At 60.2% G+C, this 57,671-nt stretch carries 46 protein-coding genes (1 of these 46 only partly in view); 25 read left to right on the top strand and 21 right to left on the bottom strand.

Going from position 1 to position 57,671, the window contains the following annotated elements:
• Together MSL71_RS18505 and MSL71_RS18500 are read right to left on the bottom strand one after the other, a co-directional pair.
• Nucleotides 1–171, bottom strand: partial view of a DOMON domain-containing protein gene (locus tag MSL71_RS18505; protein WP_180143247.1) — the 5' portion only. Its footprint begins 375 nt before the window's first position; the window shows 171 of its 546 coding nt (coding positions 1–171); its start codon is at nt 169–171; its stop codon lies beyond the left edge, outside the window.
• Between the two features lie 11 nt (nt 172–182).
• Nucleotides 183–608 carry a DUF2231 domain-containing protein gene (locus MSL71_RS18500; protein ID WP_180143245.1) on the bottom strand — a complete coding sequence of 142 codons (426 nt, stop codon included), beginning with the start codon at nt 606–608 and terminating at the stop codon, nt 183–185.
• Nucleotides 609–773: 165 nt separating this feature from the next.
• Between MSL71_RS18500 and MSL71_RS18495 the strand changes: the two genes are divergently transcribed.
• Entirely contained in the window at nt 774–1,004 is a 231-nt protein-coding gene (locus tag MSL71_RS18495) for a hypothetical protein (protein ID WP_180143243.1), read from the top strand.
• Nucleotides 1,005–1,133: 129 nt separating this feature from the next.
• Here MSL71_RS18495 and MSL71_RS18490 read toward each other — a convergent pair whose 3' ends face one another.
• The 8 genes from MSL71_RS18490 to tmk all read right to left on the bottom strand — a co-directional run bounded on the left by MSL71_RS18490 (nt 1,134) and on the right by tmk (nt 10,983).
• Nucleotides 1,134–1,790, bottom strand: a complete 657-nt coding sequence (locus tag MSL71_RS18490) for a class I SAM-dependent methyltransferase (RefSeq protein WP_180143241.1) — start codon at nt 1,788–1,790, stop codon at nt 1,134–1,136.
• 98 nt (nt 1,791–1,888) lie between these two features.
• Nucleotides 1,889–4,132, bottom strand: coding sequence for a DNA translocase FtsK 4TM domain-containing protein (locus tag MSL71_RS18485; protein ID WP_180143239.1), 2,244 nt, complete (start codon nt 4,130–4,132; stop codon nt 1,889–1,891).
• A gap of 6 nt (nt 4,133–4,138) precedes the next feature.
• On the bottom strand, nt 4,139–5,821 hold the full coding sequence (locus tag MSL71_RS18480; protein WP_180143232.1) for a ribonuclease J: 1,683 nt from the start codon (nt 5,819–5,821) through the stop codon (nt 4,139–4,141).
• Between the two features lie 140 nt (nt 5,822–5,961).
• Entirely contained in the window at nt 5,962–6,294 is a 333-nt protein-coding gene (locus tag MSL71_RS18475; protein WP_180143230.1) for a hypothetical protein, read from the bottom strand.
• A 217-nt stretch (nt 6,295–6,511) separates the two neighbouring features.
• Nucleotides 6,512–6,700, bottom strand: coding sequence for an ATP-binding protein (locus MSL71_RS18470; protein ID WP_180143228.1), 189 nt, complete (start codon nt 6,698–6,700; stop codon nt 6,512–6,514).
• Between the two features lie 176 nt (nt 6,701–6,876).
• Entirely contained in the window at nt 6,877–7,809 is a 933-nt protein-coding gene (locus tag MSL71_RS18465) for a hypothetical protein (protein WP_180143226.1), read from the bottom strand.
• 91 nt (nt 7,810–7,900) lie between these two features.
• Nucleotides 7,901–10,198, bottom strand: a complete 2,298-nt coding sequence (locus tag MSL71_RS18460) for a cysteine synthase (RefSeq protein ID WP_180143224.1) — start codon at nt 10,196–10,198, stop codon at nt 7,901–7,903.
• 146 nt (nt 10,199–10,344) lie between these two features.
• Entirely contained in the window at nt 10,345–10,983 is a 639-nt protein-coding gene (gene tmk, locus MSL71_RS18455; RefSeq protein ID WP_180143221.1) for a dTMP kinase, read from the bottom strand.
• 464 nt (nt 10,984–11,447) lie between these two features.
• Here tmk and MSL71_RS18450 point away from each other — a divergent pair, with 464 nt between their 5' ends.
• The 13 genes from MSL71_RS18450 (at nt 11,448) to MSL71_RS18390 (ending at nt 33,364) form a co-directional block, all read left to right on the top strand.
• Nucleotides 11,448–13,715, top strand: a complete 2,268-nt coding sequence (locus tag MSL71_RS18450; protein ID WP_180143219.1) for an LPS-assembly protein LptD — start codon at nt 11,448–11,450, stop codon at nt 13,713–13,715.
• A gap of 82 nt (nt 13,716–13,797) precedes the next feature.
• A complete protein-coding gene (nusG, locus tag MSL71_RS18445) occupies nt 13,798–14,316 on the top strand; it encodes a transcription termination/antitermination protein NusG (protein WP_246317822.1) in 519 nt (172 codons plus the stop codon).
• A gap of 205 nt (nt 14,317–14,521) precedes the next feature.
• Nucleotides 14,522–14,797: an HU family DNA-binding protein gene (locus tag MSL71_RS18440; RefSeq protein ID WP_092211940.1), complete on the top strand. Its 276-nt coding sequence runs from the start codon at nt 14,522–14,524 to the stop codon at nt 14,795–14,797.
• A gap of 206 nt (nt 14,798–15,003) precedes the next feature.
• Complete coding sequence (gene holB, locus MSL71_RS18435) at nt 15,004–16,020, top strand: DNA polymerase III subunit delta' (protein ID WP_180143217.1); 1,017 nt, start codon at nt 15,004–15,006, stop codon at nt 16,018–16,020.
• Nucleotides 16,021–16,172: 152 nt separating this feature from the next.
• Nucleotides 16,173–16,982 (top strand): PSP1 domain-containing protein, encoded by an 810-nt coding sequence (locus MSL71_RS18430; RefSeq protein WP_180143215.1) that lies wholly within the window; start codon nt 16,173–16,175, stop codon nt 16,980–16,982.
• A 134-nt stretch (nt 16,983–17,116) separates the two neighbouring features.
• Nucleotides 17,117–19,051 carry a methionine--tRNA ligase gene (gene metG, locus MSL71_RS18425; RefSeq protein WP_180143213.1) on the top strand — a complete coding sequence of 645 codons (1,935 nt, stop codon included), beginning with the start codon at nt 17,117–17,119 and terminating at the stop codon, nt 19,049–19,051.
• Nucleotides 19,052–19,219: 168 nt separating this feature from the next.
• The gene (locus tag MSL71_RS18420) at nt 19,220–20,611 is read left to right on the top strand and encodes a penicillin-binding transpeptidase domain-containing protein (RefSeq protein ID WP_180143212.1); all 1,392 of its coding nucleotides are present in this window, start codon (nt 19,220–19,222) and stop codon (nt 20,609–20,611) included.
• 386 nt (nt 20,612–20,997) lie between these two features.
• On the top strand, nt 20,998–24,711 hold the full coding sequence (locus MSL71_RS18415; RefSeq protein WP_180143210.1) for an SIS domain-containing protein: 3,714 nt from the start codon (nt 20,998–21,000) through the stop codon (nt 24,709–24,711).
• A 350-nt stretch (nt 24,712–25,061) separates the two neighbouring features.
• The gene (locus tag MSL71_RS18410; protein WP_180143208.1) at nt 25,062–26,057 is read left to right on the top strand and encodes an ABC transporter substrate-binding protein; all 996 of its coding nucleotides are present in this window, start codon (nt 25,062–25,064) and stop codon (nt 26,055–26,057) included.
• 54 nt (nt 26,058–26,111) lie between these two features.
• Nucleotides 26,112–29,675: a response regulator gene (locus MSL71_RS18405; RefSeq protein ID WP_180143206.1), complete on the top strand. Its 3,564-nt coding sequence runs from the start codon at nt 26,112–26,114 to the stop codon at nt 29,673–29,675.
• A 10-nt stretch (nt 29,676–29,685) separates the two neighbouring features.
• On the top strand, nt 29,686–30,600 hold the full coding sequence (locus MSL71_RS18400) for a CheR family methyltransferase (RefSeq protein ID WP_180143204.1): 915 nt from the start codon (nt 29,686–29,688) through the stop codon (nt 30,598–30,600).
• Nucleotides 30,597–32,216: a response regulator gene (locus MSL71_RS18395; RefSeq protein WP_180143202.1), complete on the top strand. Its 1,620-nt coding sequence runs from the start codon at nt 30,597–30,599 to the stop codon at nt 32,214–32,216. The genes MSL71_RS18400 and MSL71_RS18395 overlap by 4 nt, the downstream gene beginning before the upstream one ends.
• Nucleotides 32,217–32,398: 182 nt before the next feature.
• On the top strand, nt 32,399–33,364 hold the full coding sequence (locus tag MSL71_RS18390; protein WP_180143200.1) for an HD domain-containing phosphohydrolase: 966 nt from the start codon (nt 32,399–32,401) through the stop codon (nt 33,362–33,364).
• Nucleotides 33,365–33,462: 98 nt separating this feature from the next.
• On the opposite strand, the gene MSL71_RS18385 is transcribed toward MSL71_RS18390, so the two are convergent.
• From MSL71_RS18385 to MSL71_RS18370, 4 genes are all read right to left on the bottom strand, one after another.
• A complete protein-coding gene (locus MSL71_RS18385; protein ID WP_180143198.1) occupies nt 33,463–34,503 on the bottom strand; it encodes a tetratricopeptide repeat protein in 1,041 nt (346 codons plus the stop codon).
• 91 nt (nt 34,504–34,594) lie between these two features.
• A complete protein-coding gene (locus tag MSL71_RS18380) occupies nt 34,595–35,146 on the bottom strand; it encodes a hypothetical protein (protein WP_180143196.1) in 552 nt (183 codons plus the stop codon).
• Nucleotides 35,147–35,283: 137 nt separating this feature from the next.
• Entirely contained in the window at nt 35,284–36,498 is a 1,215-nt protein-coding gene (locus MSL71_RS18375) for an MFS transporter (RefSeq protein WP_180143194.1), read from the bottom strand.
• Between the two features lie 250 nt (nt 36,499–36,748).
• On the bottom strand, nt 36,749–37,090 hold the full coding sequence (locus tag MSL71_RS18370; RefSeq protein ID WP_180143192.1) for a hypothetical protein: 342 nt from the start codon (nt 37,088–37,090) through the stop codon (nt 36,749–36,751).
• A 396-nt stretch (nt 37,091–37,486) separates the two neighbouring features.
• Here MSL71_RS18370 and MSL71_RS18365 point away from each other — a divergent pair, with 396 nt between their 5' ends.
• Together MSL71_RS18365 and MSL71_RS18360 are read left to right on the top strand one after the other, a co-directional pair.
• Nucleotides 37,487–38,158, top strand: a complete 672-nt coding sequence (locus MSL71_RS18365) for a hypothetical protein (protein ID WP_180143190.1) — start codon at nt 37,487–37,489, stop codon at nt 38,156–38,158.
• Nucleotides 38,155–40,308: a TolB-like translocation protein gene (locus MSL71_RS18360; RefSeq protein WP_180143188.1), complete on the top strand. Its 2,154-nt coding sequence runs from the start codon at nt 38,155–38,157 to the stop codon at nt 40,306–40,308. Before MSL71_RS18365 ends, MSL71_RS18360 begins: the two co-directional genes overlap by 4 nt.
• Here the strand turns inward: MSL71_RS18360 and MSL71_RS18355 are convergent.
• The gene (locus MSL71_RS18355; RefSeq protein ID WP_180143186.1) at nt 40,305–41,210 is read right to left on the bottom strand and encodes an SDR family oxidoreductase; all 906 of its coding nucleotides are present in this window, start codon (nt 41,208–41,210) and stop codon (nt 40,305–40,307) included. The genes MSL71_RS18360 and MSL71_RS18355 overlap by 4 nt on opposite strands.
• A gap of 507 nt (nt 41,211–41,717) precedes the next feature.
• On the opposite strand from MSL71_RS18355, the gene MSL71_RS18350 reads away from it, so the two are divergent.
• Together MSL71_RS18350 and MSL71_RS18345 are read left to right on the top strand one after the other, a co-directional pair.
• A complete protein-coding gene (locus tag MSL71_RS18350; RefSeq protein ID WP_180143184.1) occupies nt 41,718–42,386 on the top strand; it encodes a spermidine synthase in 669 nt (222 codons plus the stop codon).
• A gap of 12 nt (nt 42,387–42,398) precedes the next feature.
• Nucleotides 42,399–42,605 carry a SlyX family protein gene (locus MSL71_RS18345; RefSeq protein ID WP_180143182.1) on the top strand — a complete coding sequence of 69 codons (207 nt, stop codon included), beginning with the start codon at nt 42,399–42,401 and terminating at the stop codon, nt 42,603–42,605.
• Between the two features lie 133 nt (nt 42,606–42,738).
• On the opposite strand, the gene MSL71_RS18340 is transcribed toward MSL71_RS18345, so the two are convergent.
• Nucleotides 42,739–43,176 carry a hypothetical protein gene (locus tag MSL71_RS18340; RefSeq protein WP_180143180.1) on the bottom strand — a complete coding sequence of 146 codons (438 nt, stop codon included), beginning with the start codon at nt 43,174–43,176 and terminating at the stop codon, nt 42,739–42,741.
• A complete protein-coding gene (locus MSL71_RS18335; protein WP_180143178.1) occupies nt 43,177–43,671 on the bottom strand; it encodes a GatB/YqeY domain-containing protein in 495 nt (164 codons plus the stop codon). It abuts the gene before it with no gap.
• A gap of 496 nt (nt 43,672–44,167) precedes the next feature.
• Here MSL71_RS18335 and MSL71_RS18330 point away from each other — a divergent pair, with 496 nt between their 5' ends.
• From MSL71_RS18330 to MSL71_RS18315, 4 genes are all read left to right on the top strand, one after another.
• Nucleotides 44,168–45,187, top strand: coding sequence for an amino acid ABC transporter substrate-binding protein (locus tag MSL71_RS18330; RefSeq protein WP_180143165.1), 1,020 nt, complete (start codon nt 44,168–44,170; stop codon nt 45,185–45,187).
• A 242-nt stretch (nt 45,188–45,429) separates the two neighbouring features.
• Nucleotides 45,430–46,590 (top strand): amino acid ABC transporter permease, encoded by a 1,161-nt coding sequence (locus MSL71_RS18325; protein ID WP_180143163.1) that lies wholly within the window; start codon nt 45,430–45,432, stop codon nt 46,588–46,590.
• Nucleotides 46,591–46,784: 194 nt separating this feature from the next.
• Complete coding sequence (locus tag MSL71_RS18320; RefSeq protein WP_180143161.1) at nt 46,785–47,885, top strand: amino acid ABC transporter permease; 1,101 nt, start codon at nt 46,785–46,787, stop codon at nt 47,883–47,885.
• Nucleotides 47,886–47,901: 16 nt separating this feature from the next.
• The gene (locus MSL71_RS18315) at nt 47,902–48,645 is read left to right on the top strand and encodes an amino acid ABC transporter ATP-binding protein (protein ID WP_180143159.1); all 744 of its coding nucleotides are present in this window, start codon (nt 47,902–47,904) and stop codon (nt 48,643–48,645) included.
• 118 nt (nt 48,646–48,763) lie between these two features.
• On the opposite strand, the gene MSL71_RS18310 is transcribed toward MSL71_RS18315, so the two are convergent.
• On the bottom strand, nt 48,764–49,027 hold the full coding sequence (locus MSL71_RS18310; RefSeq protein WP_180143157.1) for a hypothetical protein: 264 nt from the start codon (nt 49,025–49,027) through the stop codon (nt 48,764–48,766).
• A gap of 313 nt (nt 49,028–49,340) precedes the next feature.
• Nucleotides 49,341–50,573: a dicarboxylate/amino acid:cation symporter gene (locus MSL71_RS18305; RefSeq protein WP_218951075.1), complete on the bottom strand. Its 1,233-nt coding sequence runs from the start codon at nt 50,571–50,573 to the stop codon at nt 49,341–49,343.
• A 585-nt stretch (nt 50,574–51,158) separates the two neighbouring features.
• On the opposite strand from MSL71_RS18305, the gene dctP reads away from it, so the two are divergent.
• Nucleotides 51,159–52,274: a TRAP transporter substrate-binding protein DctP gene (gene dctP / locus MSL71_RS18300; RefSeq protein ID WP_180143155.1), complete on the top strand. Its 1,116-nt coding sequence runs from the start codon at nt 51,159–51,161 to the stop codon at nt 52,272–52,274.
• Between the two features lie 305 nt (nt 52,275–52,579).
• Nucleotides 52,580–53,746, top strand: a complete 1,167-nt coding sequence (locus tag MSL71_RS18295) for an iron-containing alcohol dehydrogenase (RefSeq protein WP_180143153.1) — start codon at nt 52,580–52,582, stop codon at nt 53,744–53,746.
• Between the two features lie 99 nt (nt 53,747–53,845).
• On the opposite strand, the gene MSL71_RS18290 is transcribed toward MSL71_RS18295, so the two are convergent.
• A complete protein-coding gene (locus tag MSL71_RS18290) occupies nt 53,846–54,511 on the bottom strand; it encodes a response regulator (RefSeq protein WP_180143151.1) in 666 nt (221 codons plus the stop codon).
• A 39-nt stretch (nt 54,512–54,550) separates the two neighbouring features.
• Entirely contained in the window at nt 54,551–56,878 is a 2,328-nt protein-coding gene (locus MSL71_RS18285; protein WP_180143149.1) for an ATP-binding protein, read from the bottom strand.
• 354 nt (nt 56,879–57,232) lie between these two features.
• On the opposite strand from MSL71_RS18285, the gene MSL71_RS18280 reads away from it, so the two are divergent.
• Nucleotides 57,233–57,454, top strand: coding sequence for a DUF3820 family protein (locus tag MSL71_RS18280; RefSeq protein WP_180143147.1), 222 nt, complete (start codon nt 57,233–57,235; stop codon nt 57,452–57,454).
• Nucleotides 57,455–57,671: the final 217 nt, after the last annotated feature.

Genomic DNA, 57,671 nt, shown 5'->3' with positions numbered 1-57,671 from the left:
GCCCGTGGTTTTGCCCGTAAGTTTCACGTGGAGGCTCTCCCCGCTCACCGTCCAGCTGAACGTCATGGGGCCGTCTTTCAGGGTGTGGGTAAACTCATGGGTAGCCCCGAAGGCTGAACTGCCCCACAAAAAACAGGCCGGAAGCATGATCCAGAAAACAAAGCGTTTCATAGCGTCCTCCGTCAACCGTAAATGAGTTCGCCACCGGAAAAACCCAAGCCGATGACATTGGCAATGCCCAGGACATACAAAAAGCTCCGCAAGTCCACCCGGGGTGTCTCGGGATCGTCCAGAACGGTGATGAGAATCAGGAGTACCGTAAGGGTCACGGCCAGCACCATTTTAAGGCCGATAAGGTACTCCCACTCCCCCCCGTACCGATGCTGCCAGTCCATCCACCCCACAATCGCCGTGGGTGGGGTGCCCAGCAATCCCAGCACCGCACAGTGATACCCGGTGCGGGCCAGCTCCTTCATGGGGGAAAGGATGGCTGTCACGCGAAAAATCAGGGCTCCCATCACAAGCCCCATGGGAATATGGGTTGCCGCCGGGTGCAGGGGATGGTGAAACCCGACGCTCTCCAGTAAACCGTAGATGAACTCGACCATCGTAACCACCTCGCAGATTGGGTTGTGTGACAGCCTGAACCGTGTGAAACAGCACCGCCCGAAGGTGAGGGCCGTCCGCTCACCGCGGCCGGGTAGCCGAATCGGTACGTTCTAATCAGGAGTACCGGTCAAGGCATCCCGCGCAGGAAAAAAGAAAAAAAGGAAATGACACACGAAGGACTCGGCGAGTCTGGAATGACGCAGCGCAGAGGCTCGGAAAGGAAGGAAAAAACAGGGGCCGTCATGGTGAGGCCCACACAGATGGACATAGTTTATCAGAGTGAGCACAGGTGGGCAACACCCTTCATGCCCATGGGCAGGGCCAACGTATTTAAAAATCCAGTTGCCTCCGGCGGGTCGCTTTTTGAAAAAAGCTCCGCAAAAACGTTCCGGTAACCAAAAAAGAAGAGGGGCTATGCCCTTTAGGGGCGAATCCTCAAAAAACAAAAGCTGTTTGTCAAACTTTTCAAAAACTTGGCCCCCGGCAGGGCCGCCGGAGGCAACGCTGTCCGGACTCGCTAAAGGCTAATAATCTTTTTCCGGGAGATCCGCCGGAAGCGCCCCACAGGGGTAACGCCTCAGAACGCCGAGGGAACCCGTGCGTTCCAGCACCTCGAACTGCCCGGAGGCAACGGCCATTTTATAGATGTGGTGGGGAGCCTGGCCCCCCTCTTCGATGGAGTCGTAGATGTCGTGAACCAGGAGGTAACCGCCGGGCACCACGTGCCTTGCCCAGCAGGCATAGTCGTTGTAAGCGGCCTCGTAGGTGTGCCCGCCGTCGATGAACACAAGACCCAGGGGAGTGGCCCAGAACCGCGCAGCCACCGTGGACTTCGACACCATGGGGACCACGGTGTCATTGAGGCCGGCCCGGTCCATGGCGTTCCGAAATACGGCAAAGGTGTCCACCTTCTCCTCTTCGGCGTTCCAGAGGTCGGCATCAAAAAACATTTCGCCTTTCTGCTGCTCCTCCGAACCCCGGTGGTGGTCCACGGCAAACAGCACGCTGCCTGCCTGACGACAGGCTTCGCCGATCCAGAGGGTGGATTTGCCGCAGTAGCTGCCGATCTCAAGGCAGGGCCCCATCTTTGCCGCCTCGGCGGCAAGGGTGTAAAGGCGCGTGCCCTCTTCAATACTCAAAAAGCCTTTTACGCTGTCGATCAATGATCTGTCCAAAGCCATACAACACCAACTTTCCTCAAATGTCAGATAAAAAAAGGGGCACCCGCCACGGGATGCCCCGATCACATCAATGAAATAATCTCACCCTGCAGGAAGCCCTACTCGTCATAGGATGCCACCAGAATCTCCCGGGATTTGGAACCGTCGGCAGGGCCGATGACCCCGTCGCGCTCCATGGCCTCAATGATGCGGGCGGCCCGGTTGTATCCGATGCGCAGGTGACGCTGAACGCTGGAGATGGAAGCCTGCCGGGTTCGGGTCACCAGGGCCACGGCTTCGTCGTATTTTTCATCGTACTCCTCATCGCCTCCTTCGGCGGCAGCCGCCTCCGGGGGTGTATCGAGGATGGAGGAGTCGTAGCCCGGCCCCTGCTGCGCCTTCCAGAAGCTGATAAGCTCATTGAGCTCGTCATCGGAAATGAAGGCCCCGTGGATTCGCATGAGCTTGGCCGTGCCCGGCGGCAGGTAGAGCATGTCCCCCATACCAAGGAGGTTCTCCGCCCCGTTGGCGTCGATGATGGTCCGCGAATCGGTCTTGGAGGAGACCTGAAAGGAGATACGCGTGGGAAAGTTCGCCTTGATGATACCGGTGAGGACATCCACGCTGGGCCGCTGGGTGGCCAGGATAATGTGAATACCCGATGCACGGGCCATCTGGGCCAGGCGGGTCAGGGCCACTTCCACATCCCGGGAGGCCACCATCATGAGGTCGGCAAGCTCGTCAATGATGATGACGATAAAGGGGAGCTTCTCCGGAGGTTCTGTGGGCTCCGGCGGGACCTGGGCGCCTTCGGCGTCCTGGGGGGTAGGTTTTGCGGGCCCTTTTTTCTTGGCTTCCTGGGCGAGTTTTTCGGCCTTTTTGTTGAACTGGTCGATGTTCCGGACCTTGTACTGGGCCAGGAGTTCGTAGCGCCGCTCCATCTCCCGAACGGCCCAGAACAGGGCGTTGGTGGCCTTTTTCATGTCCGTGACCACCGGGGTGATGAGATGAGGGATGCCGTCGTAGACGGAGAGCTCGATGCGCTTGGGGTCCACCATGATCATGCGCACGTCGTCCGGGGTGGATTTGAACAGCAGGCTGGAGATCATGACGTTTAAGCCCACGCTCTTGCCCGCTCCCGTGGCACCAGCAATGAGCAGGTGGGGCATTTTGTTGAGCTCGGCGGAAACGGGATTGCCCACGATGTCATGGCCAAGGCACATGCACAGCGGGGATTTTGACTTGATAAAGCTGCTGGAGGTGACGATCTCCTTGAACCACACCTTGCTGCGGACATCGTTGGGCACCTCGATGCCGATGGCGTCCTTGCCGGGAATGGGAGCCACGATGCGGATGCTGATGGCCCGCAGGGCCAGGGCCAGGTCGTCGGCGAGGTTGACGATCTTGTTGATCTTCACCCCGGGGGCGGGCTTGTATTCAAAGGTGGTGATCACAGGACCGGGAGACACTTCGGACACCTTGCCCATGACCCCGAAGTCTTCCAGCTTCTTCTCCAGCTGCACCGACAGCATGCGCAGGCTCTCGTTGTCGATGACCGCCCCCTCTTCTTCGACGGGATCATTGAGAAACGAGATGGTGGGAAGCCGGTACCCCTTGGTCTCCCCGGGGCTCATGAAGCTGAACTCAGCCTGCTGGGCCACGGTGGCGGTGTGGGCTTTTTTGGGCTTGACGCTCTTGATCTTCACCTCGCAGGTGTCGGCCGGAGTGCTCTTGGCCACCTTTCGGTTGGCCTTTTTCTCCTTGACCTTGGCGGTCTTCACACTCTTTTCCAGGTCTTTTTTCACCTTCCGGCGCGCCCTATTCTCCTGCGCTTTTTTCCAGCGGCCCTTCAGGAAATGGTAGAGGGCAATAAAGGAGAACCCGGTGGAGAGGATCAGGCCGATGAAAATGGCCACGCTGATGATGATGAGACCGCCGGTGAGGTTGGTGTATTTCAGGAGCGCCCCTTTGAGCATACTCCCCACCAGGCCCCCTGCGGGAAACCGGTTGTCGAAGAGGATATAGTAGTCAAGCCCCGAGACCATGGCCAAAAGGGTGCCGGTGGCAAAGACAAGGATCAGGCCGCCGCCGGAGATGAAGTAGAGGCTCTTTCCCTCGCGGTTGCTCAGGAAATGGACACTGGCGATGAGCAGCAGCACGGGAATCCAGAAGGCCCCCATACCGGCGAGCCCGATGAGAAACCCGGCGATGTGGGCCCCCAGGAGCCCGAAGAGATTCTTGACATGGGCGGACGACGCCCCGGCATGGTTGATGGACGGGTCGGTCCAGTTGTAGGAAACCAGGCTGATCAGGGTCAACACCACAAGAAAAAACAGGAGGGTACCGGTGATCTCTTTTCGCATCCGAATCTACAGCTCCATGATGACGGGAACGATGATGGGTCGGCGCTTGATGGTGAAGTTAAAGTACTGACGCAGCGCCTTTTGAATCTTGGACCGGATGAGATCCGTGCGGTTGGGGGCGTCCATGCCCACCTCCTCCACCACCTCCAGGATCACGCACTGGGCGTCGTCCAGAAGGTGCCCCGTGGCCGTCCAGAAGACAAACCCCCGGGAGACGATCTCAGGGCCGTATACAATGACCCCGGTCTCTTCGTCAAACACGATGGTCACCACCACCAGCCCGTCTTCGGCCAGCATCTGCCGCTCTTTCAGGACGCTGCGCCCCACGTCCCCCACCCCTTTGCCGTCCACCAGCACGCGGCCCGTGGCCACCTTGCCGTCCAGGCGGGCGCCGTCCTCGTCAAAGGTGATGATGTCCCCGTTCTCGGCCAGGACCACGTTCTCCTCGGGAATGCCCGCGGACTCGGCCAGGCGGGCGTGGTGGACCAGATGGCGGTATTCGCCGTGGATGGGGATGAAGTACCGGGGCCGGGTCAGGTGCATCATGGTCTTGAGCTCTTCCTGATGGGCATGGCCCGACACGTGCACCGGCGCGGTTTTTTCGTACACCACGTTGGCGCCCAGGCGATAGATGGTGTTGATGATCCCTGCGATGGCCTTTTCGTTGCCCGGAATAATCTTGGACGAGAAGACGATGGTGTCGTCTTTCCGGATCTTGATGTGCTTGTGGTTTCCGGCGGCCATACGGGCCAGGGCGCTCATGGGCTCTCCCTGGCTCCCGGTGGTGATGAGGATCAGGCGGTTGGCCGGGAAATCGTTGCTGCGACGGATGTCCAGTTCCATGCCCTGGGGGATATGAAGGTACCCCAGCTCCCGGGCAATTTTCACGGTGAGCTCCACGGAGCGTCCGCAGAAGACCACCTTGCAGCCCTTTTTCTCGGCAATGTCCACAATCTGCTGGATGCGCGCCACGTTGGAGGCGAACAGAGCCACCACGATGCGCCCCTCGGCGTCAAAGGCGATGCGCCTCAGCGAATCGGCCACCTCACCGTCGGAGATGGTGTAGCCGTGTTTCTCCACGTTGGTGGAGTCGGACAAAAGGGCCAGGACCCCTTTCTCCCCGTAACGGGCAAAGCTGTTGACGTCGGTCATGGTGGACTCGTTGCCCGACAGGTTGATCTTGAAGTCGCCGGTGTGGACAATCACGCCCCGGGGGGTCCGTACGGCCAGGCCCACCCCGTCCACCGTGGAGTGGCTCACCCGGATGGGGTCCACCTCAAAGGGACCGATGCGGAGCAGCTCCCCTGCGTGGAAAACATTGAGGGAGGAGGAGCCCAGGCCCGCCTGCTCTTCCAGCTTCCTGCGCACCACGCCCAGGGTAAAGGAGGTGCCGTAGACCGGTATGTCCACCTCTTTTAAAAGGTAGGGCAGAGCCCCGATATGATCTTCGTGGGCATGGGTCAGGATCACGGCCAGAATGCTCGAGGCGTTCTGCTTGATGTAATCCATGGACGGAATCACGATGTCGATACCGAGCATGTAATCTTCCGGAAACATCAGCCCGGCGTCGATGATGATCGCGTCATCACCGTACTCAATCACCATCATGTTGAGCCCGATCTCGCCCAGTCCTCCCAGGGGAATGATTCTCAAGGCCTTGTCGCCTTCCGGTGATACATTCTGTTCCATCTATTCACCCAGTCTCGTGATGTTGATTGATGATCTCGTCAAACGTCTATGATAATGGCCATCCATATCCAAAGATGGCAAAGATGCGTGTTGCGAAGCCCCTCCCTGCCGCGCCACGGGGCCAGAGGGCCCACAGGGGGTCAGCAGAGGACCCCGGCTGACTGGAAGACGTCGTCCAGGCGTCTCACAAGCCAGAGAAACTGTTGATCTGTTGCGTAGCCGATGCAGGGGCATGTGACCTTTTTCCGAGTCCGGACGAGCAGTTCGCAGGAAAGGCTGGTGGGCCCCAACTCCAGGGCAAAAACGTGGGGAGCGCAGTCCGTGTGTTCCCGTTGCACGTCATTGAGCAGTCCGCCGTCCAGGGGAAGCCAGTACAGATCCCCCAGGGCCGACCTCTCCAGGTTGTCGTCCATCCAGGCTTTGATCTTGTCGTAATCCTCAGGTCTCAGTTCATCAATGACATACTGTTTCATAAACCAAACAATTCCGCTTTTAGAGAGATATGTATAAAAAACCGACGTATCACAAAATGCTTTCCCGGGCAAGGTGGATGTTCACCCTCTGCAGGTGCCGGAAGCACAAAACCACGTGTTTTCAAAAGAGGATCTGAAAGGCGTGTACGAAAGGGGGCGGGAAAAAAAATCCCCGACAGCGCCGGAGCGCGTCGGGGATTCATGAAAAAAACGTCAACTAGTTTTCTTCAACAGTAATCGCGTCGGATTCGCAAACTTCAATGCAGCTTTCGCAGCCAAGGCACTCTTCTGCGTTTGCAGGGCTGGACTTGCCGTCCTTCATCTCAAATACCTCGGTGGGGCATACGTCTACACACTCTTCGCAACCGGTGCACTTCTCAGCATCTACTTTAGGTTCGAAACCCATCTTAAAGCCTCCTTAAAAAATATTCAGTTATATTCTCACCCAAACTAAAATCAGGCTGAAAACGCCTGAAAATAATCTGTCCTGACGAAGTCAGATCTATTCATTATATATTTTTCAGGGGCTGTCAATATGGTTTTTAAAAAAGTAGCCTCCATAAAAAGCCCCCTGCACAATCACTAGTCCGGGGCAATCTCTTCCGCCAAAACAAAGACCATATCCTCTTTTATTTCAGAACCTTGAACATCTTGACCTTTTAGAGAAACATTTGTTCCGCGAGCAAACCGGTTAAATAGATTATACGGGTGTTCACCACGAGCGATGCATATCGTGAACGTGACGGGCACCCCACCGTCATCGGACCCCGTCTCCGGGGAGCCCACGGAAGGCCCCCCTGCAAGCAGGGATTCAAGGTTTCCGCGGCCCAGGTCCCCGCCCCGGAGTACCCCGAGCTCCTCCAGGACCAAGCCCCCGTGCTCCGCCACCAGGGCCAGGGCCTCCCGGCTGGTGGTGACAAAAAACCGGTCCGGACAGGCCTCACCCTCGGCCGTAAAGAGGGTCGCCCAGGCAGAGAGGCGCCGCATCATCTTCACCTCACCGGCAGCCTCTCCGTGGGGCGCCGCTTCGGGCAGCTCCGCCACCTCCCCTTTCAAGGTATCCAGGAGCGCCTGCTGCCTGGCCTCAATGCGGGACAAGTCGTCATCCAGGTCCCGACGCCTCAGGTCGTACTCTGCGGCCAGGCTGAGGAGGGCCCGGGCCGTGGTCACGGCATCGGCCCCCTCGTTGCGGGCTGCGTCGCCCTTGATCTGACGCTGGAGTTCGCATTTAATCTGCGAGGCGAGCAACTCGTCCAGAGGGTCCACCCGCTGCCCCATGCCGCGAGCATAGGTGGCCACCCCTTCCCCATGGAGCCCGCTGAACCGCCGCCAGTCGGCAAGAAGGGCACCGAGACGCGCCTCCTCTTCAGGGGAGGGGCCAAGGGCTGTCACCCCCTCGGGAGCAGGGTCTGCGGTCGATGCCTTGGTGATGACCACCTCGTCAAACAGTTTCATCAGCGCCTGGGCCACGGCATCGCTCATATGGGTATGGGGAAAGTATCGTACGCGCATCATTCTGGTTGGTCCCTCCGATGTTAAATCTTTTTTTAAGGTATGCGCCGCTTGCTGCGGAATCAAGGCCCATGTTGCCCGTGTACGGCCGGAGTCAGGCCTCTTCGTGGACCCGGGCGTCCCGGACGGTGACCCCCATGGCCTCCAGACGGTCACGCAGGGCATCGGCCCGGTCCCACGCCCCCATCTCCCGGGCCCGGTCCCGCTCAGCCACCAGGGACGCCACCTCATCGCGGCAGGTGCCCTTTTCGTCCGAAAAGTCAAAAACCCCGAGGACCTGATCCACGTCCCGGAAGATCTTGAGGAGTTCCCGGGCGCCGTCCGCATCGATCCAGCCATCGCCCAACAGGGCGTTGATCCGCCGGATGGCCCGGAAAATAACCGCCAGGCAGCGCGACACGTTGAGGTCGTCGTCCATGGCATCGATGAGGCCCCGCCGGATATCGTAGACAACCTGGTCCAGGTCGGTGAAGGGGCGCCCGGACTCCCGCGCCATGAGCGCATGAATGCAGGCATCGATCTTGGCCAGGGCCTTGGCCGCCTCCTCCAGGCGCTCCCGGGAAAAGTTCAGGGGCTTGCGGTAGTGACCGGAAAGGAGCCAGTACCGCAGAACCCTGCCGTCAAAGCCCATGTCCCGGATATCCTCCAGGGTCATGCGTGCGCCGTTACCCGCCATCTTGCGACCGCGGACCAGAACCCGGTCGCAGTGGAGCCAGAACCGGGCCAGGGGCCCGCCGGTGAGGGCCCGGGCAATGGCCTCTTCGTTTTCATGGTGGGGAAACAAGAGCTCCCGGCTGCTGGTGTGAATATCAAAGCCGCCCCCCAGAAACGCCATGGAAATGGCGGCGCACTGCACGTGGAGGGAAGGGCGAACCCGCCCCCACCGGGTGGCGATGCTCACGCCCATCTCACGTTCCCGGCCCCGGGTGCGCTTAAAGAGGGTAAAATCCCGGGGGTTCTCCTTTTCATATTCATCCAGGTCCACGGTGGCCCCCAGGCGAATCTTCTCCAGGTCCACCCCGGACATGCGTCCGTAGGTCTCCACCTGGGAGATGTCAAAATAGACGGACCGCAGCTTCTCGTAGGCCACCCCTTTTTTGAGGAGTTCCTCGGTGACGGCCACCATCTTGTCCACATGTTCGCTCACCTTGGGGCAGGCCTCGGGCGCCTTGATGGTCAGGGCGGCAAGGTCCTTGTGGAACATGTCGATCCAGTGGCGGGTAAATTCAGCCAGGGGCACCCCCTGCTCCGCTGCACCGGCAATGGTCTTATCGTCCAGGTCGGTGATGTTGACCACGTGGCGCACGGCAAACCCCCGGTAACCCAGGTAGCGACTGAGAAGGTCCGAGAAAAGAAAGCGGCGCATGAGGGAAAGATCCATGCGCTGATGGACCGTGGGACCGCAGGAATAAAGGGTCACCACCCCGGGGTCTTTGGGGGCGAACATCTCCCGCCGACCGGTGCGGGTGTTGTACAGCATGGGCCCGGGCTTGTCCTTGACGGAAAAGAGATGCGTGGACAGGTACCGTTCCCCGCCGTCCGGCAGGACCACCACCACGGTACCCGACTCCATGGCCTCGGCCTCCTTGACGGCGGCAACCATGGCTGCCCCGCTGCTCATGCCCACGAACAGCCCCTCTTCTGCGGCAAGGCGCCGGGTCATCTCAAAGGCCTCGTCGTCTTCGACGTTGACTTTCTCGTCCAGGCGACTGCGCTCGTAAATGGGAGGCTCATTGGCCTCCTTCATGTTCTTGAGACCCTGGATGCCGTGGCCGAGGTAGGGTTCGACCCCCACAATACGAATCTCCGGCCTGTACTCTTTCATGCGCCGGGAGAGCCCCATGAGGGTTCCGGTGGTACCCATGGAGGCCACCACGCAGTCCACCCGGCCATCACACTGGGCCCAGATCTCCGGGCCGGTGCCGTGATAATGGGCCATCCAGTTGGCAGGGGAGCTGTACTGATTGCTGCGGTAATAGACCTCGGGGTGCTCGGCCACCAGCCGGGTGACCTCATCGATGGCCCCGTCGGTGCCCAGGTGGCCCGGGGTGAGGACAATCTCTGCCCCCCTTGCCCGAAGGATCTTCTGGCGCTCCTCGCTCACCGCCTCGCTCATGGCCAGTTTCAACCGGTACCCCTTCACCGAGCAGACCATGGCCAAACCAATGCCGGTGTTGCCGCTGGTGGCTTCGATGACCGTCTTGTCCGGGGTCAGGGCCCCGGTTTTCTCCCCGTACTCAATCATGGACAGGGCGGCGCGGTCCTTGATGGAGCCACCGGGGTTGACATACTCGAGCTTGGCAAGGATACGCACGCGGGGGTTGGGATTCAAGCGCGTCACCTCCACAAGGGGGGTGTTGCCGATGGCATCCAGAATCGTATGGGTCGTCATGGTCTCAGCTCTTTTCATCCCTCAGCCCGGATACTTCATGAGAAAACGGGCTATCTGCTATTATTCAATACTATTAGAAGTGGTTGCCGTGAAAAAATCAGGCATTTCAAAAACACAAAATGTAATTCACAATTTTCTGCTCGAGGTTAGGTCCGTGCCAGCCGTTCATCAATGGCCCGTGTCACGGCCTCGGTTACCTCATCGGGAGAGAGGGTGGCGTCAATAATCACAAAACGGTCGGGCTCACGGCGGGCAAGGGTCAGGTATCCGGCCCGGACCTTCTCGTGAAAGGCAAGGGCCTCCTGCTCAAACCGGGATTCGGAAACGGTGCGGTCCCCCGACTCAATGGCGGAGATGGCACGCCCCAGCCCCACCTCGGGGGGCAGGTCTAAAAGCAGGGTCAGGTCGGGCCGCAGCCCTTTAAGCACCATGCCGTGGATCTTTTCAATCACCTCAAGGTCCAGACCCCGGGCATATCCCTGGTAGGCGGTGGTGGCATCGAAAAAGCGGTCGCTCACCACCACGTCACCGGCCGCAAGACGGGGAAGAACCCGCTCTCCAAGGTGCTGAGCACGATCGGCCGCATAGAGAAAAAGCTCGGCAAGGGAGGTGAGTTCACTGTTCTCCGGATCCAGAAGGATCGCCCGAATTTTCTTACCGATGGGCGTATCCCCGGGTTCACGGGTGGTGACACACCGCCGTCCCTGCTTCTCCAGGTGGGCCGTTATCCGTTTTATCTGAGTACTCTTCCCAGAGCCCTCAATCCCTTCAAGGGTAATCAGCATAGTCGTTCCTCAACTCATTTCCGGTGGCTTCGCTTCCACGCAATGCGGCATGTGCCGTACAGTCCCCGCCCCATGTTCAACTTGACTTTTCAGGGTATTCGGGGTTTATAACTCGGGTGGTCTCGGAAAAGCCCTGTCGGCAGTTCTAAAGGACAGGGGCCGGACCGACCCACAGGGCAACGGTATACGCACCCGATAAATTCAGCAATACTCTTCAGCGCCACGGCAGATTACCCCTCACACCATGAGGCGGTGCGGGGCGCGTCAGCCCGTGACTTTTTTCGAGGGCATCATACGTGATGGCCGGGGAAAAATCAAAGCCACACTTGTTCTTCGACGCCTCGGCGTCGGTCGGATCCCACCGGGGCCCGTCCGCCGGGGCACCCTGGGCCGTCACCGGCCGGAGACCTCAACCCAGCCCCTATAGTCATTTGGGGTGACAGACGACACAGGCACGCTTCAACATGGTCTTTCCGCACAGATTCACATGGTTTCTCCTGCTAAGCATCCTCACCCTTACGGTTCAATCCGCCTCTGCCGCCCCTACGCCTGGCAAAGCCCCGGTAAACATCACCGCAGACAGCCTGGCCCATGACGCGGCCAAAGGGGTCTACATTGCCGAAGGCAACGTGTTGGTCACCGACGGTTCGGTCACCCTCCACGCCGACCACGTGACCTACCACATCCAGGAAGGCACCGCCGAGGCCGAGGGCAATGTGCGCCTGAGTTCCGACGAAGAGCAGGTCACCGCGGACACTGTCACCTACGCCATGGAGAGCCAGGAAGGCACCATCACCAACGGCACGGTGTTCATCAAGAGCCGCAACCTGTGGATCCGCGGCGCCACCCTTGAAAAGCGGGGTGAAAACCGATACACCGCCGAAAAGGTCTCCATCACCACCTGCGACGGAGAAGACCCGGACTGGTCCATCACCGGTCGCAAGCTGGACATCACCATCGAAGGCTACGGCACGGCCCACCACGTGATGCTCAAGACAGCCGGCCTCCCCGTAATCTACACCCCGTACCTCCTGTTCCCCGTTAAAATCAAACGGCAGACAGGCCTGCTGGCACCCCTTGTGGGCTACTCCTCACGCAAAGGCCTGGACATCATCCAGCCCCTGTTCGTCACCATGGGCGACAGCATGGACGCCACGGTCTACACCAACTACATGACCGAACGCGGCCTCCGCGAAGGCGTTGAGTTCCGGTACATGGCAAGCGCCCTGTCCAGGGGCATTTTCTCCGTTGAAGGCCTCGACGACCAGAAAATCGACGACGGCACCAGCGCCAACTCCGATTACGGGTACGACGGCTCCCCGGACCGCACCAACACGGACCGCTACTGGTTCCGCGGCAAGGCCGACCAGGAACTCGGCGGGGGCTTCAAGGCAAAACTCGACATCGACTGGGTCAGCGATCAGGATTACCTGCGGGAGTTCAAGGACGGGCCCGGGGGCTTCGACGCCACCCAGGACGAGATGGAAGAGTTCATGGGACGTACCCTTGATGACTACACCGACACGGTGAGGACCAACAAGCTCTCGGTCACCAAAACCACCAACGCCTTCACTGCAAGCCTTTCGGGCATCTGGAACGACGACGTCGTGGCCCGATCCCAGGATACCGAGGACTCCACTCTCCAGCAGCTGCCAACCCTCACCATGACCCAGTCACGGACCGCCCTGGGCACAACGCCTTTCCAGGTATCCGTCACGGGCGGGGCCACCAGCTTCTACCGGGAAGACCTCACCGACGCCCTTTACGACGGCGAGCGCACCTACGTCCTGCCCAAGATCTACATGCCCTTTAAGGTGGGTGCCTTTTCCGTGGATCCCAGCGCAGGGGTGAAAGGCCTCTGGTGGGACATCGACACACAGGATTCAGCCGACGCCCTTTCCGGGACCCATTCCGCCGCCGTCCCCGAGTTCTCCACGGACATCTCAACGGAGTTTTACCGTATTTTCAACACGGATGCCGACTGGGCGGACAAGGCTCGCCACCGCATCAAGCCGACCCTGACCTACGACTGGCAGGATCGCCTGGAGGAGTCCGAGTACCCGCGATTTGACTCCATCGACGAAATAGACGGCAAAAACCAGATCACCCTGAAGCTGGACTCCATCCTGACCTCCAAGAAAAACGGCGAGGGCCTTCCCGTCTACCGGGACCTCCTCACCGGAACCATCTCCCAGACCTACGACATTCAGGAAGAGCAGGAGTCCGACCCCACCAAATGGCGCAACGGCCTCACCCAGGAACCCTTCAGACCCTTTTACGCCGAACTGATCTTCAACCCGGCCATGAATCTCTCCTTCAAGTTCGACGGCACCTGGAGCTGGTACGAATCCGAAATGCTCACCCAGAACACCTCCCTGATCATGGGAACCGAAGAGACCAGGCTTTTCAGCATCAGCCACCGTAAAAAGCGGGACCCCCTGGAGAGCATCCACGAAAGCCTGAACATCACCCCGTCCACCAGCTATGAGTCCACCAACAGCCTTGTGGCCCGATTCAAAACGGACCTCTTTGACCGCATCACCCTGGACTGCGACTACGAGCGGGACATCGAGGAAAACGAAGACATCAAGAAATCCGTAGGCGTCACCTACACCTCCTCATGCTGGTCCCTGTTTACCCGGTATGAAGACTCCACCGACGACACGAAAATCGTCTTCGGCGTGGAGCTGACCGGCCTCGGCGGCTTTGACAGCAGCTACGACGCCAACTGATCAAGACAACAGAACTGCGCGCCGTACCCGCCTTATTCGGGGAGCGGCGCGCCACCCATGACACCTTTTTGAGGATCTTCACATGACGATTATCACCCCGACGGATGAGATGTGGTACGCCCTTCACACGCGGAGTCGATTTGAAAATGTGGTATTCGAGAACCTGACCAAAAAGTCCTTTGAGACCTTTCTCCCTAAAATGAAAAAGCCGAGCCGGCGAAAGGACCGCCGTGTGGTCCTCGATGTCCCGATCTTTCCCGGCTATGTCTTTGTCAAGGCGGGGCTCACCCCTGAGAACCACCTTTCCATCCTGAAGACCATCGGCGTGGTCCGCGTCCTGGGAAGCACCCGGGGACCGGTGGCCATCCCTGAGGAGTCCCTCTCCTCCCTTCAGATCATGGTCTCCGCAGGGGAAGAAATCTTCACCGCCGCCACCTTCCTAGAAGGAGAGGCGGTCATTGTGACCCGGGGCCCCTTTGAAGGGATCACCGGCATCTTTGCCAAGAACCTCGGCCAGGGCCGGGTCATCGTCAACATCGATATTCTGGGGCAGTCTGCAGCGGTCCATGTCTCCGACACGGACATCGAACGCGTCCCGTAAAACCATGGTTTAAAACGCCCCGCCCCTTACGTCCCCGAGGGTCGGGGCCGTCGAAAAATCAGGGGATTTCACTTTTTTCCGCAATCCGCTCAAAACTTCTCCATAACCCCTTGACTTGCTATGGATTTACGTTTATTTAAGAGCGATGCAACGCCCGCGAGGCGTCCAGATTGAAAGATAAGTCTTAGTATTCTAAGGAGGATGTATGAATAAACTGGAGCTGATCTCCACACTGAAAAACGAAGCCAATATCTCCAAAGCGGAAGCTGCGGAGGTTGTACAGATCTTTTTTGATTCAATGACCGACGCCCTGACCCGCGGAGACCGCGTAGAGATTCGCGGCCTCTGCTCTTTTTACGTCAAAGAGTACAAGAGCTACACCGGTCGCAACCCGAAGACCGGCGACAAAGTGCTCATCAGCCCCAAAAAGCTGCCCTTCTTCAAGTGCGGCAAGGAGCTCAAGGAGCGCGTGGACTACTAGCGCCCCTTTTTCCGGGTATGGCACCGCCCGCCGACAACGGCTCGGCGGTGTCCCCGACTCCCGTCGGGACAGCCAAGGCACTGCCGGGACGGCCGGCAAAGGCAATCGCCTCACAGCCGTCCCGAGTCACGTGCCGTTTTTTTTGAGAAAAAAGGCGGTTTTCACCCGGAGACCCTGCGTCATCATACTCACAGGTGGCACCATCTATGTTAGAACACTTCCCAGAACAGGAGCAGCCACTTTCCGCCCTCCTGTCCATGACACGTCACGACACCCTTCCCCACGCCCTGCTCTTCTCCGGCCCCGCCGGAACCGGCAAGGCCGAAGCAGCCCTTACCCTGGCCCAGATCCTCAACTGCCAAAGCCCCGACGCACCGTCGGAGCCCCAGTGTCACCCCTTCTTCTCCCTTCGCTGCGGAACCTGCCGAAGCTGCCGTAAAATCGAGGCCGGAAGCCATCCGGACATCCGGGTTATCGAGCCGGACGGCACCCATATCAAGATTGCGCAGATCCGTGATCTATGCAATACTCTGCTTGCAAAACCGCTGGAGGCAACCCATCGGGTCATCGTGATCCGGGAGGCGGGCCACATGAACCGCGAGGCAGCCAACGCCCTTTTAAAGGTGCTGGAAGAGCCTCCGGCCGGGACCTTTTTCATCCTGACCACCTGCCAGCCTTCGGAGCTTTTGCCCACGGTCCTGTCCCGGTGCCAGCTCGTCGCGTTTCGGCCCCTTGAACAGGAGACCGTGATACGATGCCTGACGGCGGAAACGGATCTGCCCCGGCAGCAGGCTGAAGCAGTGGCCGCCTTAAGTGACGGCAGCTATGCCCGGGCCCTTGAAATGGTCTCGGGAAAAGGCGGCGTGGAGGCCTGGCTTGCACAGCGCAACTGGCTCTTTACGGCCCTGCCCCTGCCGGGACGGGGAGACCTCTCCCATGCACTGGCCTTTGCAGAGGTGCTGGGAAGAGACAAAGAGAAGGCCATCCGGTCCCTCTCACTGGTCGGGCATTACCTCCACGACCTCATGGTCTGTAAACTAGACCCCGGGCGTGTGGTAAACCGCGACCTCATGCCGCAGCTGGAAGCCGATGCGGCCCGATTCGAGATGCCGCGGCTCACCGCCATGGCCGACACGGTTCGGGATACCCTTCAGCGCATCGACGGCAATACCGTGTTGCGGCACACCCTGGAGGTGATGGCGTTGAAGCTGATGCAGAGCTGATCGCTTTCGGCTTCCCCCAATTGTCGTGCCCCTTTGCCTCGGCAGGCTGCACCGCAGCCATACTTACGCCGTGCACGAAGGGGCATACGTGCTTTTCCGCATGCCCATGCGGCAAGCAGCCTTTTTTCACCCAAGCAGTGTGGCACAGACCTATGGAAAAAGTAGTCGGCATTCGGTTCAAACCGGCCGGAAAAATATACGATTTCAACAGCGGTCCCTATGTCCTCAACGTGGGCGACAAGGTGATCGTCACCACCGAGCAGGGGCTCGGCTTAGGGGTGGTGGCCACCCCGCCGGAACCCCTGGAAAAAAAAGAGACCGGCAGCCCTTTGAAAAAGGTGTTTCGCCTGGCCACGGAAGAAGACGTCAGGCAGCGGGAGAAGAACATCCTTCTCGAAACCGAGGCCCACGACTTCTGCCAGCAGCAGGTGGAAAAACTCGGCCTGGAGATGAACCTCTTTGCCGTGGAGAGCACCTTCGACGCCAGCAAGCTCACCTTTTTCTTCACGGCCGACGGCCGTGTGGACTTCCGGGAGCTGGTCAAGATCCTTGTCCGTCAGTTCCGCCTGCGCATTGAAATGCGCCAGGTGGGCATCCGCAACCAGGCCAAAATGTGCGGCGGGCTCGGGCGATGCGGCCGGGAGATCTGCTGTTCGTCCTTTATTGAAAAGTTCGAGCCCGTCTCCATCAAAATGGCGAAGGAGCAGGGACTCTCCCTCAACCCCACCAAGATTTCCGGCCTCTGCGGACGGCTCATGTGCTGCCTGACCTTTGAAGACGCCACCTACAAGAAGCTCAAGGAGCGTTACCCCAAGGTGGGCAAATTCGTCACCACGGACAAGGGCCGCGGCAAGGTGATCCGTCACAACGTCATCTGCAATCGCCTCACCGTCAGGCTCGATGAGGGGGGCGAGTACGAAGCCGACCTGGACAACGTCAAACCGGACAAACCCAGAGGATAGGAAGCCTTACCCGGCAAGGCGCCCTTCATGCACCCGGCGGTGCCGTCACGGCTGCCGCCCGATGCGTTCAGGCCCCTTTGCGCAGCCGGAGCCTGCGGGCACGACCCAGAACAGAACCAACAGAGATGAGATCCATGAACCAGACCGATCCTTTTTATATTACAACGCCCATCTACTACGTTAACGCCAAGCCCCACCTGGGTCATGCCTACACCACCATCGCAGCCGACGTGGTGAGCCGCTTCCACAAGATGCTCGGCGCCGAAACTTTTTTCCTCACCGGCACCGACGAACACGGGGACAAAATCGCCGAGGCGGCCGAGGCCAACTCGTGCAGCCCCAAGGAGTACGCAGACCAGATCAGCGCCCTCTTCAGGGACCTGTGGCCCAAGCTTTCCGTTGAAAACGACCACTTTATCCGCACCACCGACGAAAGCCACAAAAAGGTGGTGGCCGACATCCTCCAGAAGATCTACGACAACGGGGATATCTACTACTCGGAATACGAGGGCCTCTACTGCGTAGGATGCGAGCGTTTTTACCTGGAACGTGAGCTGGTGGACGGCAAGTGCCCGGACCACAAAAAAGAGCCCAAGCGCATCAAGGAGTCCAACTACTTCTTCCGCATGGGCAAGTACCAGCAGTGGCTCATCGACCACATCGAGGCCAACCCCGACTTTATCCGGCCCAAGCAGTACCGCAACGAGGTGCTCTCCTTTTTAAAGGAGCCCTTAGAGGATCTCTGCATCTCCCGGCCCAAGTCGCGCCTCACCTGGGGCATCACCCTGCCCTTTGACGAAAACTACGTCACCTACGTCTGGTTCGACGCCCTGCTCAACTACGTCTCGGCCCTGGGCTACCCCGAAGACGACAAGTTCGCCACCTTCTGGCCCAAGGTGCAGCACATCGTGGCCAAGGACATCCTCAAGACCCACGCCATTTACTGGCCCACCATGCTGAAGGCTGCGGGCCTCTCCCCCTTCAACACCCTCAACGTCCACGGGTTCTGGAACATGGGCGACGCCAAAATGTCCAAGAGCCTCGGCAACGTGGCCAGCCCCGACTACCTGCTGGAGACCTACGGCGTGGACGCCTACCGGTTCTTCCTCATGCGGGACATGGCCTTCGGTCACGACTCCAACTTCTCGGAAGAGGCCATTGTCAAGCGCATCAACTACGACCTGGCCAACGACCTGGGGAACCTCTTCTCCCGTGTGGTGGCCATGAGCTTCAAGTACTTCGGCGGGGTGGTTCCCGAACCCGATGCCGCCCTCATGGGCGAGCTCTCCCTGGCCGATGACGCGGCCGCGGCCCGTGAGGCCTTCCGCACCGAAATGCCCCTTTTCGCCTTTGACCGGGCCCTGAAAGGGATCTGGACCTTTGTGGGCCGCATGAACAAATACGTGGACGAAACCGCCCCCTGGGACCTGGCCAAGGACGAGGCCCAGGCCCCGCGCCTGAAGACGGTCATGTACAACCTCCTGGAAGGCCTCCGGGTGGTGGCCGGGCTCATCTCCCCGGTCATGCCGGGCACGGCAAAGGCCATGCTGGAACACCTGGGCACAGGGGACACCCCCATGCTCCTCTCCTCCTTTGAGAGCTGGGGCGCCCTCGCCCCTGGCGGTGCCATCACCAAGGCCAAGGCGCTCTTTCCCCGCATCGACCTGAAGGCCTTTGAAAAGGCCCAGGCTAAGGACAAGCCCGCCCCGGCCAAAAAGGCCCTGGCAACGCCCCTGAAGCCGGAGATCAGCTTTGACGACTTCCAGAACCTGGACCTGCGCGTGGGAACGGTCCTTGATGCCGAGCCCATTCCCAAGGCCAACAAGCTCCTCAAGGTCACCGTGGACCTGGGGGAAGGCACGCCCCGTACCGTGGTGGCGGGCATCGCCAAAAGCTACACCCCGGAAGAGCTCAAGGGAACCCAGGTGGTGGTTGTGGCCAACCTGGCCCCTGCCACCCTCATGGGCGTGGAGTCCCAGGGCATGCTCCTGGCCGCCACCAAGCGCAAGAACCTCTCCCTTGCCACCTTTGACGTGGAGGGTTTGAAGCCGGGAACACCCGTTAAGTAATCGTTTCGCCGCCTTTACGAAAAAAGGTATGGAGACATGGATACGGCGTCAGCCCGAAGGCCCTTCGGGCTGACGCATCCCGGCTTGCGAAGCCGGCTCAACACCTGCTGCCCTTGTATGCTTGGTTTTGGGGCGCCTGACAACATCACGACACCTCCGACGAGACCTATGCGACAGCAAAAACAGGACTGGCGAGCTTACCAGCAGAGCCTGAAGCAACGCCAAAAGATCAAAGAACGATCCCGAACCTTGAAAAAAGGAGCCTTGCGCGGCCTTGCAGGCGGCGCCCTGGTGGCCCTTGTCGTGGCCCTGGCGATCGTCGTGGCGCCCCGGGTCAAAGAGACCTTCACGGCAGCGCCCCCAGCCCCGGAAGAGACCCCCAATCGCCTCAGCCAGGACAGCCTGAAAGGCCTTCTCGCCCCCAAACCCCTGGCCCACCTGGATCACAAGGTGCTCCAGGTCACCCAGGGGGAGCAGGAGCTCACGGTCACCACCACCCTGGATCTGGAACTCCAGGCCCTTCTTATCAGTGAATTCAAACGCAACATTGCCCGAAAACGCGGCACGCCGCGATACGTGGCGGCGGTGGCCATGGACCCGGCCACCGGACGCATTCTCTCCATGGCGGGCTTCAGCAAGGACAAGGGCATCACAAACCCCAGCCTTGAAGCCGCTTACCCCGCAGCCAGTATCTTCAAGATTATCACAGCCTCAGCCGCCGCAGAAAAGCTGGGCCTCACCCCACGAAGCACCCTCTCCTTCAACGGGGGAAAGTACACCCTCTACAAGCGACAGCTCAACGAGAAGAAAAACAAGTACACCAACACCATCTCGTTTCGGGACTCCTTTGCCCAGTCCGTGAACCCGGTCTTCGGCAAGCTGGGCGCCCTCAAGCTCAAGAAAGAGAACCTGTCGGGCTACGCCGACCGATTCCTCTTCAACCAGGAGATCGCCTTTGACCTGCCCGTGGAAAAAAGCATCCTTGCCATCGGGGAGGAGCCCTACCAGTGGGCGGAGGTTGCCTGCGGGTTCAACCGGGTGACCCGGATCTCTCCCCTCCACGGCGCCCTTATCGGCGCCACGGCCGTCACCGGCGGGAAGATCCCCGCTCCGTACCTCGTGGACTCGGTGACAACAGCCGAAGGCGAAGAGTTTTCCGTGCCCCGCCCGCCGACCCTGGGTCGCGCCGTGCCCCAGCAGGTCTCCACCACCCTCAACGAGCTCATGCAGCGCACCATCCGATCGGGCACGGCCCGCAAAAGCTTTGCCGGATACCGCAGGGACCCGGTGTTGAAAAACCTCACCCTTGGCGGGAAAACAGGCTCCATCTCCAACAAGGCCCGCGACGTGCGCGTGGACTGGTTCGTGGGGTTTGCCAAAGAGAAGAAAACCGGCCGATCCATGGCCATCGCCGTGGTGGTGGGCCACCAGGCATACATCGGGACCCGGGCCAGCGCCTATGCGCGAAAGGCCATCACCTGCTACTTCAGCCATCCCCCCGAACCCGACAGGTCCCGCATCGCCGAAGCCCGGCAGACGCCATCCCCCGGCGACAGCTGAGCCGCCCTGGGGCCAGCAGAAACGGGGCCGGTTTTTTTGGGGACCTTGGCCCGCAAGCTGTGGTATAACTCAAAAGATAGCGCGTTCCTTAAAACCATAAGAACAGCAACCGCCACGGACCCCATCCAGACCCCGTGATGCACTCGTTTTTTTTGATAAAAAGCTCCGCAAAACACATTCCTGATGCAGGTTAGAACATGCCGAAATTATTTTGGCGGAGCCTTCAAAGGTGTGCGTAAGACCTGTTTGCCAAACGCTATTTAAACGGTTGGCCTCCCACAGGGCCGCCGGAGGGTGGCAATACGGGGAATCGTTACGTTTTTTTTACAAACCACGCGCCCGTCCTGTGCGGCGCCCGGATATAAAACCATTGGAGAATCTCAACCATGAAAAGGACGTTTTCTACACCCTGGACCACCCTGCGTTCGCTGCTCAACGCCCCCATCTGTTTCGGCAGGCGCCCCCAGGAGCTCACCGGACATGCCTGGGTTCTCTTCCCCAATGCCCCCAACACCCTTCACTGCGGCCTTGCAGGCCTTGTCTCCTTTGAAAGGGGTCCTGCCGAAGGCCCCGTTCCCACCCTTGGGGGAGCCATCGATATCCTGTCCGCCAAGGGGCTCGACGCCCTCATCAACGCGGGCGACGAACTCACCACCGACTACCTGGGCGGCCGGGATCAGGTCACCGCCCTGTACAACGAGGCCTGCCGGTTCAAGGAGGACCACCTGTTCTCCCTGCTCCTGCAGAATCAGGACCAGCTTGAGACCCTCTCCCGAGCCGCGACGTCAATCCGCGAACTCCTCACCCGCGAAGAAGCGGCTTTTACCGAACAGGCGGGCTTTCTCTCCCCGGCCGACACCGATGCCGTGGCCGACGCCCTGGAAGGGCTCCGGGATATCTCCTGGTCCCTTACTCAGGAGACCCTCACCAACGTCCGAAGCGTCAGGGACCTGGCCGGGGCCGAGCTGATCCAGTCCGGCAACGGATGGATCGTGCCCTTTAAAAAGATCAACACCACCTTAAACGCCATCAACCGCCTTGAGGTCCGGGGTCGGGACTCTGCGGGCATCTCCGTGATGTTCACCTTCCCGGCGAAGACATGGGGCAAACTCAGGGAGTTCCTCCAGGCCGAAGGGCTGGAAGAGACCTTAAACGAGCGGTCCCAGGGAGACACCCTCCTCAACAACACCATTGCCGTGGAAGAGAGGGGAAAAAGCACCTCTGTTGCCTTTGTCTACAAACGGGCCGCAGAGATCGGCAGCCTGGGCGACAACGTCGACTTTCTCCGAAGGCAGATTCGAAACGACCTGCTGCTCAAAGTGGCGGCAACCTTCAAACGCAGCGATTTTACGGTCTCCTCACACACACGCTGGGCCTCGGTGGGTGCCATCACCGACGCCAACTGTCACCCGGTGGACAACCAGAACACCGACGGGCGCATCCCCCGCTCGGGCATCATCCACGTGAGCCTCAACGGCGATATCGACAACCACGCCACCCTCAAGGGGGAGTACGAAGACCGGTTCGACACCCTCCAAAAAGAGATTACCACAGACACCAAGGTCATCCCCATGCAGATCGAGACCTACCTCAAGGCTGGTCACGACATTGAGGAGGCTTTTCGCCTGGCCGTCAACGATTTCCATGGGTCCCACGCCATCACCATGCAGACGGACCTGGCCCCGGGCAAGCTCTTTCTCGCCCAGAAGGGAAGCGGCCAGGCCCTTTTTGTGGGCATTGCCGAAGATCACTACATCGCCGTCTCCGAGGTGTACGGCTTTGTGGAGGAAACCCCCCGCTACATCAAACTCAACGGCGAAAAGACCATCACCGGTAAAGACGGCAAGCCCGTCTCCGGCCAGATCGTGGTCCTGGACGGCACCAGGGCTCGCCTGGAAGGCGCCCAGGCCGGCATCCGCTCCTACCACTACGACGGCACCGAGGTGCCCGTCACTGTGGAATCCGTCATGGAGACGGAGATCACCAGCCGCGACATCGACCGCCAGCACTTTCCCCACTACTTCCTCAAGGAGATCTCCGAGTCCCCGGCATCCGTTGAAAAGACCCTTCAGAACCGCTGGAAAATCGACGGGAAAAAAGAGCTCTGCAAGACCATGCTCGACGACAGCGCCATCCCCGAGGCCACCATCGCCCGCATCAAGGCCGGGACCATCAAGCGCGTTTTTCTCGTGGGCCAGGGCACGGCAGGCATTGCGGCCCAGGCCATTGCCCACCTCTTCACCCATTACCTGGGAGACCCCGCCATCCAGGTCTGCCCCCTGAAAGCCTCGGAGCTCTCCGGGTTCATGATGGGCGACGGCGACGGGGACACCATGGCCGATGCCCTGGTCATCGCCATCAGCCAGTCCGGCACCACCACGGACACCAACCTGGCCGTGGACATGGTCAAGGCCAAGGGAGCCGCCACCCTGGCCATCGTCAACCGGCGCGATTCAGACCTCACCTTCAAAGTGGACGGCGTCGTCTACACCAGCAGCGGCCGCGACATCGAAATGAGCGTGGCCTCCACCAAGGCCTTTTACAGCCAGATCGTGGCAGGTGCCCTCATCGGACTTCACCTGGCCGGCCAGACAAAAAAACGCGATGCCCGCTTCATCTCCGAAGAGATCCGCGAGCTGCTGGCCCTGCCCACAAAAATGCGAAAAGTCCTGGACATGGTGGAGGAGATCAAGGCGTCGGCCTTCACCCATGCCGTGAGCCGCACTTACTGGGCATCGGTGGGTAGCGGTGCCAACAAGGCCTCTGCCGACGAGATCCGCATCAAGCTCAGCGAGCTCTGCTACAAAACCATCTCCAGCGACTTCGTGGAGGACAAAAAGCACATCGACCTCTCCTCCGAGCCCCTGATCATTGTCTGTGCCGCCGGCACCCGGGAGAGCGTCCTGGGAGATATCATCAAGGACACGGCCATCTTCCACGCCCACAAAGCCGTTCCCATCGTCATCGCAAGCGAGGGGGAGGAGCGTTTCAACGACTATGCGGCCAGCATTTTCCATGTGCCCCAGGTCTCCGAGCACCTGGCCCCCATCATCAACACCCTGGCCGGCCACATCTGGGGCTACTACGCGGCCCTTGCCATCAACGAAGGCTCCCGCGTGATCTTTGAGCACCGCAAGGAGCTCCAGAAGGTCATCACCTCCTTTGAGGCCAAAGGGATGAACCTGTACGAGATCATTCTGGAGAAGGCCTTCCGGGAAAAAATCACCAAGGTCTACCAGGAGTTCCGCATCAGCCGGCGCAAGGGCAAGTTGCCTCCCATCCTGGGGTTCAACACCGCATCGGACATCACCCTGCTGCTTAAATACCTTGCGGGCAAACTCCCCTCGGCGGATTTTGAGCTGGACTTCGACTGCAAGGGCACCCCGTCCAACATGCTGGACAAGCTCTTCGGCTGTTTTTCCAACGCCATCAACGCCATGGCAAGACCCGTGGACGCCATCAAGCACCAGGCCAAGACCGTCACCGTGGGCACCAGCCGCATCACCGAGACCTTCGAGGGGATCCTGTTCGATGCCCTGACTCAGCGAGGCATCACCCTGCCCCAGATCACCAGCTCCAACGTTCTGGTGCTGAAAAACCTGCAAGGGGTGATCTCCGGCATCAAGGGCTCCCTGCTCTACCGCATCGACGGCCTCAACCTCCTGGGGGAGGCCACCCCCGAGACCACCATCTCCCTGGTGGACAAGGACGGGATCTTTACCCACACCACCTCCCGGGTGGAGAGCGATCCGCGTCTCAAGGGGACCAAGAGCATCATCGTACGGGAAGGCAATGTCTTTATCGGCAAGGGGAACAAGGACGACAAGAACACCCTGATCATCCCTGTTCTCTCCCCAAACGCCAACGTTATCGAATTCATCCTCTCCATCAACGTCACCTTCAAAGAGGGGCGCATTCCCCTGCACAGCAAATCCAGGGCCCTGGGCGGCAAGCACGAACGTATCCGCAACATCGTCCAGGAGATGGGCCACAGCTGGGACGACGCTTACCTGGAGCTGGTCCCCATTGATGAACTCTTTGGCCTCTCCGCCGAGAAAATCGGCGAAAAAATGGTCAAGACCCTGGAGAACGCCGCTTAGCCCGACATACCCAACAGCCGGGGGAGAACGTTTACCACAACGTCTCCCCCGGTCTTTTTTCCCCGTATCGCCGCCCCCCATTCCCTCTCCGCTCACCCGTTGACGAACCGATGAGCCGAGCATGCCTTTTTTTGTTTTTTTTGCTCCAGTTTTTTAGACAATTGTCGATTCCTCTAATGAGAGGAATAATGCTTTCGTCAAAAAGTCGGCATTGCCCCCCCTCGTTGACAAAATTGTGTACGCTGCACGCGGGTCAAGTCACGGCATGCAGCGTATCAACACCGTTTCATCGACTTTTTGCGAGGCCACCGGGACATTGGGACCCGACCGGCCCATGTTCTGGAGTGAGCGTGAACAAACATCTGATCTACCTGACCGCCGTCATCCTTGCCCTGGTTGTCGTCTCCGGGGGCGTCATTGACCTGGAGAGGCGCAAGGGCCCCCATATCGGTGTCCTCCAGTGGACCGAACAGGTTCCCCCGTTCCGCCTCGCAAGGGAAGGGGTCCAGTCGGGCCTTGCCTCCATCGGGCTCAAAAACGGAGAGAACCTCACCCTCACCGTCCACAACGCCGAGCAGAGCCGGGAAATGGCCCTATCAGCCATCCGGGAGTTCAAACGCCAGAAGGTGGACCTGCTGATTACCCTGGGCACCGCCGGCACCCTCCTGGCCATGGAGGAGGCCCCCGATATACCCATCGTCTACACCCTGGTGGCGGCCCCGGACGCAACGGGCATCATCCCGGACACCACGGGCTTCGGCCCCAACCTCACGGGCGTCAGCATGCGGGTTCCTGCCCGCATCCAGCTCCTTTCCGCCAAACAGATCATGCCCGGGATCTCCCGCCTGGGGATCCTCTACTGCTCCGAGACCCTTGCCGCAACGGCCACGGCACACGAAACCGCTGCGGCCGCAGACTCCCTGGGCTGGCAGGTGGTGAAGGTGGCCCTTGATAAATCGGAGCTGGACACCCTGGATGCACGGGCCGCGGAGCTGGCGGGTACCACGGACGCCATCTATATCCCGGCCGACGCCATCCTCAACCTTCCCACCAACATGCGCCGCATCACCTCCGTCACCGACAAAGGCGGGGTCCCCCTCATCGGCGTGGGCGGGGAACAGGTCAGGCAGGGCTTTACCCTCATGGCCGTCCATTGCAATTTTGCCGAGACCGGCAAACAGGTCAAAAGCCCGGTGGAAAAAATCCTGGCCGGGCTCAGCGCGGGCTCCATTCATCCGCAAAGCCCCCAGCTCCATGAGCTCACCATCAATCTCAAAAAAGCCAGAGATTTGAACATCCCCATCCATCGCAACGCGATCCTGATGGCCGACAACATTTACGAATAACCTCACCGACCGGGGCACCATGCAATGCCCCGGTCCCCGAAGGCTTGCAAATACATGATCCAGTTGTTTCCAAAAAAATACAGCTCCAGGCTGATGGCCATCACCTTCATCGCAGGCATCCTGCCCATTGCCATCTTCGGCATTGCCATCACCCTCATCACCCGGGACCTTCCCCAGCGGACCAATGAAACCATCCAAAAAGGCCTGGGAGACCTGCAACAGCAGCGCGAACAGCTCCTCACCGACACCCTTGCCAAAAGCGTGCGGCAAAAATCCATGGACGTGGCCCTCCAGATCGAGCTCTACCTGGAGCTGCGCCCCACCCTCACCCTGGCCGACCTCCAGAAGGATCCCCGGTTCCGAAGCATCGCCCTTCAGCCCATTGAAAAAAACGGCTACACCACCCTCATCGACACCCGGGAAGGCACCACCCTCTTCCACCCGCTCAAGGCCCTGGAGAACACCTCCTTTGCGCACATCGACGAAGCATCCGATGAATTTTTCGCCATCATCTCGTCGAGCCTGGGGGGAAAATACGCCTCGGGCTACTTCTCCTGGAGGGAGGAATCGGGCCAGACACGCCGCAAGTTCACCTTCATCGCCCCGGTGATGCGCACCACGGCCGAGGGCCTGCCCATGGCCGTGGCCACGGTCATCAACATGGATGAGCTGGCCCCCTCATTTCTGGAAACCCAAAAGACATCCCAGGGCACAGCCCTTTACTTTATCAACCGGGCCCAGCACCTTCTCAGCACCTTCAAACGGTTTATCCTCTTCTGCATGCTCCTGGGGCTGCCGGTGGTCCTTGCCTTGGCCAACTGGGCAAGCGCTTACTTTTCCCGGGCCGTCAACCAGCTCAAACACGCCACCCAGCAGATCCGCAACGGCGACTTCACCATCCGGCTGGACAACAACGCCTCCGGGGATATCGGCGAGCTCATGCAGGACTTCAACCACATGACAAAGCGCCTTGCCGAGACCACGGTCAGCAAAAAACGCCTGGAGTCCAACGAAGAGGAGCTCACCCGGACCAACCAGGTACTCACCCGGGAAATCGAGGAACACGAACGGGTGCGGGAGGAACTCCAGAAACAGCACGAAGTGCTGGAAAAACAGAGGGACCACCTCCACAGCGTCAACGAGGAGCTCTCCCGTTCCCGGAAAAAAATCCAGCGTCAGAACTGGCTCAGCATCGGCCAGAGCGAATTCCACAGGCGCATCCAGGGAGACCTCTCCATGGAAGAGCTCGGCAGGCAGATCATCCACTTTTTGTCCAACTACCTGGATGCCCAGGCCGGGCGGATCTATCTCGTGGACGAAGGCGTGCTTGTCTGCATCGGCGGATTTGCCGGAGCCGCCCCCGACGGAGAAGCGCCCCCCATCCCCCTGGGCGAAGGCCTTGTGGGGGAGGCGGCTGTTTCCGGCAGCCGGTTGCGCATCACCGATGTGCCCGCGGATTACCTGCCCATCCACTCCGGCCTCCTGGATGCGTACCCCTGTGAGGTGGTCATCCAGCCCTGCCTTCACAACGAAAAAAGCCTGTGTGTGGTGGAGCTGGCGGGCCTCGGCCCCTTTTCCCGCCAGGACCTGAGGTTCCTCGACCTGATGAACAAGCAGATCGCTGTGGCCGTGGACTCCACCCAGGGACGCATCCGCACCGAAGCCCTGTTGCACCAGACGCGCAAACAGGCCGAAGAGCTCGAACTCCAGCAGGAGACCCTCCAGCAGATCAATCAGGAACTCGAAGAGCAGACCCAGCAGCTGGAGGAACAGAAGGAGAGCATCAAAAAGAAAAACATCGAACTCGAAGAGGCCGGGGTCCTGATCCGACAGAAGGCCAAAGACCTTGAGCTCTCCTACAGCTACAAGTCCCAGTTCCTGGCCACCATCTCCCACGAACTCAGAACCCCCTTGAACAGCATCCTGCTGCTCTCACGCATGATGGAAGAGAACGCGGAACGAAACCTCACCGACGACCAGGTGGAGTTTGCCGGAACCATTCACTCCTCCGGCTCTCAGCTCCTGACCCTCATCAACGAAATCCTGGACCTCTCCAAAATCGAAGCGGGCGGCATGACCGTGACCCTCTCCCCCACGCCCCTGTCCGCCCTGGTGGAGAGCCTTCGGCGCATGTTTCATCCCCTGGCCGAAGAAAAAGGCCTCGCCTTTACCTTAAGCCTCGCCCCGGAGGTACCCGATACCGTTGAGACCGATCGCCAGAGGCTGGAACAGATCCTCAAGAACCTTCTGACCAACGCCCTGAAGTTCACGGACACAGGCTCGGTGAGCCTCAGCATCACCATGCCCTCCCCCCAGGAGCTCCCGTCCGGCGCCAGCCTGCCTGCGGACTCGGCCCTGGCTTTTCGCGTCACCGACACGGGCATCGGCATCCCCAAAGAGAAGCACGCCCATGTGTTCGAAGCCTTCTGCCAGGTGGACGGCACCGAAAGCAAACAATACTACGGAACCGGCCTCGGCCTGACCATCTCCCGGGAGCTGTCCGGCCTCCTGGGCGGCTCTCTCCACCTCTCCAGCGAGCAGGGGGTCGGCAGCTGCTTTACCCTCTTGCTCCCCTGCACTGGGGCAACAAAGGCCTCCCCCGTCACCCCGGCGGCCATTCCCGCCCAAAGGCCCCGGACAGCCACGGCACCCGCGCCCTTTGAGCGGTCTTCTGCGGAGGCCGCTGCAATGCAGCCCAAGCCCGGGGACAAGTCCCTGCTCATCATCGAGGATGACGTGACCTTTGCATCCCTACTCGTCAAGCTGGCCCGGGAAAAGGGCTTCGACACCCTGGTCACCGAAGAGGGGGAGACAGGCCTTCACTTTGCCGACTTTTTCTGCCCCACGGCCATCATCCTCGACATCACCCTGCCCCGCATGAACGGATGGGACGTCTTCAACCGGCTCAAAACCAATCCGGTGACCGCCGCCATCCCCGTGCACGTCATCTCCTCCAGGGACCAGAAGGGAAAAGCCATGGACATGGGCGTCGCCGGTTTCCACGCCAAACCGGTGAGCCTGGAGCACCTGCACGAAGTGCTCTCCGAAATCGACGCAACCCACCGGGCCACGGCCTCGGGCTCCGTGACGGCGCAAAACGAAGAACACCCCGCCGGGGACGCGGGCCTTGAGGCCATGCACCGGAACCTGGACGAAGCCACCCTCTTCCTCCACGGGGTGGAATCCACCCTGCCGGGCCCCATGAACCAGGACCGCCCCCTGTGCCACGACAAAGAGTCGATCCTCAGCGGCCGCAAGGTCCTCATCGTGGACGACGACATGCGTAACGTCTTTGCCCTCAAACGGCTTCTCCATGAAAAAGGGATGGATGTGGTGGTGGGACGAAACGGCCGGGAAGGATTGACACGCCTTAAGGAGACCCCGGATGTGGACCTTGTGCTCATGGATATCATGATGCCGGAAATGGACGGCTACCAGGCCATTCGGGCCATTCGAAAGGACGCCGAACACAAGGAGCTCCCCATCATCGCCCTCACGGCCAAGGCCATGGCCGAAGACCGCACGGCAAGCATCGAGGCCGGAGCCAACGACTACATGCCCAAACCCGTGGACCCGGACAAGCTTCTCTCCATGCTCCGGGTCTGGCTCTATGTGTAAAGGGGGACCCATGGCAGCGGCTCCGTCCCTCACCGACAACGAGGCCATTGAAATGGCGTGCCTGCTCTACGCCATCCACCGGAAGTACGGCTACGATTTTCAGCAATACGCCGCAGGCTCCCTGTGCAGGCGGTTGAAAAACCGGCTGAAACGCTCGGGCCTCACCTGTTTTTCTGAAATGCAGTACCGGGTATTAAACGACCGGTCCTTTTTTGAAACCGTGCTGGCCGACCTCTCCATCAACGTCACCGAGATGTTCCGGGACCCCCACTTTTTCAAAGCCCTCCGGGAGCACGTGGTGCCCAAGCTCGCCGAGCGCCCCTTTATCCGTGTCTGGGTGGCGGGGTGCGCCACGGGAGAGGAGGCCTACTCCATGGCCATCCTCCTTCAGGAAGAGGGGCTTGCCGGCCGGTTCCGCATCTACGCCACGGACTTCAACGAACGGGTCCTGCGCACGGCCAGGGAGGGCATCTACCCCATCGAAAGCATCCGCTCGTACACACGGAACCACCTGCTCTCCGGTGGGTGCGGCTGCCTGGTGGACCATTACACGGCCCGGTACGACAACGTCATCATGAACCGGGCCATCAAGGACACCATCCGCTTTTCCGATCACAACCTGGTCTCCGACAGCCACTTCGGAGAGATGGACCTGATCCTCTGCCGCAACGTCCTGATCTACTTCAGCCCCCCGTTGCGCAACCGGGTCATCGGCACCTTCTTCGACAGCCTGGCCCCGGACGGATTTTTCGGCCTGGGGACCGGCGAGTCCATGAGCATCACCGCCTGGGCAGACCACATGGCACCGGTGGTTGCCAAGGAGAAGATTTACCAGAAAAAAGAGACACCGTCCCCTGGCAGTGAGCCTGTGGTGTCGCCGGACCATGCCCCCGGCATCGACTCAACCGGAGTGATTACCCCATGATGAACCATGCAACCCAACAGATTCTGCTGGTGGACGACCTGGAGGAGAACCTCCTCGCCCTCAAACACGTGCTGGCCCGTCCCCACCTCACCATCCTCACCGCCACATCGGGCAACGAAGCCCTGGGGCTGTTGCTGGACCATCCGGTGGCCCTGATCCTCATGGATGTTCAGATGCCGGAGATGGACGGTTTTGAGACCGCCGAGCTCATCCGCGGCAATCCGGACACCTGCCGCATCCCCATCATCTTCGTCACGGCCATCAACACCGATACCCAGCACATCTTCAAGGGCTACGACGCCGGGGCCGTGGACTACCTCTCCAAGCCCCTGGACCCGGAAACCCTCGTCCGCAAGGTCAACGTCTTCCTGGAGCTGCACCAGTACCAGCAATCCCTCCTGGCCACCACCCGGGAGCTCTCCGAGACCGTGGACACCCTCAAAGAGGCCAACTCCCAGATCCAGATCCACCAGAAGAAAAAACTCCGGGAAGAGCGCCTGAAGGTGCTCCTGCAGATGGCAGGGGCCATGGCCCACGAGCTGAGCCAGCCCCTCATGGCCCTCCAGGGCAACATCCAGCTCATGAACATCCACAGGGAGGCCCCGGACAAACTGCCCCTTTACATGGAGCGCATCGAGGAGTCCGGCCGCCGCATCGCAGGGATCACCCGCAAAATCCAGACCCTCCAGGTGGACGACACCCGGGACTACCCCGGGGTCTCCTCCATCATCGACCTGGACCAGACCATCCGCATTCTCGTGGTGGGCAGGGACGGCCGCGAAGGCTCTCCGCTGGTAAAGGCCCTCAACACCCTGGACCGCCTGGACGTCACCTGTGTGGAGGACACCAGGGGCGCCAAGGAGGCCCTGGAAAAAAACAGCCGGGACCTCCTGTTCATCTCCCGCCCCCTGCCGGACGGCGCTGCCGAGGACCTGGCCCGGAACCTCACCCCCCCTGCCCAGCGCCCGCTTTTTGTCATCATCACCGAAGGGACCGACGAGCTCACCGTCTCACGCCTCATCCGCCAGGGCGCCCTGGAGGTGCTGGATCGCGCCAGCATCACCCCGGACCTCATCCGTACCCTGCTTCACCGCGCCCTGGACACCGTGGTCTCAGGCTCCACCCTGGCGGCCATGGACCGGGCCGACGAAGCCTCCCTGCGGGACCCCTGCACGGGCCTTTACACCCGCCAGTGCTTTGAAAACCTGCTCCACCGGGAGGTCAAGCGTGCCCACCGCATGGGCCAGGGGCTCGCCCTGCTGCTGCTCCACCTCACCAGCTTCGATGAGGTCACCGCCACCTACGGCTCCGAGGCCGGTGACATGGTCCTGGGCATCGTGGGGAGCCTGCTGGGGGACATGACCCGCTCCGACGATTTGGCCGCCCGCTTCGACAACGCCACCTTTGCCGTCCTCTTGAGCGGCATCACCGACCCGGAGGTCCCGCGCATCTCCCACCGGTTCACCGATGCCATCACCCAACGGGACTTTGTGTTCAACGCCTTCCGCTTCAACCTCTCCCTGGAAGCGGGTATCGGCATGCTCCCCCCGGGCATGCCGGGCACCGCCGAAGGGCTGCTCCACGAAGCCCAGCGCTCCTTTTCCATGACCGCCTGAAAACCCGACGGCCCAGGTTCGACGCCGTCGTCGGTTGTCAATGCCCCGGGGCCGTCTTCCACCGGATTCATGCTTTTCCTTTATCCTTTGAATTCAGAATGATATTATCAAAGTTGTCGCGAGACGATCTCACGCACAGGTTGTTTTTTTAACGCATCAATCCTTTCCCGGGAGGACACGACATGATGGAGAAAAAAACCGTGTTGATTGTTGATGACATGCCCGAAACCACCCAGCGGCTCCTGGGGTTACTCAAGGACACATGCACCACCCGAACAGCCACATGCAGTGAATCGGCACTGCAACTCGCTGCGTCCGCCACCCCTCCGGACCTGATCCTCCTGGATACCCGCTCGGCCGATGCCGAGGCCAGGGAGATCAGCCGACAACTCAAAAACAGGGGGACCGATCAAAACGTCCCGGTCCTCGTCCTCAGGTCCCTTGAAGAGGCACCGGCCCAGGAAGATACCGAAGGGATCCGCGATCTCACCGCCGTCAGGGACGTCGTTCTCCTGGCCATGGGCTCCCTTGCCGAAACCCGGAACAACGAATCCGTCAATCACATCCGGCGCACCTCCCGCTTCGTCAAGGTTTTGGCCCAGGAGCTGAGCCAGACCCCCGGCTACAGGGAGATGCTGACCCCGGACACCATCGAGATGATGTTCCGGGCCGCACCCCTGCACGACCTGGGCAAGGCCGGGGTCTCGGACAGCCTGCTCCTGAAACCCGGCAAGCTCACCGATGAGGAGTACGAACGGGTCAAGCGGCACACGCTCAATGGCCGCGATGCCCTTCGCAACGCCCAGGATCTCCTGGGCCTGTCAGCCCCCTTCCTGGACATTGCCTGCGACATCGCCGGATGCCACCACGAACGCTGGGACGGCAGCGGCTACCCCGACGGCCTCACCGGAGAGGAGATTCCCATCGCCGCTCGCCTCATGGCCCTGGCAGACGTCTACGACGCCCTGGTGACCTACCGGAGCTACAAGCCTGCCTTTTCCCACGGGGTGGCCGTGGAAATCATCAAGGGGGGACGGGGCACTCAGTTCGCCCCCGAGGTGGTGGATGCCTTCCTGGCCGCTGAGCAGGCCTTCCAGGACATTGTCCTGGAGTTCACGGACTTCCAGGAAGAAAAGCTGGCGCTTTAAGCCCCCCCCCAAAAAACAACAAAGCCCCGGGTTCAATGAACCCGGGGCTTTTGCATGGCCTCGATACCAACAGGGCCGCGATTGTTCCGGCCTGTCCGTTACTTTTTTTCCACCTGGGTCACGGTTTTCAGCGGATCCACCCAGGCTTTTCCCGCCTTGTAAAGCTCAAGCCGCTCCCGCAAGGGGGCCTCCAGCTCCTTTTCACCGGTTTCATCGAGTTTCCTGATGGCATCCTCCTGGATATGGATGGCCTTTTCGTACATGCCGTTGGCGGCATAGGCCGCGGCCAGGGTGTCCAAGGCGCTGGGCTGGGTCGCGCCCGAGGCCACGAGGTGTTCGGCAAGTTTCAGGGCCCGCTTGCTGTCCCGATAGGTCACATCCGGGCAGGTGGCCAGAATCCAGGCCAGATCGTTGGTGGCAAGCAGGGAAGACCGGGTCTTCACCTTGAGGGCCTCCTCCAGCCAGCGGATGGCAATCCCGATGTCCTGGGGAACCCCGATGCCGGTGCGGTACATTCCCGCCACCCTCAGCATCCCTTCGCTGTTGCCGAGCTCCGCCGATCGCAGAAACCAGTTGAAGGCCGACTCCATGTTTTTGGTCACGCCCCGTCCCCCTGCGAACATCACCCCGAGGGCAACACAGGCCGGAGAAAAATTCTGGCGGGACGCCTTTTTAAACCAGAAAATCGCCAGCTCCTCGTCACGGGGCACGCCCACCCCTTCGGCATAGAGCAGACCCAGGCCGTAGCGGGCTTCGGCCAGGCCGCGATCCGCGGCATATTGATAGTAGCGTTTGGCCGCTTCCGGGTCGGCCTTGGTGCCGTCCCCTTTCTGATACATAAGACCCAGCATCTGGCAGGCCTGGAGGTGGCCCTGAAGGGCGGCCTTCTGATACCAGCCAAAGGCTTTGGAGCTGTCTGCCTTCACAAAATCAACCACCTGGCGATGGTAGAGGTAGCCCATCACGAACTGAGCCCCGGCATCGCCTTTATCCGCCTTGGCTTTGTCCGTCAGGAACCGCTCCTTGCTGTACCCTCCGGGGAAGCCCTCCTTGTCCGCCGGTACCGGGGTGCCTGCCAGGCTCCCATGGGCCCAGAAAAGACACAGAACACAGATCAGCAGAATTCGTCGTTTTTTCATACACACCCTCGTTTTCGTCATCATCCCTTTGGCCAAAGGGAACCCACCGTATCGAATAACTTTGTCACGTCGCCCCTGCCACGGGGCCGACTCATGTTCCAACGGGAAATACCCGGCGCGCAATGACCCCGGCATACCGGAGCAGCCCCACGCCACAGGCCAGATAAAGCCCACCGGTCACGCACCCGGACCAGAAGCGAATCTTGGCCGACGTCTCCAAAAGCGCCACCTTGCTTCCGTACACTGCCCAGGTGGAGCCAAAGGCCGCCAGGTAATGCAAGGAGAAGCCGATGCCCACGATCCCCAGGAGAAACAAGGCCCCCTTCACCAGGGCTGCGGGGGTTACCTCGGGAGCTGACGGCAACTCAAAGGGCACGGGGTTGAACACCTTCGCCAGGGTATCTGCCTTGGCAAGGAGCACCCCTGAAAAAAGAAGCATCACAAAGGGCAGAAACGCATTGAGCTGGGCAAAGGCACTCATCCGGGCGGCCATGGCAAAGGCCTCGTCCCCGGGGAGCATTCGCAGGGCATCCCTGGACATAAAATAATTGCCCACGACACCGGGAATGGCAAAAAACGCTTTGACGGCATAGAAAAGGGCCAGGAGTCGAATGGCGATACCGGTCAATTTCTGTGATTCCATGGGGGGGAAGACCTTTCCTCATGTTTCATTCATAAAATTAAGACCATTTTTTATAACTCATTTCGCACAAAAACGGTATGACCAAGATCACTGCTGGCAAACTCACCCCTTTTCGCAGACCGGACAAATCGCCTCCCTCACCGGGCCGGGGGCAGGGCTCCGTCATCGGCGAGAAAGGGTTCAACGGCATTGCCCGGGGCCTCCTTGCGGAGCTGAAGGCCCGTCCAGATCCCGGCTGCCAGAAACACCATCCCGCCCGCCAGCAGGGCCGCTGGCATACCGTACCCGTCGGCATACCAGCCCAGAAACGGCCCCACAGCCACAAAGGAGAGACGAATGATAAGACTCCGGATGGACAGGACCGTGGCCCGGATCTCAGATGGGGTGGACTCGTTGATGTAGTTTCGAAGCACCGGGGTGGCCACCCCGCGGACCATATAAAAGAGGTAAAGAAACGCCACGGCCCAGATGGTGGAGAACAGACTGAGGCAAAGATAGCCTGACCCGATGCAAAAGGCGATGAACAAAACGGTGCGGTCCCGCCCCAGCCGGGCCTCCACCTTCCAGGCGTGCATGGAGACAAAGCCGGTGGTCAGGTTCAGGGCGGGGAGAAACAGCCCGTAAAGGGCAAGGGGAACGGACAGGTGCACGAAATAAGGCTGGATCAGCCAGGCCATGGTGAGGGTGGCGGTGCCGATGACGGAAGAATAGATGATGCGCCACTTCAGGCCCGTGTTCCGGGTAAGGGCATAGCGGATGATCTGAAAAATCTGGGTAAAATTCCCCTTTTGGATGACCCGTCGGCGCTGGGGCTCGAAAAGGAGGAGGGACGCGGGTACCGCGGAAAAGGCCACCGCCGCCTGGAAGTAAAAGGGGGTTCGAAGGCTCAGGGCTGCAAGCCCCACCCCGATGGGTGCGGCGATGGCTTCGGCATAATTGCCGATGGAGACCAGGCGCCCCTCTTCTTTCAGGTAGGTATTGCCCAGGCCCTGCTCTTCCAGGGTGTCGTAGAGAAGGGCGGAATCCGACCCCGAGATAAAACTCTGGCCCACCCCGAGGATCATCTCGCAGGCCAGAAAGCCCCAGAAACCGGACGACACGCTGTACAGGCCGAACCCGACGGCTCCCATGACGCTGCCGATGACCAGGGAGACCTTTCGCCCCCAGATATCCCCGAAGTACCCCGAGGGAATCTCCATGAGCACCACGGCAAAGGAGTAGGCCGCCTTCAGCAGAAAGAGGTCCCGGGTGCCCAGCCCGTTCTCCCGGTAAAAGAGAAACACAATGGGCACGGTGAGCATCAGCCACTTGGAGATCTTGATCACATAGAGTTTGACAATATTCGATTTCACATCACGGCGCATCGCCAGACCAACCTTTTCCCCTCTCGGGCATGCATGTCCGGCGGTTCATCCCCCGGGCGGCTCCCACGGTTCCCGGCGTCGGCAAACGAAAGCCCGGGCCTGTGGGGCAGGTGAAGGGAAGGTGTAGTCGATTCCCGCGCTGATTTCAAGGAGATTCATGGGATGTGGCTTTCAGGCAATCGGTTCCCGGGCGTTAACAAACGGCAGGAGCCCGAAGCCTCGCTTACGCGCCACGCCCTTACTGGACCTTGTGCAGCACCTCGGCCATGACGGCGAAACTCTTATAGATGATGTACCCCCCCACAAAGAGCCCGACCACAGGCAGAAAGGTGAGCCCGGTAAGGAGAAAAAAGAGCCCCACGGCCAGGAGGGCAATGCCGTTGGTGAGGCTGCTGATGCGTTCGAACAGGACCTCCCTGGAGGAGAGCACCCGCCGGTGCCGCCTCTCAAGCCCTTTTCTGCGGTCCGCCGCCTCACTGCCCTGAGGGTCCGAACCCGTGCTGCGACGCTCGGCTCCGGAGCGTCGCCCCTTTAAGGTGACCACCCGTTTTTCATCTTGGATCGTATACATGTCTTCCATGACACCCCCTGAATCGGATCGCGCCCTTGCAGGGGCGTTTCCGATGCATTGATCATCCAGTGTTCCCGGTGAATCAACAGGCATCGTTCTTCTGTCAGGGAGAAACCAATGAGACCTGATGCGGAAGGGGCAGGGAGAAAAACGTGGGAAGGAAATCCGGTACCGAAATCGCCGGAGACGGGACAGAACACTGCGTTATTCCATGGATTTAGTATACCCCGACCGGTACGGGGTGTCAAACCCGGAGCCCCGGGCACCACGGGCGTGGGCCGCAGCCTATCCACTGGAAATCATTGCATCCCTGAAACTGTCGGTTTACAATGCGGACTCTGCCGCCCACACACAGAGAGGCAACCTTTTCGCCCGCCGAACCCTGAAACCGCCCCTGGAGCCTTCATGACGCGACGCCTCATCGCCACCCTGCTGCTGTTCACCGCCACCGTCGCATGCCCCGACGCAAGCCACGCCCGTTACGATGCCTCATGGCGCTGGCGGACCCTCAGGAACGACCATTTCACCATCTACTACCCGGAAGGCCATGGGGCCTATGCCCAGAGGATCTACAACCTTTCGGACGAGGTCTACGGCGATATCACCGGATACCTGGGGGTGACGCCCCGGCGATGCCCGGTGGTGATCAACCCGGGCACCGACCTGTTCAACGGATTCTTCGCCCCTTTTCCCAACCGGATCTCCCTGTTTGAGACCCCGTTTTACACCCTGCGGCACTTCGGCCCGGGCTCCGACACGGCGGACAAGCTCTTCACCCACGAATTCACGCACTTCGTTCATCTCACCACCAAGCTGGGCTGGTACGGGCGTGTCACGGATTTCCTGGGGGATGGGGCCGCCATCTCCAACGTCATCTCACCGGGGTGGGTGGTGGAGGGGCTCACCACCGCCACCGAGACCCTCTTCACCGACGGTGGAAGGGGACGTTCCCCCTGTTTAAGGGCACCCTGGAATCCTGTGTCGGAGACCAGGGGCTCTGGACCCTTTCGGCGGCCGGTGTCCACCCCCCGTACGCCCCTCCTGCCGGGCGCGTCTACCTTGCCGGGTACCACATGATCGATTACCTCAACCGGCACTTCGGGCCGTCAGCTGCCGCCCGCATGGCCCGGTACCAGGGCGAGCACCCCGTGGGCGGAACCCGTGACGCCCTGATCCACGTCACAGGGCAATCCCCTGATGCGTTCTACAACGGGTTCCTTGCGGAATTTTACAAGGGAGCAAGGGCCTCGGAAACCCGAGCCCTGTCCGCAGGGCTCCCAAGGGGCAAGGTCCTGGCCTCGGACCCGCTGGAGAGTTATGACTCCCATACCTGGACCCACAACGGGACCCTCCTGGCCCTGCGGCAGGGCTACGGAAAAAAAACAGCCCTGATGGAGCTCGACCCCGCCACCGGCGCCGTTATCCAACAGAGCTTTCCCGGCCCCGTGTTTACCACAGGCCCCATCCGCCTCTCCCATGACTCCGGCCGAATCGTGCTTTGCGTGCCCTTTCCCGACCCCTTCGGGGGCTGGGAACTCGACACCGCCGACCTCGCCCTCTTTGATCTGAAGACCGAAACATACACCCGCCTTACCCGGGGCGCCCACATGTTCTCAGCGGCCCCTTCCCCGGACGGCAACACCTATGCAGCCGTCCGCCGAAACGGGATGTGGTCCGAACTGGTGCTCACGGCGCCCGACGGCAAGGTCCGCTCCGTTCTATTCGGGCAGCCCGGTGCCTATTGCGAAGCCCCGGCCTGGTCACCCGACGGCAGCGCCATAGCCGCCGTGGTCAAAGTCCGAGGAAACGCCGACATCGTCACCTTCTCTCCGGAATCGGGCCAGCCGGACCTCCTCTTCGGCTCCGATGCAGCCGAAGACAACGACCCCGCGTTCTCTCCGGACGGACGCTATCTCCTGTTCGCCTCGGATCGCAGCGGGATCTGGAACATCTTTGCCTGGGACCGAAAGGACAAAACCCTGGTCCAGCTCACGTCGGTACGTTACGGCGCCTTTGAGCCCCGGGTCTCCCCGGACGGCCTCACCCTCTCCTTCACCCGGCTCAACCGGGGCATCAAAGAGCTCTGCACCCTCCCCTTTGCCCCGGAGGCAGGAAAGCCCTTTCCCGTACCGAACCCGGCCCCGCTCCCCGAGGCCGATCTTGCCCGGGTAGCCCCCCCGGTCACCACCGAAAGCAAGGGTATCCCCTGGGTGGAAGCCACAAAGCCCTTTCTCCACGTCCCCTATTTCACCAGCGATGAAGACGGAAGCGCCCTGGGGGTCTTTCTCATGGGGGGAGACCCCGTGGGCATCAACAGCTACGCAGGTGCCCTCTTCTACGGGCTGGAATCCCACCGGGCGGGGTTTGACGTCACCGTCACCAACCGCTCCTTTACCCCGGAGATCACGGCCCGCCTTTACGACAGCGCCGAAGAGGGTAACACCGTGGCCGGCCTGGAGAGGTGGCAGCGGGAACGGAGCGTGGAACTTGCCCTCTCCCTGCCCGTGATCCTTCAAAGCCTGCCGAGCCGCCTCACCCTCTTTCCCACCGTGGGCACAAGGATCCGTAAATTCGACGGCATCAAGAACGTGGTTCTGGACCCCGACAAAGACCAGTCCTTTGCCTGGTTCACCGAGGCCACCTTCACCCGGATGCCCGACGCCGCCCGGCGCGACGTGCTTCCCACCTGGGGCCAGCGGTTCTACGGCACCTATGAAGAGAGCATCGACAAAGCAGGGGGAGAGCTCCTCTCCCACAACGGGGTGGTCTCCGTCACCCAGTACCTCCCGGGCCCGGCCCTCCACGACGGCTTTGACCTCACCCTTGTCCACCAGGACCAGGGCGGGGAGATCTCCTACGACAAAGACCTCAGCCTGCCAAGGGGCTACGACAACGACGATCCCGAAGGGGGCATGAACCTGGACAACAACCTGCTGGCCTCCCTGGAGTACCACACCCCCCTGGCCTTCCCGGATCAGGGCGTGGGCCTTGTCCTTATCCACGTCTCCCGCCTCAAGACCTCTTTCTTTGCGGACGTGGGCGCCGGATGGCAGGGGAGCTTCGATGCCGGGGACTGGGCGGACCGCGCCCGCCTCTCCGTGGGAACCTCCCTGTCCGCCCGGGCCACCCTCATGGCCGTACTGCCTGTTGAGGCCGGGGTGGAGGTCGGGTACAAGGTCCGGGACAGCGAAGGTTTCGCCAATTTCATCTTTGAGGTCGTGTTTTAAAAAAGGGATGCCATGAACCGGAATGAGTCCACCACCGACCCCAGGGGGGCTGCATTGTCAAGGGAGGTGATGCCCTCCCAGTTGGCGTGGATCTCTTCCGGGGTGATGGGACGCTCTGCATCGCCAAGGCAGAGCCCCGGGGCACAGCAGATGGCGGTGCGGCTGAACCAGCCTGCCGCACAGTTGAAGATCATCCCCGTCTCCCGGTTCTCCTGGGAGGCCAGATAGAGCACCAGGGGTGCGATGAACTCGGGTTTCAGCTTGGCAAGGATCTCAGGGGGCATCACGTCGTCGGTCATGCGGGATGCCGCCACAGGGGAGATGGCGTTGCAGAGGATGTTGTGCTTGCTCCCTTCGGCCACCACGCTGTGCATCAAGCCCACCACACCCATCTTGGCCGCCATGTACGCGGACTGACCGAAGTTGCCGTAGAGGCCCGAGCCCGATGTGGTGTTGATGATCCGGCCGTACCCGTTCTTTTTCATCAGGGCAAAGGCAGGGCGCGTCACGCAAAAGGCCCCCTTGAGGTGGACATCCACCACAAGCTCCCAGTCCTCCTCCGTCATCTTCAAGAGGCTCTTGTCCCTTAAAACCCCCGCGTTGTTCACAAGGACATCCACCCTGCCAAAGGCGTCCTCGGCCGTGGCGATGATCCGCTCACCGCCCCGGAGGCTGGCCACCGAATCGTAGTTTGCAACGGCCTTGCCTCCATACTGCGCCAGCTCGGCCACCACCTTGTCTGCGGCTTCGTGGGCCTTTCCCGTGCCATCCCGGTTTCCTCCGAGGTCATTGACCACCACCCGGGCTCCCCGGGAAGCAAAGGCATGGGCGTAGGCCCGACCGATGCCGGAGCCGGCTCCGGTAATCACCACCACCTGGTCGTCAAAACGGATCTTGTTCATACACGTCTCCTTATCATCACAAAAAAGGGTCCATGGTTGTTACCGAAGTTCGAAGACGGGTTGTCACCGGAGCGAGTCCGGCGGAAAGGCTGGTGAAGAGGTCTGCAACACCACACGTTACAGGAGAAGGGAAAAACCATGTCAAGACTAGGGGTGAACCGATCTGCTTGTCAAGGTGAATATACAGGGTACTTTTTCAGTCCTTGCTCCGGGACCAGGGCAGCAGCCCGCGGAAACAAAGCTTTCAAACCGGACGTCCCATGAAATCATTTGTCATTTGTGCCGCTGCCCTGTAAAAGAAGACCTTTGCCCGAAGCCCATGGCAGGGGCGACACCTTTTTGAGGTAGTTTTCCCGGCCCCGTCCCTGTGGTATCCTGACATCCCGGATGGCGCATCACAGATCCCGGAAGGCCCGTCACCCAACGCCAGAGGCTACTTTTATCGTAATCGGTTTTATTTCCGGCCATTGCGTCACACCGCAGGCAGGAAGACAAAGGACACGTACAATGATTCCCTGGGAGTTTCTGGGAGAGGCTGACGTACCGGGGGGCGGCACCCTTCGGTTAACAAAGCGGCAGGATGAGTTCTCCATCCGCACCGACGGATACGAACTGATGAACAGCCGTGCACACGGTTCCGAGGAGGTCCTGGCCCGGGAGGCCGTAAACCGCCTTGGCGCCTGCGACGGACGCCGGATTCTCGTGGGCGGCCTCGGCATGGGCTACACCCTGCGAGCGGCCCTGGACCACGCGGGAAAAGATGCCGCCGTCACCGTGGCCGAGCTGGTGCCCGAGGTGGTGGACTGGAACCGCGACCATTACGGTCACCTGGCCGGGCACCCCTTAAACGATCCACGGGCTTCTGTGTTTGTGGGAGATGTGGCTGACGCCATCAAAGAAAAGGGACCCTGGGACGCCATCCTCCTTGACGTGGACAACGGCCCGGACGGCCTGACCCGAAGCGAAAACGACAGCCTTTACAGCAAGGCGGGAATCCTCTCTGCCAAACGGCACCTGGTGCCCGGCGGCGTGCTGGGGGTCTGGTCGGCCCACGCCGACCCGGTGTTTACAAAACGGCTGAAAGGGTGCGGCCTTGCCGTGGAGGAAGTCCGCGTCAAGGCGCGGCTCAAACGAGGCGGGAAACATACTTTGTGGTTTGCAAAGAACTCAAAATGAAAGGGGGCAATCATGAGTGAGGATCGGTTGATGGACATCGAGACCAAACTGGCCTTTCAGGAGCACACCATTGACGAACTCAACAGCGTGGTCATTGAACAGCAGCGGGAGATCGACCGGCTTAAAAACGCGGTGGAGTTCCTTCTGGACAAGGTGTCGCAGATCGCGGACACCCGCATGGAGCGCGCCCCGTCCAACGAAAAGCCGCCCCATTACTAAACGGCCGGCAGGCAACAAAAGCTTTTTCCCATGCGGCGCCGCCCCTGATGGCGGCGCGCACCACGGCATCGTCAATCGGCGTCACCGGCGGATCCGTCGGTGACGCCCGATTCGTCGTGCCCAAGGGGCGTGTCTATACCCCTTCTTCCGGGACCTGATCCGCCCCCAGGGTCATGACCTCGCCGTCCACGGTCATGATGAGCCACTCTCCGGTGCTGTCACGGGCCTTGACCAGGCAATCGATGGATGAGCCGTCCACGGTTTCGATACGGCACTCCACGTGGGTGTTGAGATCGATGACGGAGACAAACTCCCGACCTTCGGCAGCCTTTTTGAACGCCGCAGCAGCCCCCTCAAACCGAATCATCCGATCGTATTCCTCGGGATCCAGGGCCTTGATCTCCTGGCGACAGGCATCGATCTTCCCCTTGATCTCGGCAATGGCCGAAAGGACCTCCCGGCCCTGGGCCTCTTCATCGGCAGGCAAGGCACGCAGGATGTGCTTCTGGAGATCCAGGTCCTTCTCCAGAAAGGCAATCCGCTGCATCACCTCTGTGACCTTTTCTCTCATTTAGCACATCTCCTTGAGAATCTCCTTTACCTGATTGCCGTCGGCCAGCTTGCCGAAGTGCTTCATCACCTGGCCCATGGCCTGCATGGGGCTCTTCAGGGACGAAAAATCGACGTTGGCGTCGATCCATGCCTTGATCTCGGCCTCGTCGGCCATGCGGGGAAGGTAACTCTGAAGAAGCTCAAGGTAGGCCGAGGTGGCCTCACCTTTCACCTCCAGTACCGTTTTCTCCGACTTGACAAGGCTGCGGATGATGGTCTGGAGGTCCTCGTCGGTGATCTCATCGGGGTTCTTCACCCGGGTGGTCTTTTTGCCACTCTCAAGGGTGATGGCAACCGTCAGCTTGGGGTACTCCCCCATGATCAGACGGAACGTGTCCCGGGCAGCGGTGTCCTTTGTTTTCATAGCTGTCTTGAGATCTTCTTTGATCTTGTTGTAGAGGGAGACACCGTCGCCCTCACTCCAGCCATACGGAGACTTATCGTAGTCAGCCATTTCACACCTGCATTCTTCTTTTCCTCACCGGAGTGAGGCACCCTACCTATGAGGATGGATTGGTTATGACGCCCCGCAAAACACCCCTCCTGCGACACAGGGGACCACTGTATCCTTCATGCGCCCGCACGAAGCAGGGCCGTACCAGCGGCTGTTTCGGTTTGCTTTGGGAATCTTCGACAGTCTAAACTCTTTACCCTATTTTTTGGTTTTCGTGAACATGAAAATGGTTCACGGCCCGTACAAACGGCCCGGCCTTCCACCCCTGATCCCTTTCTCATTTCCGTCACCGGAACAACTAGTCAGCACTCCCGGATGCCCCCGCCCATGGCATCCATAACCCCTTCCCGTACAAGGAACATCAAGCGCACCTCCCCGGGTTTTAAAGGAACATTATGACTCAAAACCTAATTTAAGATTGAATTTAAAGGGCTGTTCCCATATCTACTATCGGTGTCAGGTTCGAACTATTTATTCACTTATTGGGGATCGTGTTATGAAAAAATCAGCTCTACTCTTTTCGATCATTTCTTTTGTTCTGATGATGTCGGCCTCCGTGTTCGCAGGCACCCTGGAAGACGTAAAAGCCAAAGGCATCTTGACCTGCGGCATCAGCGAAGGCGTTCCCGGCTTCTCCATTCCCGACTCCACCGGCACCTGGGTGGGCTTTGACGTGGACATGGCCCGCGCCGTGGCCGCAGCCGTCATCGGGGACCCCTCCAAGGTCAAATTCGTGCCCCTGGCCTCCAAGCAGAAAATCGTGGCAGTCTCCTCCGGCCAGGTGGACTTGACCAGCCGCACCACCACCTGGACCCTCAAGCGGGACGGCAAGCAGGGTGTGGACTTCACCCACGTCGTCTTCTACGACGGCCAGGGCTTTCTGATCCCCAACAAACTCGGCGTCAGGTCCGCCCGGGAGCTTGACGGCGCATCGGTCTGCGTCACCGCAGGAACCACCACCGAACTCAACCTCGCCGACTTTGCCCGCGCCAACGGCATCAAGGTGGAGGCCGTGGTCTTCGACGGCAAAAAGGAAGCCCTCAACGCTTACGCCTCCGGCCGCTGCGACTGCTTCACCACCGACATCAGCCAGCTCGCCTCCCTGCGCTCCACCTTAAAAGATCCCAAGGCCCACTCCATCCTGCCTGAGGTCATCTCCAAAGAGCCCCTGGCGCCCCTGGTCCGCCACGGGGACAACCAGTGGAAAGACATCGTGACCTGGGTCATCAACGGCCTTGTGGCCGCCGAAGAGAACGGCATCACCGCCGCCAACGTGGACAAGATCAAGGCCACCTCCCAGAACCCCGTTGTCAAGCGCATGCTGGGCACCTCCGGGGACACGGGCAGCTACCTTGGCCTCGACAAGGAGTGGCTGGTCCGCGCCATCAAGGCCGTGGGCAACTACGGCGAGATCTACAACCGCCACTTCGGCCCCGGTACCCCCCTGGACATTCCCAGGGGCGTAAACAACCTCTGGCTGCGAGGCGGGCTGCAGTACGCCATGCCCATCCGATAAGCCCGGTGCGCATCTGCACCTGACAACGCAGCGTCCGCGACAGGAGCCCTGGGCCGGGGAAGGTTTTTCCCTTTTTCGGCCCTTGCCGACCTGTCCCGGCCCCAGGGTCAAGGCAAAGACAGCGTCCTTGACCACCCAAGCCTCCGATGTCGGTTCATCGGAGGCTTGAAGGTTTCGGAAGAGCCAGGCTCTCCGGCGCCCATCCATCGTTACCACCACCAGCGTACAAAGATGTCATTTTCATGAAACAACCACTGCTTTCCCTGTCAAAAGCGCAGGGCCGGACCATCCTCATACAGCTCCTTGTCATGGGGGGAATTCTCTGGTTCTGCCACATGCTTTTTGTGAACACACAGGCCAACCTCGCGTCCCGGAACATCGCCTCCGGCTTCGGGTTTCTCTCCTACGAAGCGGGCATGCCCATCAGCGACGCCCTGTTGCCCTACACCCCGGCCGACACCTACGGCTACGCCTTCTTCATCGGGGTCCTCAACACCCTGTATGTCTCCGCCGTCAGCATCGTGCTGGCCACCCTCATCGGCGTGGTGGTGGGCGTGGCACGGGTCTCCGGCAACTGGCTCGTGGCGCGCCTCGCCGAGATCTACGTGGAGGTGCTCCGCAACATCCCCCTGCTGCTGATCCTCTTTTTCACCTACGGAGTGGTCCTTGCGGCCCTTCCCTCCCCCAGGCAAAGCCTTCACTGGGGCATCGGCTTTTTCCTCAACAACCGGGGGATCTACTTTCCCAAGCTCATCCCGGAGAGCGGGTTCTGGCTCATTCCCGCCGCCTTTGCCCTGGGCCTTATCGCCTCGGTCATCGTCCACCGCAAGGCCACGAAAAGGCGCAAAGAGACAGGCCGCGCCCTGCCCTCCGTCCGCATCGGCCTGGCCCTGACCTTTGGCCTGCCCCTTGTGGCCGCTCTGCTCCTGGGCCTGCCCGCCAGCCTGGAGATGCCGGTACTCAGGGGATTCAACTTCAAGGGGGGCGCCGTCATCCGGCCGGAGTTCTGCGCCCTGGTCATCGGCCTGGTCCTTTACACCGCTGCCTTTATCGCGGAGAACGTCCGAAGCGGCATCCAGTCCGTTGCCAAAGGCCAGCTTGACGCAGCCCACGCCCTGGGCCTGCCCGAAGGCCTTATCATGCGCCGGGTCATCCTGCCCCAGGCCCTGAGGGTCACCATCCCCGCCACCACCAACGACTACGCCAGCCTCGTGAAAAACAGCTCCCTTGCCGTGGCCATCGGCTACCCGGACATGGTCTCCGTGGGCGGCACCGTCATCGGCCAGAACGACCAGGCCATCGAGATCATCGTCATGTGGATGGCCGTCTACCTGTGCATCAACCTGGTCATCTCCCTGTTCATGAACTGGCTCAACGCGAGGGTGCAGTTGATTGGGAGATAAGAGTTAAAGGCTAAGGGCTGAAGGGCTAAGGGCTAAGGGCTAAAGGCTAAAGGCTAAGGGCTAAAGGTTAAAGGCTAAGGGCTAAGGGCTAAGGGCTAAGGGCTAAGGGCTAAGGGCTAAGGAAAAAATACCCCGGGCCCCAACTTGTCAATGCGCGTTTATGTGCATGTTTAAGAAACAAAGAAGTGGTGATTATGATACCCGCAGAAGCTGAACCGATAAAAACATTCACCCCGAGACCGGCGGAGGCGCCGCCACTGGACGTGGCCGGGCCCATCGGCTGGATCCGTCAGAACCTGTTCAACGGCAAACTCAACACGGTCCTGACCATCCTGGCCCTTCTCCTGCTCTTTAACACCGTCCCCGCCCTTCTCTCCTGGGCCATATTCAAAGCGTCCTGGGTGACGAAAGCCGCCTGCGGCGCGGCACGGGAAGGGGCCTGCTGGGCCTTTGTGGTGGAAAAATTCCGCGTGCTCATGGTGGGCATCTATCCCGGGGAGTATATCTGGAGACCCGTGGCCTCCTTCGTGCTTCTCATGGGCGTGGTGATCCTTACCCTCTTCAGGCTGGTGAGCGCACGTACCCTGGCCATCCTCTGGTTCTCCCTGCCCCTGCCCGTCTTCTGGATCATCAACGGGGGCATGGGCCTGACATCTGTGGACCAGTCCCTCTGGGGCGGGCTCATGCTCAGCATGGGACTGGCCGTGGTGGGGATCCTCATCTCCCTTCCCCTGGGCATGCTCCTGGCCCTGGGGCGACGCTCCGAAATGGCCGGTGTGAAAGCCCTGTGCGTGGGGCTCATCGAACTCATCCGGGGGGTTCCCCTCATCACCATCCTTTTCATGGCCTCGGTGATGCTCCCCCTCTTTCTCCCGGAAGGCGTGACCATCAACAACCTGCTCCGGGTACAGATCGGGGTGATCCTCTTTTCGTCCGCCTACATTGCCGAAGTGATCCGGGGCGGCCTCCAGGCCATTCCTCCCGGCCAGATGGAAGCGGCCCTCTCCACGGGGCTCACCAAGTGGCAGGCCACCCGCCTCATCGTCCTGCCCCAGGCCCTGCACCACGTGATCCCGTCCATCATCGGGCGCTGCGTGGCCCTGTTCAAGGACACCTCCCTGGTCATCATCGTGGGCCTGCTCGATTTTCTCGGCATGATCAAAGCCTCCACCCAGGACCCGGACTGGCTCGGCTACGAAGCCGAAGCTTACGTCTTCTGCGCCCTGGTATACTGGGTGATCTGCTTTTCCATCAGCCGGTACGGACGATCCATTGAAAAACACAACGCCTGGTAGCAAAGGGGCATTTACCATGACTCAACCCGTCGTCATCGAGATCAACGACCTCAACAAGTGGTACGGCCACTTCCACGTGCTCAAGCACATCAACCTGAGTGTCCACAAGGGAGAGCGCATCGTCATCTGCGGTCCCTCGGGTTCAGGCAAATCCACCCTGATCCGGTGCATCAACCGCCTGGAAGAGCACCAGCAGGGCACCATCACCGTGGAGGGCACCGAGCTCACACGGGACCTGAAAAACGTCACCGATATCCGGAAAAACGTGGGCATGGTCTTCCAGGGGTTCAACCTCTTTCCCCACCTCACCATTCTGGAGAACCTCACCCTGGCCCCCACCTGGGTGCGACAGATGCCGGAAAAAAAGGCAAAAAAAATGGCCATGGACTTTCTGGCCCGGGTTCATATCGATTCCCAGGCCCACAAGTACCCCGGCCAACTCTCCGGCGGTCAGCAGCAGCGTGCCGCCATCGCACGGGCCCTGTGCATGAACCCGCGCATCATGCTTTTTGACGAGCCCACCAGCGCCCTGGACCCGGAGATGATCAAGGAGGTTCTGGACGTCATGACCGAGCTGGCAGAAGAGGGCATGACCATGGTCTGCGTCACCCACGAAATGGGGTTTGCCCGCACCGTGGCCGACCGGGTCATCTTCATGGACGCAGGGGAGATCATTGAGGAAGCGCCCCCACAGGAGTTCTTCACCAACCCCACCTACGACCGCACCCAGCTCTTCCTCAGCCAGATCCTCACACAGTGACACGATTGTGACCCAAAGGACGCAGGACTCCCTTCACCGGGCATCCCGCGTCCGGGGTCATGCCCCGGTCCCAGCTCCACCCGCCGTCTGTTCCCGGACATGCCGATAAGGCACGGTATCAGGATTCGTCGATGCTGCCGCCACCGGCATTGGCCCGCATCTGTCCCACCTGAAAGCTCAAGCCCACACAGTGACCGCGTGACAGGCAGGCGTCCACGTCCTCTTCTTCCACATAGGTCTTCATGGGCCGTTTCCACCCCGAAGCCTCCACCAGCCAGGCATGCTCCTCCTTGTTGTAGGTGATGCGCAGGTCTTTGTCGCACTCACCGGAATCCGGGTAAAAGCTGCGAATCCTGTCGCAAATCTGTTTGCTGTTGTACATGTGCCCTCCTTTTTGGATCGTCTTTCGGCCTCTCCGGGGGGCGCCGGGCCCACCCTGAAGGCCGGTGAACGGTTCATCGCCACACCAGGGTTCGGAACCTGTGGGGGAAGGGGACATGAAAAAGGGAAAAAACCCGGTCAACAAAACAGGACGGGATGAAGCATGTGACGGCGTGTGGTCTTACGGTGTTATTATACCATAAACCCGGAAAGATAGGCGCTGTAAAAGCAAGAGAGGACGCCCCATAAAAAAAGCCCTTCGGCGGCATCCACCGAAGGGCTTTTTGGGAAACACCGGAAATCAGAATCCGTTATCAGACTTCCTCGATCTCCATGTCACTCAGGGGCGTAGACGCGATCTCGCGGTCCAGGTCCTTTTCAAGGGCCGCCACAACAAGGCCGGAGGAGTTGTCCCCGAAGATGTTGGTGGTGGTGCGGAACATGTCGAGGATTCGGTCGATGCCCGCCACAATGGCGATGCCTTCCAGGGGAAGCCCCACGGATTCAAGGACCAGGGTCAGCATGATGAGACCGCCGCCGGGGATACTGGCCGTGCCGATGGACGCCAGCACCGCGGTCATGACGATGGTTGCCTGCTGGGCAATGGTGAGATCCACCCCGTAGATATTGGCCACGAACACGGCGCCGACAGCCTGGTACAGGGCGGTGCCGTCCATGTTGATGGTCAGGGCCATGGGCAGGGTAAACCCGGAGACTCGCTCGGGCACCCCGAGCTGCTTCTGGGCACGCATGGTAAAGGGAAAGGCCGCAGCCGCGCTGCAGGTACTCAGGCCCACCAGGGCGGGCTCAAAGACTTTTTTAAAGTAGTGGATGGGGCTGACACGGGCCAGGAACTTGACGGCCCCGGTGTAGACAATGAGCACGTGGAGAGTACTGGCAATGAGGGTGGCCACGATGAGCTTGCCCATGGGCATGAGAATGGCCAGGCCGAACTTGCCCGATGTCCAGGCGATGAGGGCAAACACCCCGTAAGGGGCCATGCGGATCACGATGTCGGAGAGCTTGAACATCACCTCGGCAAGGGCCGCGAAAAAATCGGCCACGGGCTTGCCCTTGTCACCGGCAAGGGAGAGGGCGCCACCGAAAAGCAGGGCAAAGATAATGATCTGGAGAACGTTGCCCTTGGCCAGGGCCTCGGCAGGGTTCAGGGGAACCATGTTGACGATCATCTGCATGGGAGAGACCTTGTCGGGCCTTGCGATCTCACTCACCTCGCCCAGGGCGAGGCCTGCACCCGGCTGAAAGCCGTTGGCCACCACCAGGCCGATGACAACGGCAAAAAAGGTGGTCACGATGAAGTAGGTCACGGTCTTGATGCCCAGGGATCCGATCTTCTTGGGATCCCCGGCGCTGGTGACGCCGGTGACGAGGGTGGACAGGATCAGGGGCACCACGATGAGCCGCAGGCATCGAATGAAGATATCTCCGATGGGCTTGAGGTATTCGGCTTTGTCTCCCAACAGGATCCCGGCAAAAAAACCGGCAACCAGACCAATGATAATCTTGTGATACAATTTCAATTTCACGTCTTCATCTCCTAAGGTGTAGTACATCGCGAAGCGACAGGATACGTTCGGCGGTGCAGGCCGAACCCCGTACCCGAAGCCACGTACCGGCGTTGCCGCCGCAGCAGCACGACCGGCATCAAACCGGCAGCGCCCACGGGCTGTTCAGGCACGAACTCTTTGACGTGTGGGATAGAAAAAATCAGGGAGCCTGCTTCAAAGGCCCGTCCGTTCAGTGACGGAGCCCTGGCAGGCCCGGTTCGCATCGAAGCGCCTGTGAGGACGCGTGGGAAAGATTCGGATGCGTTGTGGGATGGAAAATGTGATGACTTGAAAAATCATTATCCGAATGGGAAATGATTGCAAGCAAAAACTGATGAACTTCATAAAAAATGTATATTATCAGGAAAATAGGGGAATCTCTCAACCATTTTAGGGGTTTCCCCAATGGACACCCGGGGTGGATTTCACCTACCTTGAGGGTCGGTGGAATAGAAATCAGCCGTGGGGCTGAAAAAGAAGGTGTGATGACAATGCGGATCTATTATAGTAAATGCCCGGTCGTGGGAATCCGGGCGTTTATGACCACCACATGGAGCCGTACCGATGAAGCCTCTTTTTTTCACCGCAACATTTTTTTCCACCGTAAAAAAGTCACCGGCTACACAGGTCGCGACGGGTATCCTCATCCTGCTCGCCGTGGCCCTGGGGCGCCCTTTCCCCTGCTTCGGGGAAGGGGCCGTCACCCTGACCTACGCCACCAACACCGCTCCGGTGGGCCTGCGCGGCATGGCGGAAAAAGCCTTTGTGGATGAGGTGGAGCGCCTGGGCCAGGGAAAAATCCATATCCGGGTCTTCTGGGAACAGTCCTACCTCAAAGACAAAGAGATCCTTGAAGGGGTCAAAGACGGCACCGTGGACATGGGGCACGTCAACATCAACTATTACCCCAGCCGCCTGGTGGTCAACGGCGCCATCACCCTGTTCCAGCAGGGACCTGCCGACTACACCAACCGGATGTGGGTCTACGATACCATCTACGACAACATCCCCCAGCTCAACGACGAATTCCTGAAATACCGCCAGAAGATTGTCTACACCTACTCCGTGCTTCCCATTGCAGGGGCCTTTACCGAACCCGTCTCTTCCCTCAGCGATTTCAGGCATCGCAGAATCCGGGCATCCAGCCGCTGGCTTCTCAAGGTCCTGGAAGGTGTCGGCGCTGTCCCTGTCTCCCTGCCCTGGGCAGATACCTACATGGCCCTGAAGACCAACGCCCTGGAAGGCATCTACACCAACATCGACGCCATCCATCGGGTGGGCCTCGACACCGTAGCCCCCAACATCCTGGTATTCAAAGAATTCTGGAACCCCGTCCCCTTCCATGTTACCATCAACATCGACACGTGGAATCGCTTGCCCCAAGAGCTCCAGGAGATCATCCTCACGGCTTCGGCCAACTCCAAGCGCCACTTTGCAACGCTCTATAAGCCCATGCTCGATGAAACGGTGGCAGCCCAGAGAGCGGCCGGCTGCTCGATCGCCTTTGCCTCAAAAGAAGAGGTGGACACCTGGCTGAAGCTCCCCGAGGTGATCAAGATCAAGCAGCTCTGGGTCAAGGAGGTCAGCCCCCTGATGCCGAAAATGGAGGCCAGGCGCATTCTTGAAAAAATCCAGTCCATCGTGGCCGAGGGCATGGCAAAGGACGCCGAGGCTCTCTAAGGTGCAGGCCGGGTTCCCCCGGCCGTATCAAACAGTTCCACTGCCCGGATCCAACCGGGTCACAAGGATCCAGCCCCTCTTCCGCTCCCACCCCGCACCCTTCTGCACGCCACCGACGCCCACATTTTTTTCAAGCGCCTGTTCCCTGCGAATTCACACTGTTGAGTAAAAGCAGCGCCAAATCCAGGGCCACCAGGGCAAAAACACCCAGACTTCGGCCCTGCTTTTGCAGTACAACACACCACCACGCCAGGCGTGGTCAAAAAACCAACTGCCATCATTACACACGCAAAGGAGTATCCATCATGGCACAATCAGATGCTGTCTACGGATTTTATATTCCCACCGTCACCCTCATGGGCGTAGGTTCCCATAAACAACTCGGAGAACAGATCAAAACCCTGGGCGCCAAAAAGCCCCTGCTGGTCACGGACAAGGGCATCACCGACGCCGGTCTTACGGCGCAGATCACGGACCTCATCAAAGCCGAGACCGGCTCCGAGGTCGTTCTCTACGACGACACCGTCCCGAACCCCACGGACAAGAACGTGGCAGACGGCGTGGCCCTCTTCAAGGAGAGCGGCTGCGACATGATCATCACCCTGGGCGGGGGGAGCCCCCACGACTGCGGCAAAGGCATCGGCATCGTGGCCACCAACGGCGGAACCATCCACGATTACGAAGGGGTGGATCAGTCCACCCAGGCCATGCCCCCCTTCATCGCCATCAACACCACGGCCGGAACAGCCAGCGAGATGACCCGGTTCTGCATCATCACCGACACCTCGCGGAAGGTGAAAATGGCCATTGTGGACTGGCGCGTCACCCCGGCCATCGCCATTAACGACCCTCTCCTCATGGTGGGCATGCCCTCGTCCCTCACCGCGGCAACAGGCATGGACGCCCTCACCCATGCGGTGGAGGCCTACGTCTCCACCATCGCCACCCCCGTCACCGATGCCTGCGCCCTCAAGGCCATCGAGCTGATCTCCGACTATCTCCGTCCGGCCGTTGCCAACGGCGAGGACATCGAGGCGCGGGACAAAATGGCCTACGCCGAATACCTGGCGGGCATGGCCTTCAACAACGCCAGCCTGGGCCATGTCCACGCCATGGCCCATCAGCTCGGCGGTTACTACGACCTGCCCCACGGGGTGTGCAACGCCATTCTGCTGCCCCATGTCTCCCGATTCAACCTCATCGCAAGGCTCGATCGCTACGTGGATATTGCCATTGCCATGGGGGAAAACGTGGAGGGCCTCTCCACCCGCGAGGCGGCCGAAACCGCCCTCACCGCCATCCAGACCCTCTCACGGGACATCGGCATCCCCGAAAACCTCACCGTGCTTGGGGTTAAAAAAGAGGACCTGCCCATCATGGCGGGGAACGCCCAGAAAGACGCCTGCGGTGTCACCAACCCCAGACGCCCCACCCTTGAGGACGTCGTCGGGATCTACACAGCGGCCCTTTAAACGCAAAAAAGCCTCCGGCAGCACTGCCGGAGGCCCTTCCCCGAAGGCGTGCCACACCATCATGCGGCGCGCCTGCCCTTATTCCCTCCCCAGACTCTGTTACAGTCCCAGTTCCACAAGCCCCTTGATAATGGCGTATTTGGTCAGCTCAGCCGTACCCGAGATTTTGAGTTTTCTCTGGATATTGGCGCGATGGGCCTCCACGGTCTTGGGGCTGATGAAGAGCTGCTCGGCGATATCCCGGTTGGCATGCCCCTCGGCGATGAGCTGGAGCACCTCCCGCTCCCGGTCCGAAAGCTTGTCGAGGCCCTCGGGTTCGGCGGATCCTCCACCTTCCTTCTGCTTCACGTAGTAGGTGATCACCTTACTTGAAATGTCCGGGCTCAGGTAGGACTCCCCCTTGTAGGCCACGTGGATGGCCTGGATAAGATCGGTGGTGGCCGACCGCTTCACCAGATACCCGGAGGCTCCGGCGCGGAGGGTCTCAAAAATATACTCCTCGCTGGTGTGCATGGAGAGGATCAGAATCTTCAGCTCCGGGAACTTCTTTTTCAGCTGGCGCGTGGCGTCCATGCCGTTGAGCTCCGGCATGGTAATATCCATGAGCACCACGTCCGGACCAAGCTGCTCAACCATCTTCACGGCCTCACGGCCGTTCTCAGCCTCCCCCACCACCTCGATGTCGGTCTCTGCATGGAGCAGGGCGCAAAGCCCTTTGCGGACAATGGTATGGTCTTCGGCAACCAGCACCTTTATGTTGGTCATAATCGTCACTTCCTTACATGTCTTCTGCTTTTTTTAGCCTTACGCCCCTTTTGGCTTCCAGGGAATCTCCGTCACAATGGAGGTTCCCTGCCCCGGGCTGGACCACAGGGTAAAGCGCCCCCCCAGAAAGGCGATGCGCTCCCGCATGCCCAGAAGCCCCAGCTTGTGATTCATCTCCCCACCGGCGGTGACGGCTTCGGGCTCAAAGCCCACCCCGTCGTCCTCCACCTTAAAAACGATCATCCCGTCGGTGCGCAGCGAAAGGGAGATGGTCACCCGGGTGGCACGGGCATGTTTTACGATATTGTTCAAGGCCTCCTGGGCCAGCCTGTAGACCGCGGCTTCGATCTCTTCCGAGGGCCTCTCCGGAAAATCCGGGGCATCAAGGATCAGGGGGATATCCACCTTCTCCCCGATGCGACTCAGGTACCACCTTAAAGTGGGTCCCAAGCCGAAATCCCGCAGCATGGGTGGCCAGAGGTTGATGGAGAGATCATGGGCCTGCTCGTACAGGCGGTTGACGATCTCCTCGGTGTCTGCCAGGAGCCCGGTGAGGTTGGCACCGGCCCCTGAGGCAATCATCTTCTTCATGGCCGCAAGGTTCAGGGTGGCGGCGGTGAGGGCCTGGCCGATCTCGTCGTGGAGTTCAAAGGAGATCTTGCGGCAGGTGGTCTCCTGCATCTCAAACACCTTGGCCGAAAGCCGCTCCAGCTCGTGGCCGTGCCGCAGCGTGGCCTCCATGAGGTTCACGCTCTGGATGGCCACGGCAAGGGACGTGGCCACCTCCTTGACGATATCCAGGTTCTTGATGGGCAAGCCGGGCTGGCCGAACCGGCAGAGGTTCAGGGCCCCGATAAGCTCCTCGTTGGCCATGAGCGGCACGCTCACGTAGCCGTCCGTGCCCCCTTCCGACCGCTGGAACCCGGAAAGCAGGGCATTTTTCTCGGCCTCGTCCCCGGCCACGGTCATGCGCCGCCCCCTGGCCAGGATATCTGGATGGAACTCCCCGATGGGATAGGCGCTCCCCTCGGGCACCCCGTGGCCCGAGGCCGTGTCCACGGCAACCACCGTGGCCCGTGCCCTCTCAAAATCAAAGGAGACCACACAGGCCCAGCGACAGTCGTACAGATCCCGTACATACCGAAGCACGTCCCGCACCGTCTCCGAAGAAAAACTCCCGTCCAGCACCGCCCGGTCAATGGAGTTCAGCACGCGCAGCTGGTTGGAGTAGTAGGTCAGGGAGGTCTCCACCCGCTTTCGCTTAAAGGTGTTCACCACCAGCACCAGGATGATCATACTTAAGCCCACGATACTCAGGACAATGCCCCACACCAGCTCTTTGTAGGTGCTGTAAAAGGAGAAGGGCACGTTGATCACCTCGGCCCCGGCCGGAAGGGACGCCTCTTTGATGTGGAACCGCTCCATCTGAGTGTAATCGAACATATGGCGGTTGAGGCTCTCCTTGAACACCGGCACGGCCTGGACCGACTTGCCGGACAACAGGCCCAGGGCGATGTCGGCGGCTTTCTCTCCGTGGGCGCTGCCGCTGGCCATCATGCCCCCCACCACACCATAGCCCAGATAATTGTCCCAGAAGGTGTAGATGGGGGCACTGGAGGCACGGGCCACACGCCGGAGCCCCTCCTTCATGGAAAAGGTGCGGCCGGTGCGGTCCACGGTGAAATTGACAAACAGCACCACCGTGTCTTCAGGCAGGTGGCTCACCTTCTCCTGAAGTTCCTCCATGCTCATGGCCGGAATAAACCGGAAAATAGACGGGTCGTCCATGGCTTTGAAATAGGTGACAATGGTTTTCAGGATGGCGATGCTGGTATCGGTCTGGTCCACCACCACCAGGACCTCCCGGGTCCGGGGATGAAGGCGAAGGGCTGTGCGGACGGTCTCCAGGATGTCGATGCGCTCCACCACCCCCGTAAAGCGGTCGTGGCCGAACATCTCGAACTCTTCAAAATAGTTCACCCCGCAGAAAACCACCGGGGTGTCGGCAAATATCTTCTTTTTTTCATCCAGCAGAAAGCGGAAGGCCGAATCATCGGTGGCGATGATCACGTCAAAGGCAATTTGCCGGTATTTATCCCTTAGAAAATCGGCCAGGCGACGCGCCTGCCCAGCATTGTCGAACCGTTCGGCGTCCATGTACTCGTAATAGACACTGAGGACCATGGACGAAGCGTCCGCACGCGCCAGCCCGGCGTCGATGCCCTGTGAGATGCTGTCATTCCAGACGTGCCCCTTGTGAAAGGAGTGCAGGATGAGAATGTTCTTGTGGGGAGGCTCCTGGGCCTGGGCTCGGGGCGCGGGCAACACGATCCACACGGCCGCGCACACCCATAAAACTAAAAACAAAACAACTCTCTTAGCACCTGGCACGATAAAAACCCCGAAACATAAAAAACAGCCCACGGCTGTGCCCGTGACCCACAACAGACAGACCGAACGGGCCTGCAACAAAAACGCCCAACACCCTCTTTTGATGATGGATGGTGGAAATCTATCAGCGCACCTTCCAGAAAGCAAGCCGCGGCCCCTTGAAAGGAGCGTATTTTCATGTCACCTTGCGTAAAAGGCTTCCCAAGGGGAGCATTTTTCGGTAACCAATGGCCCTGGTTTACGGCAACTCGACGAGAGTGCCCTGTTTCGATGCGTGTATCGGTTGTTCATGCCATCGCCCATAATGATTGATGAAAAAGGCCCCACCCCATGCAAAGCCCGACGTTTGACCCCACCATGCTCCTGAAAGTCGCCCGCACCCCCATGCCCTTCGGAAAATACCAGGGCGTCCTCCTCGTGGACCTTCCCGAGCCCTATGTAGTGTGGTTCCACCAGGAGGGATTTCCCAAAGGAGAGCTGGGGGAGATGCTGGGGCTGGTCTATGAAATCAAGGTGAATGGGCTGGAGTATCTGTTTGAGCCGCTTAAATAGATCGTGAGTAGTGAATGGTGAGTGGTGAGTGGTGAGTGGTGAGTGGTGAGTGGTGAGTGGTGAGTGGTGAGTGGTGAACGGAAATCGTTACCCTCTTGCGTGTCAATGGCTTACGCGGAAAAACACTCTTCAATTACCACAACGGCCAATCAAAAATTTAGCCCGGATATGTCACGAGTCGAGTGCACCGTCCTTCTATTGTGTTAGGGCCCAAACA

The sequence above is a fragment of the Desulfoluna butyratoxydans genome, assembly GCF_900699765.1.
Classification (GTDB): domain Bacteria; phylum Desulfobacterota; class Desulfobacteria; order Desulfobacterales; family Desulfolunaceae; genus Desulfoluna; species Desulfoluna butyratoxydans.
This window is presented reverse-complemented; position numbering and strand designations above follow the sequence as displayed.

Coding starts and splice junctions, on each gene's coding strand:
- MSL71_RS18500 (WP_180143245.1), bottom strand. CDS start 608: ATGGTCGAGTTCATCTACGGTTTACTGGAGAGCGTCGGGTTTCACCAT.
- MSL71_RS18495 (WP_180143243.1), top strand. CDS start 774: ATGACACACGAAGGACTCGGCGAGTCTGGAATGACGCAGCGCAGAGGC.
- MSL71_RS18490 (WP_180143241.1), bottom strand. CDS start 1,790: ATGGCTTTGGACAGATCATTGATCGACAGCGTAAAAGGCTTTTTGAGT.
- MSL71_RS18485 (WP_180143239.1), bottom strand. CDS start 4,132: ATGCGAAAAGAGATCACCGGTACCCTCCTGTTTTTTCTTGTGGTGTTG.
- MSL71_RS18480 (WP_180143232.1), bottom strand. CDS start 5,821: ATGGAACAGAATGTATCACCGGAAGGCGACAAGGCCTTGAGAATCATT.
- MSL71_RS18475 (WP_180143230.1), bottom strand. CDS start 6,294: ATGAAACAGTATGTCATTGATGAACTGAGACCTGAGGATTACGACAAG.
- MSL71_RS18470 (WP_180143228.1), bottom strand. CDS start 6,700: ATGGGTTTCGAACCTAAAGTAGATGCTGAGAAGTGCACCGGTTGCGAA.
- MSL71_RS18465 (WP_180143226.1), bottom strand. CDS start 7,809: ATGATGCGCGTACGATACTTTCCCCATACCCATATGAGCGATGCCGTG.
- MSL71_RS18460 (WP_180143224.1), bottom strand. CDS start 10,198: ATGACGACCCATACGATTCTGGATGCCATCGGCAACACCCCCCTTGTG.
- tmk (WP_180143221.1), bottom strand. CDS start 10,983: ATGCTGATTACCCTTGAAGGGATTGAGGGCTCTGGGAAGAGTACTCAG.
- MSL71_RS18450 (WP_180143219.1), top strand. CDS start 11,448: ATGGTCTTTCCGCACAGATTCACATGGTTTCTCCTGCTAAGCATCCTC.
- nusG (WP_246317822.1), top strand. CDS start 13,798: ATGACGATTATCACCCCGACGGATGAGATGTGGTACGCCCTTCACACG.
- MSL71_RS18440 (WP_092211940.1), top strand. CDS start 14,522: ATGAATAAACTGGAGCTGATCTCCACACTGAAAAACGAAGCCAATATC.
- holB (WP_180143217.1), top strand. CDS start 15,004: ATGTTAGAACACTTCCCAGAACAGGAGCAGCCACTTTCCGCCCTCCTG.
- MSL71_RS18430 (WP_180143215.1), top strand. CDS start 16,173: ATGGAAAAAGTAGTCGGCATTCGGTTCAAACCGGCCGGAAAAATATAC.
- metG (WP_180143213.1), top strand. CDS start 17,117: ATGAACCAGACCGATCCTTTTTATATTACAACGCCCATCTACTACGTT.
- MSL71_RS18420 (WP_180143212.1), top strand. CDS start 19,220: ATGCGACAGCAAAAACAGGACTGGCGAGCTTACCAGCAGAGCCTGAAG.
- MSL71_RS18415 (WP_180143210.1), top strand. CDS start 20,998: ATGAAAAGGACGTTTTCTACACCCTGGACCACCCTGCGTTCGCTGCTC.
- MSL71_RS18405 (WP_180143206.1), top strand. CDS start 26,112: ATGATCCAGTTGTTTCCAAAAAAATACAGCTCCAGGCTGATGGCCATC.
- MSL71_RS18400 (WP_180143204.1), top strand. CDS start 29,686: ATGGCAGCGGCTCCGTCCCTCACCGACAACGAGGCCATTGAAATGGCG.
- MSL71_RS18395 (WP_180143202.1), top strand. CDS start 30,597: ATGATGAACCATGCAACCCAACAGATTCTGCTGGTGGACGACCTGGAG.
- MSL71_RS18390 (WP_180143200.1), top strand. CDS start 32,399: ATGATGGAGAAAAAAACCGTGTTGATTGTTGATGACATGCCCGAAACC.
- MSL71_RS18385 (WP_180143198.1), bottom strand. CDS start 34,503: ATGAAAAAACGACGAATTCTGCTGATCTGTGTTCTGTGTCTTTTCTGG.
- MSL71_RS18380 (WP_180143196.1), bottom strand. CDS start 35,146: ATGGAATCACAGAAATTGACCGGTATCGCCATTCGACTCCTGGCCCTT.
- MSL71_RS18370 (WP_180143192.1), bottom strand. CDS start 37,090: ATGGAAGACATGTATACGATCCAAGATGAAAAACGGGTGGTCACCTTA.
- MSL71_RS18365 (WP_180143190.1), top strand. CDS start 37,487: ATGACGCGACGCCTCATCGCCACCCTGCTGCTGTTCACCGCCACCGTC.
- MSL71_RS18360 (WP_180143188.1), top strand. CDS start 38,155: ATGATCGATTACCTCAACCGGCACTTCGGGCCGTCAGCTGCCGCCCGC.
- MSL71_RS18355 (WP_180143186.1), bottom strand. CDS start 41,210: ATGAACAAGATCCGTTTTGACGACCAGGTGGTGGTGATTACCGGAGCC.
- MSL71_RS18350 (WP_180143184.1), top strand. CDS start 41,718: ATGATTCCCTGGGAGTTTCTGGGAGAGGCTGACGTACCGGGGGGCGGC.
- MSL71_RS18345 (WP_180143182.1), top strand. CDS start 42,399: ATGAGTGAGGATCGGTTGATGGACATCGAGACCAAACTGGCCTTTCAG.
- MSL71_RS18340 (WP_180143180.1), bottom strand. CDS start 43,176: ATGAGAGAAAAGGTCACAGAGGTGATGCAGCGGATTGCCTTTCTGGAG.
- MSL71_RS18335 (WP_180143178.1), bottom strand. CDS start 43,671: ATGGCTGACTACGATAAGTCTCCGTATGGCTGGAGTGAGGGCGACGGT.
- MSL71_RS18330 (WP_180143165.1), top strand. CDS start 44,168: ATGAAAAAATCAGCTCTACTCTTTTCGATCATTTCTTTTGTTCTGATG.
- MSL71_RS18325 (WP_180143163.1), top strand. CDS start 45,430: ATGAAACAACCACTGCTTTCCCTGTCAAAAGCGCAGGGCCGGACCATC.
- MSL71_RS18320 (WP_180143161.1), top strand. CDS start 46,785: ATGATACCCGCAGAAGCTGAACCGATAAAAACATTCACCCCGAGACCG.
- MSL71_RS18315 (WP_180143159.1), top strand. CDS start 47,902: ATGACTCAACCCGTCGTCATCGAGATCAACGACCTCAACAAGTGGTAC.
- MSL71_RS18310 (WP_180143157.1), bottom strand. CDS start 49,027: ATGTACAACAGCAAACAGATTTGCGACAGGATTCGCAGCTTTTACCCG.
- dctP (WP_180143155.1), top strand. CDS start 51,159: ATGAAGCCTCTTTTTTTCACCGCAACATTTTTTTCCACCGTAAAAAAG.
- MSL71_RS18295 (WP_180143153.1), top strand. CDS start 52,580: ATGGCACAATCAGATGCTGTCTACGGATTTTATATTCCCACCGTCACC.
- MSL71_RS18290 (WP_180143151.1), bottom strand. CDS start 54,511: ATGACCAACATAAAGGTGCTGGTTGCCGAAGACCATACCATTGTCCGC.
- MSL71_RS18280 (WP_180143147.1), top strand. CDS start 57,233: ATGCAAAGCCCGACGTTTGACCCCACCATGCTCCTGAAAGTCGCCCGC.